This is a genomic window from Frondihabitans sp. 762G35 (assembly GCF_002074055.1).
GTDB lineage: Bacteria > Actinomycetota > Actinomycetes > Actinomycetales > Microbacteriaceae > Frondihabitans.
Genome location: NZ_CP014619.1, coordinates 1,362,860 through 1,419,230 on the forward strand (window position 1 = coordinate 1,362,860; position 56,371 = coordinate 1,419,230).

At 69.4% G+C, this 56,371-nt stretch carries 56 protein-coding genes (2 of these 56 cut by a window edge); 30 read left to right on the top strand and 26 right to left on the bottom strand.

Annotated elements, in window-relative coordinates; translation table 11 throughout:
* From AS850_RS06585 to AS850_RS06615, 7 genes are all read left to right on the top strand, one after another.
* A protein-coding gene (locus AS850_RS06585) for a DivIVA domain-containing protein (protein ID WP_119868388.1) crosses the window boundary here: on the top strand, window positions 1-296 show its 3' portion. It extends 565 nt beyond the left edge of the window; 296 of the gene's 861 nt are visible here — the last part of the coding sequence; the start codon falls outside the window, past its left edge; the stop codon is at window positions 294-296.
* A gap of 4 nt (window positions 297-300) precedes the next feature.
* Window positions 301-897, top strand: coding sequence for a signal peptidase II (gene lspA, locus AS850_RS06590; protein ID WP_236940856.1), 597 nt, complete (start codon window positions 301-303; stop codon window positions 895-897).
* Complete coding sequence (locus tag AS850_RS06595; protein WP_119868389.1) at window positions 894-1,817, top strand: RluA family pseudouridine synthase; 924 nt, start codon at window positions 894-896, stop codon at window positions 1,815-1,817. Before lspA ends, AS850_RS06595 begins: the two co-directional genes overlap by 4 nt.
* A gap of 149 nt (window positions 1,818-1,966) precedes the next feature.
* Window positions 1,967-5,428, top strand: a complete 3,462-nt coding sequence (gene dnaE / locus AS850_RS06600) for a DNA polymerase III subunit alpha (protein ID WP_119870184.1) — start codon at window positions 1,967-1,969, stop codon at window positions 5,426-5,428.
* Between the two features lie 85 nt (window positions 5,429-5,513).
* Window positions 5,514-6,824: a histidinol dehydrogenase gene (hisD, locus tag AS850_RS06605; protein WP_119868390.1), complete on the top strand. Its 1,311-nt coding sequence runs from the start codon at window positions 5,514-5,516 to the stop codon at window positions 6,822-6,824.
* A gap of 33 nt (window positions 6,825-6,857) precedes the next feature.
* Window positions 6,858-7,343, top strand: a complete 486-nt coding sequence (gene nrdR, locus AS850_RS06610; RefSeq protein ID WP_119868391.1) for a transcriptional regulator NrdR — start codon at window positions 6,858-6,860, stop codon at window positions 7,341-7,343.
* Window positions 7,340-8,407 carry a quinone-dependent dihydroorotate dehydrogenase gene (locus tag AS850_RS06615; protein ID WP_119868392.1) on the top strand — a complete coding sequence of 356 codons (1,068 nt, stop codon included), beginning with the start codon at window positions 7,340-7,342 and terminating at the stop codon, window positions 8,405-8,407. The genes nrdR and AS850_RS06615 overlap by 4 nt, the downstream gene beginning before the upstream one ends.
* On the opposite strand, the gene AS850_RS06620 is transcribed toward AS850_RS06615, so the two are convergent.
* Entirely contained in the window at window positions 8,404-8,970 is a 567-nt protein-coding gene (locus tag AS850_RS06620; protein WP_236940857.1) for a DUF3043 domain-containing protein, read from the bottom strand. The two genes, AS850_RS06615 and AS850_RS06620, sit on opposite strands and share 4 nt — an antisense overlap.
* Before the next feature lie 43 nt (window positions 8,971-9,013).
* Between AS850_RS06620 and AS850_RS06625 the strand changes: the two genes are divergently transcribed.
* The 6 genes from AS850_RS06625 (at window position 9,014) to AS850_RS06650 (ending at window position 14,993) form a co-directional block, all read left to right on the top strand.
* Window positions 9,014-10,426 (top strand): dipeptidase, encoded by a 1,413-nt coding sequence (locus AS850_RS06625; protein WP_119868394.1) that lies wholly within the window; start codon window positions 9,014-9,016, stop codon window positions 10,424-10,426.
* Between the two features lie 56 nt (window positions 10,427-10,482).
* Window positions 10,483-10,884: an iron-sulfur cluster insertion protein ErpA gene (erpA, locus tag AS850_RS06630; protein WP_119868395.1), complete on the top strand. Its 402-nt coding sequence runs from the start codon at window positions 10,483-10,485 to the stop codon at window positions 10,882-10,884.
* A 169-nt stretch (window positions 10,885-11,053) separates the two neighbouring features.
* Window positions 11,054-11,950: an aa3-type cytochrome oxidase subunit II gene (gene ctaC / locus AS850_RS06635; protein ID WP_119868396.1), complete on the top strand. Its 897-nt coding sequence runs from the start codon at window positions 11,054-11,056 to the stop codon at window positions 11,948-11,950.
* 11 nt (window positions 11,951-11,961) lie between these two features.
* Entirely contained in the window at window positions 11,962-13,707 is a 1,746-nt protein-coding gene (gene ctaD / locus AS850_RS06640) for an aa3-type cytochrome oxidase subunit I (protein WP_119868397.1), read from the top strand.
* 7 nt (window positions 13,708-13,714) lie between these two features.
* The gene (locus AS850_RS06645) at window positions 13,715-14,137 is read left to right on the top strand and encodes a cytochrome c oxidase subunit 4 (protein WP_119868398.1); all 423 of its coding nucleotides are present in this window, start codon (window positions 13,715-13,717) and stop codon (window positions 14,135-14,137) included.
* Between the two features lie 436 nt (window positions 14,138-14,573).
* Complete coding sequence (locus AS850_RS06650) at window positions 14,574-14,993, top strand: DUF2269 family protein (RefSeq protein ID WP_119868399.1); 420 nt, start codon at window positions 14,574-14,576, stop codon at window positions 14,991-14,993.
* 87 nt (window positions 14,994-15,080) lie between these two features.
* Here the strand turns inward: AS850_RS06650 and qcrB are convergent, their stop codons facing one another.
* The 4 genes from qcrB to ctaE all read right to left on the bottom strand — a co-directional run bounded on the left by qcrB (window position 15,081) and on the right by ctaE (window position 19,341).
* Window positions 15,081-16,691, bottom strand: a complete 1,611-nt coding sequence (qcrB, locus tag AS850_RS06655; protein WP_119868400.1) for a cytochrome bc1 complex cytochrome b subunit — start codon at window positions 16,689-16,691, stop codon at window positions 15,081-15,083.
* A 53-nt stretch (window positions 16,692-16,744) separates the two neighbouring features.
* A complete protein-coding gene (gene qcrA / locus AS850_RS06660; RefSeq protein ID WP_119868401.1) occupies window positions 16,745-17,812 on the bottom strand; it encodes a cytochrome bc1 complex Rieske iron-sulfur subunit in 1,068 nt (355 codons plus the stop codon).
* Window positions 17,813-17,877: 65 nt separating this feature from the next.
* Window positions 17,878-18,687, bottom strand: a complete 810-nt coding sequence (qcrC, locus tag AS850_RS06665) for a cytochrome bc1 complex diheme cytochrome c subunit (protein WP_119868402.1) — start codon at window positions 18,685-18,687, stop codon at window positions 17,878-17,880.
* An 18-nt stretch (window positions 18,688-18,705) separates the two neighbouring features.
* Entirely contained in the window at window positions 18,706-19,341 is a 636-nt protein-coding gene (gene ctaE, locus AS850_RS06670; RefSeq protein ID WP_119868403.1) for an aa3-type cytochrome oxidase subunit III, read from the bottom strand.
* A 101-nt stretch (window positions 19,342-19,442) separates the two neighbouring features.
* On the opposite strand from ctaE, the gene trpD reads away from it, so the two are divergent.
* Window positions 19,443-20,495, top strand: a complete 1,053-nt coding sequence (gene trpD, locus AS850_RS06675) for an anthranilate phosphoribosyltransferase (protein ID WP_119868404.1) — start codon at window positions 19,443-19,445, stop codon at window positions 20,493-20,495.
* A gap of 73 nt (window positions 20,496-20,568) precedes the next feature.
* On the opposite strand, the gene glpK is transcribed toward trpD, so the two are convergent.
* Together glpK and AS850_RS06685 are read right to left on the bottom strand one after the other, a co-directional pair.
* A complete protein-coding gene (glpK, locus tag AS850_RS06680) occupies window positions 20,569-22,089 on the bottom strand; it encodes a glycerol kinase GlpK (protein WP_119868405.1) in 1,521 nt (506 codons plus the stop codon).
* A gap of 96 nt (window positions 22,090-22,185) precedes the next feature.
* A complete protein-coding gene (locus AS850_RS06685; RefSeq protein WP_236940858.1) occupies window positions 22,186-22,860 on the bottom strand; it encodes an MIP/aquaporin family protein in 675 nt (224 codons plus the stop codon).
* Between the two features lie 261 nt (window positions 22,861-23,121).
* Between AS850_RS06685 and dhaK the strand changes: the two genes are divergently transcribed.
* The 3 genes from dhaK to dhaM all read left to right on the top strand — a co-directional run bounded on the left by dhaK (window position 23,122) and on the right by dhaM (window position 25,524).
* Window positions 23,122-24,123: a dihydroxyacetone kinase subunit DhaK gene (gene dhaK, locus AS850_RS06690; protein WP_119868407.1), complete on the top strand. Its 1,002-nt coding sequence runs from the start codon at window positions 23,122-23,124 to the stop codon at window positions 24,121-24,123.
* Between the two features lie 61 nt (window positions 24,124-24,184).
* Window positions 24,185-24,835: a dihydroxyacetone kinase subunit DhaL gene (dhaL, locus tag AS850_RS06695; RefSeq protein WP_119868408.1), complete on the top strand. Its 651-nt coding sequence runs from the start codon at window positions 24,185-24,187 to the stop codon at window positions 24,833-24,835.
* Complete coding sequence (gene dhaM, locus AS850_RS06700; RefSeq protein WP_119868409.1) at window positions 24,832-25,524, top strand: dihydroxyacetone kinase phosphoryl donor subunit DhaM; 693 nt, start codon at window positions 24,832-24,834, stop codon at window positions 25,522-25,524. The genes dhaL and dhaM overlap by 4 nt, the downstream gene beginning before the upstream one ends.
* 33 nt (window positions 25,525-25,557) lie before the next feature.
* On the opposite strand, the gene AS850_RS06705 is transcribed toward dhaM, so the two are convergent.
* Both AS850_RS06705 and AS850_RS06710 read right to left on the bottom strand, forming a co-directional pair.
* A complete protein-coding gene (locus AS850_RS06705) occupies window positions 25,558-25,980 on the bottom strand; it encodes a YchJ family protein (protein WP_119868410.1) in 423 nt (140 codons plus the stop codon).
* 3 nt (window positions 25,981-25,983) lie between these two features.
* Window positions 25,984-26,982: an adenosine deaminase gene (locus AS850_RS06710; RefSeq protein WP_236940859.1), complete on the bottom strand. Its 999-nt coding sequence runs from the start codon at window positions 26,980-26,982 to the stop codon at window positions 25,984-25,986.
* 60 nt (window positions 26,983-27,042) lie between these two features.
* Here AS850_RS06710 and AS850_RS06715 point away from each other — a divergent pair, with 60 nt between their 5' ends.
* A complete protein-coding gene (locus tag AS850_RS06715; protein WP_119868412.1) occupies window positions 27,043-27,243 on the top strand; it encodes a hypothetical protein in 201 nt (66 codons plus the stop codon).
* 19 nt (window positions 27,244-27,262) lie between these two features.
* On the opposite strand, the gene AS850_RS06720 is transcribed toward AS850_RS06715, so the two are convergent.
* Window positions 27,263-28,066, bottom strand: a complete 804-nt coding sequence (locus AS850_RS06720; protein ID WP_119868413.1) for a dienelactone hydrolase family protein — start codon at window positions 28,064-28,066, stop codon at window positions 27,263-27,265.
* A gap of 33 nt (window positions 28,067-28,099) precedes the next feature.
* On the opposite strand from AS850_RS06720, the gene argG reads away from it, so the two are divergent.
* The 5 genes from argG (at window position 28,100) to AS850_RS06745 (ending at window position 31,838) form a co-directional block, all read left to right on the top strand.
* Entirely contained in the window at window positions 28,100-29,542 is a 1,443-nt protein-coding gene (gene argG, locus AS850_RS06725; RefSeq protein ID WP_119868414.1) for an argininosuccinate synthase, read from the top strand.
* A 2-nt stretch (window positions 29,543-29,544) separates the two neighbouring features.
* Complete coding sequence (locus AS850_RS06730; RefSeq protein WP_119868415.1) at window positions 29,545-29,970, top strand: arsenate reductase ArsC; 426 nt, start codon at window positions 29,545-29,547, stop codon at window positions 29,968-29,970.
* A gap of 77 nt (window positions 29,971-30,047) precedes the next feature.
* Complete coding sequence (locus AS850_RS06735; RefSeq protein ID WP_119868416.1) at window positions 30,048-30,587, top strand: RNA polymerase sigma factor; 540 nt, start codon at window positions 30,048-30,050, stop codon at window positions 30,585-30,587.
* Window positions 30,577-31,347, top strand: coding sequence for a hypothetical protein (locus tag AS850_RS06740; RefSeq protein ID WP_123955465.1), 771 nt, complete (start codon window positions 30,577-30,579; stop codon window positions 31,345-31,347). The genes AS850_RS06735 and AS850_RS06740 overlap by 11 nt, the downstream gene beginning before the upstream one ends.
* Window positions 31,348-31,394: 47 nt before the next feature.
* Window positions 31,395-31,838 (top strand): hypothetical protein, encoded by a 444-nt coding sequence (locus AS850_RS06745; RefSeq protein ID WP_119868418.1) that lies wholly within the window; start codon window positions 31,395-31,397, stop codon window positions 31,836-31,838.
* Between the two features lie 122 nt (window positions 31,839-31,960).
* Here the strand turns inward: AS850_RS06745 and AS850_RS06750 are convergent, their stop codons facing one another.
* Complete coding sequence (locus AS850_RS06750) at window positions 31,961-33,307, bottom strand: hypothetical protein (protein ID WP_123955466.1); 1,347 nt, start codon at window positions 33,305-33,307, stop codon at window positions 31,961-31,963.
* 150 nt (window positions 33,308-33,457) lie between these two features.
* Complete coding sequence (locus AS850_RS06755) at window positions 33,458-34,771, bottom strand: M23 family metallopeptidase (protein WP_164088408.1); 1,314 nt, start codon at window positions 34,769-34,771, stop codon at window positions 33,458-33,460.
* A 165-nt stretch (window positions 34,772-34,936) separates the two neighbouring features.
* Here AS850_RS06755 and AS850_RS06760 point away from each other — a divergent pair, with 165 nt between their 5' ends.
* Both AS850_RS06760 and AS850_RS06765 read left to right on the top strand, forming a co-directional pair.
* Window positions 34,937-36,175 (top strand): histidine kinase, encoded by a 1,239-nt coding sequence (locus AS850_RS06760; protein WP_119868421.1) that lies wholly within the window; start codon window positions 34,937-34,939, stop codon window positions 36,173-36,175.
* Entirely contained in the window at window positions 36,172-36,861 is a 690-nt protein-coding gene (locus AS850_RS06765; protein ID WP_119868422.1) for a response regulator, read from the top strand. The genes AS850_RS06760 and AS850_RS06765 overlap by 4 nt, the downstream gene beginning before the upstream one ends.
* Window positions 36,862-36,876: 15 nt before the next feature.
* Here the strand turns inward: AS850_RS06765 and AS850_RS06770 are convergent, their stop codons facing one another.
* The 4 genes from AS850_RS06770 to AS850_RS06785 all read right to left on the bottom strand — a co-directional run bounded on the left by AS850_RS06770 (window position 36,877) and on the right by AS850_RS06785 (window position 41,404).
* Window positions 36,877-38,007, bottom strand: a complete 1,131-nt coding sequence (locus AS850_RS06770) for a glycosyltransferase (RefSeq protein ID WP_119868423.1) — start codon at window positions 38,005-38,007, stop codon at window positions 36,877-36,879.
* Between the two features lie 118 nt (window positions 38,008-38,125).
* Window positions 38,126-40,135, bottom strand: coding sequence for a S9 family peptidase (locus tag AS850_RS06775; protein ID WP_119870185.1), 2,010 nt, complete (start codon window positions 40,133-40,135; stop codon window positions 38,126-38,128).
* Window positions 40,136-40,145: 10 nt separating this feature from the next.
* The gene (locus tag AS850_RS06780) at window positions 40,146-40,634 is read right to left on the bottom strand and encodes an NUDIX hydrolase (RefSeq protein WP_236940860.1); all 489 of its coding nucleotides are present in this window, start codon (window positions 40,632-40,634) and stop codon (window positions 40,146-40,148) included.
* A gap of 5 nt (window positions 40,635-40,639) precedes the next feature.
* Window positions 40,640-41,404 carry an SDR family oxidoreductase gene (locus tag AS850_RS06785; RefSeq protein ID WP_119868424.1) on the bottom strand — a complete coding sequence of 255 codons (765 nt, stop codon included), beginning with the start codon at window positions 41,402-41,404 and terminating at the stop codon, window positions 40,640-40,642.
* Window positions 41,405-41,581: 177 nt separating this feature from the next.
* Here AS850_RS06785 and AS850_RS06790 point away from each other — a divergent pair, with 177 nt between their 5' ends.
* The 4 genes from AS850_RS06790 (at window position 41,582) to AS850_RS06805 (ending at window position 44,369) form a co-directional block, all read left to right on the top strand.
* Window positions 41,582-42,106 carry an NfeD family protein gene (locus tag AS850_RS06790; protein WP_119870188.1) on the top strand — a complete coding sequence of 175 codons (525 nt, stop codon included), beginning with the start codon at window positions 41,582-41,584 and terminating at the stop codon, window positions 42,104-42,106.
* On the top strand, window positions 42,097-43,089 hold the full coding sequence (locus tag AS850_RS06795) for an SPFH domain-containing protein (RefSeq protein ID WP_119870187.1): 993 nt from the start codon (window positions 42,097-42,099) through the stop codon (window positions 43,087-43,089). Before AS850_RS06790 ends, AS850_RS06795 begins: the two co-directional genes overlap by 10 nt.
* Before the next feature lie 30 nt (window positions 43,090-43,119).
* Window positions 43,120-43,917, top strand: a complete 798-nt coding sequence (locus tag AS850_RS06800) for a glycerophosphodiester phosphodiesterase family protein (RefSeq protein WP_236940862.1) — start codon at window positions 43,120-43,122, stop codon at window positions 43,915-43,917.
* Window positions 43,918-44,003: 86 nt separating this feature from the next.
* A complete protein-coding gene (locus AS850_RS06805; RefSeq protein ID WP_119868425.1) occupies window positions 44,004-44,369 on the top strand; it encodes an RNA polymerase-binding protein RbpA in 366 nt (121 codons plus the stop codon).
* Window positions 44,370-44,462: 93 nt separating this feature from the next.
* Here the strand turns inward: AS850_RS06805 and lnt are convergent, their stop codons facing one another.
* The 10 genes from lnt to AS850_RS06855 all read right to left on the bottom strand — a co-directional run bounded on the left by lnt (window position 44,463) and on the right by AS850_RS06855 (window position 55,599).
* On the bottom strand, window positions 44,463-46,058 hold the full coding sequence (gene lnt, locus AS850_RS06810) for an apolipoprotein N-acyltransferase (RefSeq protein WP_119868426.1): 1,596 nt from the start codon (window positions 46,056-46,058) through the stop codon (window positions 44,463-44,465).
* A 55-nt stretch (window positions 46,059-46,113) separates the two neighbouring features.
* Window positions 46,114-48,624: a DEAD/DEAH box helicase gene (locus AS850_RS06815; RefSeq protein WP_119868427.1), complete on the bottom strand. Its 2,511-nt coding sequence runs from the start codon at window positions 48,622-48,624 to the stop codon at window positions 46,114-46,116.
* A 20-nt stretch (window positions 48,625-48,644) separates the two neighbouring features.
* Complete coding sequence (gene tatC / locus AS850_RS06820) at window positions 48,645-49,412, bottom strand: twin-arginine translocase subunit TatC (RefSeq protein WP_119868428.1); 768 nt, start codon at window positions 49,410-49,412, stop codon at window positions 48,645-48,647.
* 60 nt (window positions 49,413-49,472) lie between these two features.
* Window positions 49,473-49,784 carry a twin-arginine translocase TatA/TatE family subunit gene (locus AS850_RS06825; protein WP_119868429.1) on the bottom strand — a complete coding sequence of 104 codons (312 nt, stop codon included), beginning with the start codon at window positions 49,782-49,784 and terminating at the stop codon, window positions 49,473-49,475.
* A gap of 61 nt (window positions 49,785-49,845) precedes the next feature.
* Entirely contained in the window at window positions 49,846-50,820 is a 975-nt protein-coding gene (locus AS850_RS06830) for a helix-turn-helix transcriptional regulator (protein ID WP_119868430.1), read from the bottom strand.
* Window positions 50,817-51,845, bottom strand: a complete 1,029-nt coding sequence (locus AS850_RS06835) for a helix-turn-helix transcriptional regulator (protein WP_335589188.1) — start codon at window positions 51,843-51,845, stop codon at window positions 50,817-50,819. Before AS850_RS06835 ends, AS850_RS06830 begins: the two co-directional genes overlap by 4 nt.
* Window positions 51,846-51,878: 33 nt before the next feature.
* A complete protein-coding gene (locus AS850_RS06840; protein ID WP_119868432.1) occupies window positions 51,879-52,826 on the bottom strand; it encodes an FKBP-type peptidyl-prolyl cis-trans isomerase in 948 nt (315 codons plus the stop codon).
* A gap of 100 nt (window positions 52,827-52,926) precedes the next feature.
* Window positions 52,927-53,898, bottom strand: coding sequence for an FKBP-type peptidyl-prolyl cis-trans isomerase (locus AS850_RS06845; RefSeq protein ID WP_119868433.1), 972 nt, complete (start codon window positions 53,896-53,898; stop codon window positions 52,927-52,929).
* A gap of 1 nt (window position 53,899) precedes the next feature.
* Window positions 53,900-54,946, bottom strand: coding sequence for a tRNA (adenine-N1)-methyltransferase (locus AS850_RS06850; RefSeq protein ID WP_119868434.1), 1,047 nt, complete (start codon window positions 54,944-54,946; stop codon window positions 53,900-53,902).
* Window positions 54,943-55,599 carry an HAD family hydrolase gene (locus AS850_RS06855; RefSeq protein WP_119868435.1) on the bottom strand — a complete coding sequence of 219 codons (657 nt, stop codon included), beginning with the start codon at window positions 55,597-55,599 and terminating at the stop codon, window positions 54,943-54,945. Before AS850_RS06855 ends, AS850_RS06850 begins: the two co-directional genes overlap by 4 nt.
* Before the next feature lie 181 nt (window positions 55,600-55,780).
* Here AS850_RS06855 and AS850_RS06860 point away from each other — a divergent pair, with 181 nt between their 5' ends.
* On the top strand, window positions 55,781-56,371 hold the 5' portion of the coding sequence (locus tag AS850_RS06860) for a proteasome assembly chaperone family protein (RefSeq protein ID WP_119868436.1). It continues 318 nt past the right edge of the window; the window shows 591 of its 909 coding nt (coding positions 1-591); it begins with the start codon at window positions 55,781-55,783; its stop codon lies off the right edge, out of view.

The window sequence follows — 56,371 nt, forward strand, 5'->3', positions numbered from 1 at the left end:
AGCAGAAGGCCCGCACCGAGCAGTTCGAGGCCGACTACCGCGCCCGCGCGGAGAAGATCGAGAACGAGCAGCGCGCGCAGGTCGAGCGTCTCGACAACGAGCGCATCGGCCTCGAGCACCGCATCGACGAGCTCCGCACGTTCGAGCGCGAGTACCGCGCCAAGCTCAAGAGCTACATCGAGGGCCAGCTCCGCGAGCTCGACGGCGCCGCTCCGGGGTCGACCCCCGGCACGCCCGAGCCCGTCTCCGCCCAGGGTGGCGCTCCCGGCAGCTACCAGGGCTTTGGCTCCAACTAGTTAGTTGTCGACCACTCCTCAGACAGCGAAGGCCAGTGTCCGCGTCCTGCTGACACTGGCCTTCGTCGCTGTCATCGTCTGCGTCCTCGACCAGGGAACCAAGTACCTGGTCGTCACCCATCTCACGCTCGGCCAGGACGTCGACGTGCTGGGCCCCGTCCTGCGGTTCCACTTCGTGAAGAACCCGGGCGCGGCGTTCTCCCTGGCCACGGGCCAGACCTGGATCTTCTCGATCGCCGCCGCCGCCGTCGTCGTCGCGATCATCGTCTTCATCCGCCGGATCCAGTCGCTCCGCTGGGCGCTCATGCTCGGCATGCTGCTCGGCGGCACCCTCGGCAACCTCACCGACCGGCTCTTCCGGGAGCCCGGGTTCGGTGTGGGCCACGTCGTCGACTTCATCTACCTGCCGTGGATCCTGCCGGCCATCTTCAACATCGCCGACACGTTCATCGTGTCGAGCATGGGGCTCCTGCTCCTGCTGTCCCTGCTCGGGGTCGGCCTCGACGGACGCCGCGCCTCCAAGCAGCGGCCCGAGACCGACGAGCACGAGCACCGGCACGCGGCGGCCGAGGTCGCCCCGCCGCGAGAGCCTTCCTCGTGACGGAGACCCGCTCCCTCCCCGTCCCCGACGGGCTCGCCGGCGAACGCGTCGACGCCGCCATCGCCAAGCTCCTCGGTTTCAGCCGCACCTTCGCCGCCGAGGTGGCGGCGGAGGGCGGCGTGACCGTCGACCAGAAGACGGTCGGCAAGTCGGACCGCCTCGACGCGGGCTCCTGGCTCGAGGTCACCTGGACCCCGAGGCAGGAGCCGTCGGTCATCGCGGTCGACGTGCCCGGTCTCGGCATCGTGCACGACGACGACGACCTGGTCGTCGTCGACAAGCCGGTCGGAGTCGCGGCGCACCCCTCCGTGGGCTGGACGGGCCCGACCGTCCTCGGCGGTCTCGCGGCTGCCGGTTTCACGATCGCGACGAGCGGTGCCGCCGAGCGCGCCGGGATCGTGCACCGGCTCGACGTGGGCACGTCGGGCCTCATGGTCGTCGCGAAGAGCGAGCGCGCCTACTCGCTGCTGAAGCAGGCGTTCCGCGAGCGGACCGTCGAGAAGATCTACAACGCGGTCGTGCAGGGGCACCCCGATCCCCTGACGGGGACGATCGACGCGCCCCTCGGGAGGCACCCCTCCTCGTCATGGAAGTTCGCCGTCGTGGTCGACGGGAAGCCGTCGGTGACTCACTACGAGACGGTCGAGGCGTTCCCCGCCGCGTCCCTCCTGGAGGTGCACCTCGAGACGGGCCGCACGCACCAGATCCGCGTGCACATGGCGGCTCAGCGACACCCCTGCGTCGGCGACGCCCTCTACGGCGCCGACCCGACCCTCTCGGCGCGTCTGGGGCTGACCAGGCAGTGGCTCCACGCCGTCCAGCTCGGTTTCGACCACCCGGCGACGGGGGAGTGGGTGTCGTTCCGGTCGGCCTATCCGGCAGACCTTCAACACGCGCTTGAAGTGCTTCGCGCCTCCTGACGACGACACGCCGAAGAGCGTCGGTGGTCGCCGTTAGGCTGGAAAGCGTTCCACCAGCCGGTCGGATTCCGCCGTCTCGTTCCTAGGGAGCAGCCTTGTCGCCGAGCACCGATTCCTTCGTGCACCTGCACGTCCACAGCGAATACTCGATGCTCGACGGCGCCGCCCGCGTCAAACCCCTCATCGACGAGGCTGTGAAGCAGGGCATGCCCGCTGTGGCCGTGACCGACCACGGCAACGTGTTCGGGGCCTTCGACTTCTACAAGTCGGCCACCGAGGCGGGCATCAAACCCATCATCGGCACCGAGGCGTACATCACCCCCGGCACTCACCGCTCCGACAAGACGCGGGTCAAGTGGGGCGACGGCGGTCGCGACGACATCTCCGGTGCCGGCTCCTACACGCACATGACGCTGCTCTCGGAGACGACCGAGGGCATGCACAACCTCTTCCGGCTGTCGTCCCGAGCGTCGCTCGAGGGCTACTACTTCAAGCCGCGGATGGATCGCGAGCTCCTCTCCACCTACTCCAAGGGCCTCATCGCCACGACCGGTTGCCCGAGCGGCGAGGTGCAGACGCGGCTCCGGCTCGGCCAGTACGACGAGGCCGTCAAGGCCGCGAGCGACTTCCGCGACATCTTCGGCAAGGAGAACTACTTCGCCGAGATCATGGATCACGGTCTCGGCATCGAGCGCCGCATCATGGACGACCTCGTCCGCCTCGCCAAGCAGCTCGACCTGCCGCTCCTCGCCACGAACGACCTCCACTACACGCACGAGCACGACGCGACGAGCCACGCCGCGCTCCTCTGCGTGCAGTCCGGTTCGACGCTGAGCGACCCCAACCGGTTCAAGTTCGACGCCGACGAGTTCTACCTCAAGACCGCCGCCCAGATGCGGCACCTCTTCCGCGACCACCCGGAGGCGTGCGACAACACGCTCCTGATCGCCGAGCGCTGCGAGGTGACGTTCGACACGTCCGCCAACTACATGCCGCGCTTCCCGGTGCCCGAGGGCGAGACCGAGGACACCTGGTTCGTCAAGGAGGTCGAGAAGGGCCTCGTCTACCGCTACCCCGACGGCATCCCCGCCGACGTGCGCGCGCGGGCCGACTACGAGGTCGGCGTCATCGTGCAGATGGGCTTCCCCGGCTACTTCCTCGTCGTCGCCGACTTCATCAACTGGTCGAAAGACAACGGGATCCGGGTCGGGCCGGGTCGTGGCTCCGGCGCCGGTTCCATGGCCGCCTACGCCATGCGGATCACCGACCTCGACCCGATCCGCCACGGCCTCATCTTCGAGCGCTTCCTCAACCCCGACCGCGTCTCCATGCCCGACTTCGACGTCGACTTCGACGACCGTCGGCGCACCGAGGTCATCAACTACGTGACCGACAAGTACGGCGACGAGCGCGTCGCCCAGATCGTCACCTACGGCACCATCAAGGCCAAGCAGGCTCTCAAAGACTCCTCGCGCGTCCTCGGCTTCCCCTTCGGCATGGGAGAGAAGCTCACGAAGGCGATGCCTCCCGCCATCATGGGCAAGGACATCCCGCTCACGGGCATCTTCGACCGCGAGCACCCCCGCTACAAGGAGGCGGGCGACATCCGCGCCGTCGTCGAGGGCGACCCGGAGGCGAAGACCGTCTTCGACACCGCGCTCGGGCTCGAGGGCCTGAAGCGCCAGTGGGGCGTGCACGCGGCCGGGGTCATCATGTCCAGCGACCCGCTGCTCGACATCATCCCGATCATGAAGCGCGAGCAGGACGGCCAGATCGTCACGCAGTTCGACTACCCCGCGTGCGAGTCGCTCGGCCTCATCAAGATGGACTTCCTGGGGCTCAGAAACCTCACGATCATCAACGACGCGCTCGACAACATCAAGTCCAACCGCGGCTTCGACCTCGTCCTCGAAGACCTCGAGCTCGACGACAAGGGCGCCTACGACCTCCTCGCCTCGGGCGACACCCTCGGTGTCTTCCAGCTCGACGGCGGGCCGATGCGCGGGCTTCTGCGCCTCATGCGCCCCGACAACTTCGAGGACATCTCCGCGGTCATCGCGCTCTACCGCCCGGGCCCCATGGGCGCCAACTCGCACACCAACTACGCGCTGCGCAAGAACGGCGCGCAAGAGATCACGGCCATCCACGCCGAGCTCGAGGAGCCGCTGCGCGAGGTGCTCGGTGGCACCTACGGCCTGATCATCTACCAGGAGCAGGTGATGAGCGTCGCGCAGAAGCTCGCCGGCTTCTCGCTGGGTCAGGCCGACATCCTCCGCCGCGCGATGGGCAAGAAGAAGAAGTCCGAGCTCGACAAACAGTTCGCGGGCTTCCAGCAGGGCATGTTCGACAACGGCTACTCGGCCGACGCCGTGCAGAAGATCTGGGACATCCTGCTCCCGTTCTCCGACTACGCCTTCAACAAGGCGCACTCGGCCGCCTACGGCGTCGTCTCCTACTGGACCGCCTACCTCAAGGCGCACTATCCGGCCGAGTACATGGCCGCGCTGCTGACCAGCGTCGGCGACTCCCGCGACAAGCTCGGGCTCTACCTGAACGAGTGCCGGCGGATGGGCATCCAGGTGCTCCCGCCCGACGTCAACGAGTCGATCGGATTCTTCGCCGCCGTCGGCGAGGACATCCGCTTCGGCATGGGTGCGGTGCGCAACGTCGGCTTCAACGTGGTCGACCACATCATCGCCGCGCGCCAGGAGAAGGGCGCCTTCACGTCGTTCCACGACTTCCTGCGCAAGGTCCCGATCCCGGTCGCGAACAAGCGCACCGTCGAGTCGCTCGTCAAGGCGGGCGCCTTCGACTCGCTCGGGAACACGCGCCGCGCTCTCGTCGAGATCCACGAGTCGGCCGTCGAGGCCGCCGTCAGCGAGAAGCGCGCGGAGGCGAACGGCCAGGTCGGCTTCGACTTCGACTCCCTGTGGGACGAACCCGCGCAGGTCCAGCACGTCCCCGAGCGGCCCGAGTGGTCCAAGCGCGACAAGTTGGCCTTCGAGCGCGACATGCTCGGGCTCTACGTCTCCGACCACCCTCTGGCGGGGCTCGAACTGCCGCTGGCCAAGCACGCGTCGACCACGATCACGCACATCGCGTCGTCCGACGACTCGATCGACGGCGAGACGGTCACCGTGGCGGGTCTCATCACGAGCGTGCAGCACCGCGTGGCGCGGAACTCCGGGAACCCCTACGGCATCATCACCGTGGAGGACTTCTCCGGGGAGATCAGCGCGATGTTCCTGGGCAAGACCTACCAGGAGTTCGGGCCGTCGCTCGTCGGCGACTCGATCATCGTGCTGAAGGGCCGGGTCAGCGTGCGCGACGACGGCAAGAACCTCCACGCGGTCAGCATGTTCCTGCCCGACCTCGGCGTCGCCGCGAGCAGCGGGCCGCTCGTGCTGAGCATGCCGGAGTTCCGGGCGACGCACGACGTCGTGACCGAGCTCGGCGCGGTGCTCGGTCGACACGCCGGTGCCACGGAGGTCCGACTGCGCCTGCTGAAGGGCGACAACGCGCGCACCTTCGAGATCCCCTACCCGGTCGACATCACGGCCGACCTCTACGGAGAGCTCAAGAGCCTGCTCGGGCCCAGCTGCCTGCTGTGAGGTCGTGCGGCGCGCCCGCCGGGTCGCTCCGGCGGGCCCCGCGCACGGCGTCGCGCGGGGTGCCAGCGACTACGCTGGAGGGGCCATGTTGAAGACCACCGACCTCCGAGGTCAGACCCCCAGCCGCGCCGAACTCCTTGCTCTCATCCCGCGTTCCGCGGCCGACATCTCCACGGCGGCGGCGGCAGCCCAGACGCTGATCGACGACGTGCGACACCGCGGATCGGAGGCCCTCCTCGAGCAGGCCGAGCGTTTCGACCGGGTGCGTCCGACGGCGCTCCGCGTCTCGGCGGCCGACATCGAGCGCGCCGTCGAGGCTCTCGACCCGCTAGTCCGCGCCGCCCTCACCGAGTCGATCGCGCGGGTGACCGAGGCCAGTCGCGCGCAGGTCCCCGAGCCGCGGACGACGTATCCGGCACCCGGGGCGAGTATCCTGCAGCGCTGGCAGCCCGTAGCCCGCGCCGGCGTCTACGTGCCGGGTGGCAAGGCCGTCTACCCCTCGAGCGTCGTGATGAACGTCGTCCCGGCTCAGATCGCCGGGGTCCCGTCGATCGCCCTCGTCTCGCCCGCGCAGGCGGAGTTCGGCGGGTCCGTCCACCCGGTCATCCTCGGCGCCGCCGGTCTCCTCGGCGTCGACGAGGTCTACGCGATCGGCGGCGCGGGCGCCATCGGGGCCCTGGCATACGGCGTGCCCGACCTCGACCTCGAGCCCGTCCAGGTCATCACGGGTCCGGGCAACAACTTCGTCGCCGCGGCGAAGCGGCTCGTGCGCGGGGTGGTCGGCATCGACGCCGAAGCCGGTGCCACGGAGATCCTCGTCATCGCCGACGCCACCGCCGACCCGGTGCTCGTGGCGGTCGACCTCATCAGCCAGGCCGAGCACGACGAGAACGCCTCCGCCGTCCTCGTGACCGACTCGGTCGACCTGGGGCGTCGGGTCGCCGACGAGGTGGCCCGCCTCGCCCCGCTGACCCTCAGTGCCGAGCGCGTCGCGACGGCCCTCGCGGGGGAGCAGTCGGCGATCGTCCTCGTCGACGACCTCGCCGCGGCGGCCGCGTTCAGCAACGCCTACGGCCCCGAGCACCTCGAGATCCAGACGGCCGACGACGACGCCGCGCTCGCCCTCATCGAGAACGCCGGAGCCGTCTTCGTCGGCCCCCACACGCCCGTGAGCCTCGGCGACTACCTCGCCGGGTCGAACCACGTCCTTCCGACCGGCGGCCAGGCGCGCTACTCGTCCGGGCTGGGGGCCTACACGTTCCTCCGACCGCAGCAGATCGTGCGCTACGCGGCCGAACCCCTCGAGGCCGTCTCCGAGCGCCTCGTGGCCCTCTCGCGGGCCGAACTCCTGCCGGCGCACGGCGAGGCCGTCGCCGCCCGCTTCACGCGCCCCTGACCGTCCGTCGACGCCCACTATCCTGAGGCCACCATGTTCTGCCCCTTCTGCCGTCATCCCGACTCCCGAGTCGTCGACTCCCGCACGAGCGACGACGGCACCTCCATCCGCCGCCGCCGCCAGTGCCCCAACTGCGGCCGACGCTTCTCGACCACCGAGACCGCGAGCCTCGCCGTCATCAAGCGCAACGGCGTCCTCGAGCCCTTCAGCCGGGAGAAGATCATCTCCGGCGTGAGGAAGGCCTGCCAGGGGCGCCCCGTCACCGACGGCGACCTGGCGGTCCTGGCGCAGAAGGTCGAGGAGTCGGTCCGGTCGAGCGGTGCATCGCAGATCGATGCGAACGAGGTCGGCCTCGCGATCCTGCCGCCCCTGCGCGAGCTCGACGAGGTCGCCTACCTGCGCTTCGCCAGCGTCTACCAGGCGTTCGACTCGCTCGACGACTTCGAGGAGTCGATCCGGGCACTCCGCACCGACCATGTCGCCGAGACCATCACGGCGTCGCGCGCGAGCGACGAATGACGTCCTCCGGCGACGTGCCCGAGTCGGGCTGGTACCACTTCGTCTTCTCGAAGTTCTTCGTGCGGATGGATCCCGAGCGGGCGCACCACCTCGCGTTCCGCGTCATCCGGGCGGTCCCGATCTTCCCGGGCATCCGCGCCCTGTCGCGCCGCTACACGCACCCGCACCGCTCGCTCCGCGTCACCACCCTCGGCCTGACGTTCCCGTCGCCGTTCGGCGTCGCCGCCGGCTTCGACAAGGACGCCCGCGGGATCGCCGGCCTGGGAGCGCTCGGTTTCGGCCACGTCGAGGTCGGCACGATCACCGCGCGCCCGCAGCCGGGCAACGACCGGCCGCGCCTGTTCCGCCTCGTCCGCGACCACGCGGTCGTGAACCGCATGGGCTTCAACAACGGGGGAGCGGTCAAAGCCGCCGGGGCCATCGGACGCGCCCGCCACCTTCGGAGTCGGCCGGTCATCGGCGTCAACATCGGCAAGAGCCGCGTCGTCGACGTCGACGACGCTATCGACGACTACCTCGTGTCGACGCGCCTGCTGGCGCCCCTCGCCGACTACCTCGCCGTCAACGTGTCTTCGCCGAACACGCCGGGCCTGCGCGGCCTGCAGGAGCTCGACCGCCTCACACCGCTGCTCACCGCCATCCGCGACGCCGCCGGGACGACTCCGGTGCTCGTGAAGATCGCGCCCGACCTCGACGACGACGCGGTCCGGGACGTCGGCCTGCTGGTCGGCGAGCTCGGGCTCTCCGGCGTCATCGCCACGAACACGACGCTCTCGCGCGAGGGGCTCCTCTCCGCCGCGGCGGACGTCGAGCGGGCAGGAGCCGGGGGCCTCTCGGGCGCGCCGCTCGCCGCGCGATCGCTCGAGGTGCTGAAGGTGCTCCGCGAGGTCGTTCCGGCGGAGACCTGCGTCATCTCCGTCGGCGGGGTCTTCACCGCCGCCCAGGTGCAGGAGCGTCTCGACGCCGGTGCCACCCTCGTGCAGGGCTACACCGGCTTCCTCTACCTCGGGCCGCTGTGGGCGAGGCAGATCAACCGGGGCCTGCGCGACCTGCAGCGCCGCTAGGCGGGGAACTCGCCGCGCTTCACCTGCGGCTTCGGCAGGCGCATGATCTTGAGCTGCAGCGAGCGCATGGCGGCGTACCACTTGAGGCCGCGCTCGACGTTGTCGGCGCCGTACTTGTCGGAGAGCTTCTTCGTGATGCGGCGGCCCACGAAGAAGCAGTCGACCACGGCGAAGAGCACGTAGGCCCAGATGATCAGGAGCGACGCGGCCGCGACGGCGGGCACGGCCGTCAGGATGAGGATGATCACCATGATCGGGATCATCGCCTCGCCGACGCTCCACCGGGCGTCGATGTAGTCGCGGACGTACTTGCGCTGAGCGCCCTTGTCGCGGGCGGGGAGGAACTTCTCCTCGCCGTTGGCGAGACCGACGCGGGCGCGGTTGCGCTGCTCCTGCACCCGGTCGCGCTGCGCACGGCGGGCCTCTTTGCCAGTGGGGACGAGGGGGCGGAGGTTGGCCTTCTCGCGCTCCCGACGCGTCGGCGTGGGTCGACCCTTCCCCGTCGCGGGGGCGTCGGTGCGCTCGGTCGAGTTGTCGGGGGAGATGAGGGGTGCCTTGGCCACGGGTGATCCTTGCATTCGGTCTGAGGAAATAAGATTACCTGCCATGACCTGGAATGAGCACCCCGTGGAGCCCACCGACCCCGAACTCGCAGCCAAGCTCCGGGAGTCGGTGCAGGGCGCGCTCCCCGCCTCCATCGCCGACCTCGCCGCCCTCGTGAAGATCCCGTCCGTCTCGTGGGAGGCCTTCGACGCGTCGCACGTGCAGGCGAGCGCCGACGCGGTGGCCGCGCTCGTCGAGGAGACGGGTCTGTTCGACACGGTGCGGACGAGCCGCGCGCCCATCGAGGGCGACACGCTCGGCCAGCCGGCGGTCCTCGCGACGCGCGAGGCCAGGAACGGCCGACCCACGGTCCTCCTCTACGCCCACCACGACGTGCAGCCCCCCGGGTCCGACGACCTGTGGGAGACCCCTCCGTTCGAGCCGACCGTCCGGGGCGACCGCCTCTACGGTCGCGGCGCCTCCGACGACAAGGCGGGCGTGATGACCCACGTGGCCGCCCTCCGCGCGGTCCGCGAGGTCCTCGGCGACGACCTTCAGGTCGGCATCGTCCTCTTCATCGAGGGGGAGGAGGAGTTCGGGTCCCGATCGTTCTCCCACTTCCTCGAGCAGCACCGGAGCGAGCTGGCGGCCGACCTCATCGTCGTGGCCGACGCCGACAACTGGAGCACCTCGATCCCCGCCCTCACCGTCGCCCTCCGAGGCAACGTGACCTTCAAGCTCACCGTCCGGACCCTCGACCACGCCTCGCACTCCGGCATGTTCGGCGGTGCGGTGCCCGATGCCATGCTGGCCCTCGTCAAGCTGCTCGCGACCCTCCACGACGAGGACGGCTCCGTCGCGGTCTCGGGGCTCACGGAGCGCGAGACCGACTACCCCGACTACCCGGAGTCGCAGCTTCGGGAGGAGACCGGCCTGCTCGAGGGCGTCAGCCCGATCGGGGCCGATCACATCCTGAGCCGCCTCTGGTCAAAGCCGTCCGTGACGGTCACGGGGATCGACGCGCCGAGCGTCGCCAACGCGTCGAACACGCTCCTGCCCGAGGTCTCGGTGCGCATCAGCGCGCGCATCGCCCCGGGTCAGCCGGCGGGCGAGGCGTACGAGGCCCTGGCGGCCCACCTCGCCGCGCACGCTCCCTTCGGAGCGCACGTCGAGATCAGCGACGTCGACCGCGGCGACGCCTTCCTCGTCGACACCTCCGGGTGGGGCTTCGCCGAGGGCATGCAGGCTCTGGCCGAAGGATGGGGCGAGACACCGGTCGAGACCGGCATCGGCGGCTCCATCCCCTTCATCTCCGACCTCGCGGCCGTCTTCCCGGAGGCGCAGATCCTCGTGACCGGGGTGGAGGACCCCGACACGCGGGCGCACAGCCCGAACGAGTCGCAGCACCTCGGGGTGTTCCATCGCTCGATCCTGAGCGAGGCGCTTCTGCTCGCGCGGCTCGACGGGCGAGGCTGACCTGCTTACACTTGAACACGCGCGTTCTCACGCACCCCAGCTCGAAGGAGGCACCAATGACAGACACCGCCACCGCATCCACCCAGACCGCATCCACCAGCACCGATGCGACGAAGTCTCTCGATGTGAAGGAACACGGCGTGGGCCTCTCGGCCGCCGCCGCCGACAAGGTCAAGAGCCTCCTCACGCAGGAGGGACGCGACGATCTGCGCCTCCGCGTGGCCGTCCAGCCCGGCGGCTGCTCGGGCCTGATCTACCAGCTCTACTTCGACGAGAGGCTCCTCGAGAATGACGCGACCGTTGATTTCAATGGGGTCGAGGTCGTCGTCGACAAGATGAGCGTCCCCTACCTCGACGGCGCGTCCATCGATTTCGAGGACACGATCGAGAAGCAGGGCTTCACCATCGACAACCCCAACGCGCAGGGCTCGTGCGCGTGCGGTGACAGCTTCCACTAAGTCATCGCTCAGAGATCGAAGGGGAACCATCCAGACGGGTGGTTCCCCTTCGGCATTTCGGGTGGCGCGTGCGAATCGGAGCCCCCGGCTGCGAGTAGGCTAAGCATGTTCCTTTTCTTACTGTGAGAGAGGGGACAAGCCCCACACTCGCATCATCCGAGAGGTAACAGTGCGCTCTAATCGCCGACTTCGATGGGTGGCCCTTCCCGGGGCCGCCGTCCTGATCCTGGCCCTGGCAGGTTGTTCGCAGCAGGAGCTCCAGGGGTGGCTGCCGACGACGCCCGGCACCACGAACCACGTCAACGACACCATCGGCCTCTGGGTCACGTCGTGGATCGTCCTCCTCGCGGTCGGCATCATCACGTGGGCGCTCATCATCTGGGCCGTCGTCGTGTACCGACGCCGCAAGAACCAGACGGGCCTCCCGGTCCAGCTCCGCTACAACATGCCGATCGAGATCTTCTACACGATCGTGCCGCTGTTCCTCGTGCTGGGCTTCTTCTTCTTCACCGCGCGCGACCAGGCCAACATCGAGAAGCCGACGGCGAACCCCGACGTCACCATCTCCGTCTACGGCAAGCGCTGGGCGTGGGACTTCAACTACATGAACACCGCCGACAAGTCGCAGAGCGTCTACACCCAGGGCATCCAGGCGCAGCAGCTCGGCGACGGCACCGTCGACGAGTCGAAGCTGCCCGTGCTGTACCTGCCCCAGGGCAAGACGGTCAAGATCAACCTGAACTCGCGCGACGTGATCCACTCGTTCTGGGTCGTGGACTTCCTCTACAAGAAGGACATGATCCCGGGCAAGCAGAACGTCATGTACTTCACGCCCGAGAAGTTGGGCACGTTCACCGGCAAGTGTGCGGAGCTGTGCGGCGAGTACCACTCGCTCATGCTCTTCAACGTGAAGGTCGTCTCCCCGGCCGACTACCAGTCGTACCTCGACACCCTGCGCGCCGAGGGCAACGTCGGCGACATCGGCGGCTCGTACGACACCAACACCAACCAGCCCAACAACAAGGCTCCGGTGGCCGAAGGCGCCGCCAGCACCTCGAGTAAGTAAGGCAGCGTTCAATGAGCTCAGCCACTGCGACCAGGCCCGAGACCGGCGGCCAGGCGTCCAGCCAGAACTTCAACACGACACGCGTCGGCCGTAAGGGCAACGTGGTCGTCCGGTGGATCACCTCCACCGACCACAAGGTCCTCGGGTACCTCTACCTGATCACCTCGTTCATGTACTTCCTCATCGGTGGAGTCATGGCGCTGATCATCCGTGCGCAGCTCTTCGCGCCGGGGCTCAACGTCGTCGACACCAAAGAGCAGTACAACCAGCTCTTCACGATGCACGGCACGATCATGCTGCTGCTGTTCGCGACGCCGCTGTTCTCGGGGTTCGCCAACGCGATCATGCCCCTGCAGATCGGTGCCCCGGACGTCGCGTTCCCGCGACTCAACGGCTTCGCCTTCTGGCTGTACTTCTTCGGCGCCATCATCGTCATCGCCGGCTTCCTGACCCCGCAGGGTGCGGCCTCCTTCGGGTGGTTCGCCTACGCCCCGCTGTCCGACACGACTTTCACACCGGGTCTCGGTGGCAACCTCTGGGTGTTCGGCCTGGCTCTGACCGGATTCTCGACGATCCTCGGTGCCGTGAACTTCATCACGACGATCATCACGATGCGCGCCCCGGGCATGACGATGTTCCGCATGCCGATCTTCACCTGGAACACGCTCGTCACCTCGATCCTCGTGATCATGGCCTTCCCGGTCCTGGCGGCCGCCCTCTTCGGCCTCGGATTCGACCGCGTGTTCGACGCGAACGTGTTCAACCCGGCCAACGGCGGTGCGATCCTCTGGCAGCACCTGTTCTGGTTCTTCGGCCACCCCGAGGTCTACATCATCGCGCTGCCGTTCTTCGGTATCGTCTCCGAGGTCTTCCCGGTCTTCAGCCGCAAGCCGATCTTCGGGTACAAGACCCTCATCTACGCGACCATCTCCATCGCCGCCCTGTCCGTGACCGTGTGGGCGCACCACATGTACGTCACCGGTTCGGTCCTGCTTCCGTTCTTCTCGCTGATGACGATGCTCATCGCCGTCCCCACGGGCGTGAAGATCTTCAACTGGGTCGGCACCATGTGGCGCGGCTCGATCACCTTCGAGACTCCGATGCTCTGGGCGATCGGCTTCCTGATCACCTTCACCTTCGGTGGTCTGACCGGCGTCATCCTCGCCTCGCCGCCGCTCGACTTCCACGTGTCCGACTCGTACTTCGTCGTGGCGCACTTCCACTACGTCGTCTTCGGCACGGTCGTCTTCGCGATGTTCTCCGGCTTCTACTTCTGGTGGCCGAAGTGGACGGGCAAGATGCTCAACGAGACGCTGGGCAAGGTCCACTTCTGGCTCCTGTTCATCGGCTTCCACACGACGTTCCTCGTGCAGCACTGGCTCGGTGTGATGGGTATGCCCCGTCGCTACGCGACCTACCAGCCCGAAGACAACTTCACCTGGATGAACCAGCTCTCCACCACCGGAGCCATGCTCCTCGGTGTCTCGATGCTGCCGTTCCTGTACAACGTCTACATCACCGCTCGGGTCGCCCCGAAGGTGGCCGTGAACGACCCGTGGGGCTACGGCCGCTCGCTCGAGTGGGCGACCTCCTGCCCCCCGCCGCGGCACAACTTCACGTCGATCCCGCGGATCCGTTCGGAGTCCCCGGCCTTCGACCTGAACCACCCCGAGGCAGGTCTCCCCGTCGGCATCGGTCCGCTGAAGGACGCCCCGGATGCCCCCACGTACGACGCAGCGTCCGAGAAAGTGAAGTAGCAGATCCATGAGAGCGCAATCGAACATCTTCTGGGTCCTGGCCGTCTTCTTCTTCGTGGCCGACGCGGCCTACACGGTCTGGAGCCTCCTCTCCTACGAGTTCGCCAAGGTCGAATGGACGGGCACGCTCGGGATCGGCCTCGCGGGGATCATGTCGATCTTCCTCGGCTACTACATGAACCGCTCGCACGCGGCTCAGTCGGGTGACCTGCCGGAAGACCGCCTCGACGCGAACATCGACGACGGCGACCCCGAGATCGGGTTCTTCAACCCGTGGTCGTGGTGGCCCATCATCCTGGCCGCCGGATGCACCCTGGTCTTCCTGGGTCTGGCCGTCGGCATGTGGATCATCTTCTTCGGCGCGGCGCTCACCACGATCGCTCTCGTCGGATGGGTCTTCGAGAACTACCGCGGTATCCACCAGCACTGACGCGGATCCGACCATGGCTGGGCATCACCTTCGGGTGGTGCCCCGCTTTCGTGTCCCCACGGATCCGGATCCGTCGCCGGTCCTGCCGCGGACGCATCGGATCAGCGCTCCGGGCGTGTCAGGCGGCCTCAGGAGCTCTGCGAGGGCACGGAGACACGGAAGGTCGGGCGCGGGGGTCGGGCGGGTCGACGTCGGGTCTCCGTGGACTTTCCTGCTGTGGCGACGAGCGTGTCAATCGCCCTGACAGCGATGTGACCCGCTCGCACGCGAAGAAAACCACAGCCGGGATGACACGCAGGACGCGGAGACGCATCGAGAGCTCTCGGGACCTTCGGAGGTGCTGGGGGAGGAGACGGCGCTGTACGGTCGGTCGCAGGAGGCGACTGCGCCGCGTGCGCTTCGGCTCCGTCGCCAGTCCCCACTCCGAAGGAGCCTCATGGAAACCCTCTTCACCGTCCTCCACGTCGTCGCTGCCGTCTTCATCGTCGGGCCGATGGCGATCCTCCCCATGACGGCCCTGCGAGCACTGAGAGCCGGTCACACCGATCAGGTCGCGGTGCTGGCGAAGAGCACACGGGTCTTCACCCTGCTCTCCCTCGTGGTCGCGGTCCTCGGCTTCGGAGTTCTGGGCATGAGCTCCCGGAGCGACGACCTCTCGTTCTCGACCCCGTGGATCCTGGCGTCCGTCGTCCTCTACGCCGGCGCCCTCGCCGTCAGCCTCGTCGTGGTCGTTCCCGCGCTTCAGGCCGCAGCCGGGGGAGCCGCCGGCTCCACCTACGGCCGTGTCGCCGGCGGGTCGGGGATCGTCGCGCTCCTCCTCGTCGCGGTCACGGTGCTCATGGTCTGGCAGCCGTAGGGTTCGCGTCGGCAGCGCGCACCGCACAAGCATGACGAAGGGCCCGTCCACACGAGGTGGACGGGCCCTTCGGCGTGTGGGTCTGGATCAGTGGCGTGAAGCCTCGACCTCGGCCTGGTCGGCGTGGTCACCGTGGCTGCTGTGCGCGGCCGCCAGCTCGCTCGGCGTGACCGGCGAGATGCGGTCCTCGAAGAAGAACCCGGAGACCGATGCCCGGACGCGCTCGAGCGGCGTGACCTGTCCGCGCTCGTTCGGACGCACCGTGAGCGGCTCGTACTCGTTGAAGCTGACCAGCTTCCAGAGCTCGTACTTGTCGAGGGGCTCGTGCACCTCGATGTACTCGCCACCCGGGAGACGGACGATGCGGCCGGACTCGTTGCCGTGCAGCGCGATCTCGCGATCCTTGCGCTGGAGGCCGAGGCAGACGCGCTTCGTCACCCAGAAGGCGATGAACGGGCCCGCTACCGCGAAGAACTGCATCACGTGGATGACCTGGTCGATCGACAGCTTGAAGTGCGTCGCCATGAGGTCGGACGAGGCCGCTGCCCAGAGGGCGGCGTACAGCGTCATGAAGGCGGCGCCGAAAGCGGTCCGGGTCGGCGCGTTTCGCGGGCGGTCGAGGATGTGGTGCTCGCGCTTGTCGCCGGTCACCCAGCCCTCGAAGAACGGCCAGAACGCGACGGCCCCCAGGAGACCCATCAGGACGACGATCGGAACGAGGATGTTGAACGAGACCGTGTAACCGGCCCAGACGACCTCCCAGTGCGGCGGGACGAGGCGCAGGGCGCCGTCGGCGAAGCCGATGTACCAGTCGGGCTGCGTTCCGGCCGAGACCGGTGAGGGGTCGTACGGACCGTAGTTCCAGATCGGGTTGATCGTGAACAGCGACGCGATCAGGACGATGACGCCGAAGACGATGAAGAAGAATCCACCGGCCTTGGCGGCGAACACCGGCATGACCGGGACGCCCACGACGTTGTCGTTGGTCTTACCGGGGCCCGCGAACTGCGTGTGCTTGTTGATGATCAGCAGCAGCAGGTGAGCGCCGAGCATGGCGATCAGGAGGGCCGGCAGGAGCATGATGTGCAGCGAGTACAGGCGGCTCACCACGGCCGTGCCCGGGAACTCCCCGCCGAACAGCAGGTAGGAGATCCACACGCCGATGACCGGGATGCCCTTCACCATGCCGTCGATGATGCGGAGACCGTTACCCGACAGGAGGTCGTCGGGGAGCGAGTAGCCGGTGAAGCCCTCGGCCAGCGCCAGGATGAACAGGACGAAGCCGATGAACCAGTTGATTTCGCGCGGCTTGCGGAAGGCACCCGTGAAGAAGATGCGCAGCATGTGCAGGCCGATGGCGGCGATGAAGAGCAGCGCCGCCCAGTGGTGGATCTGGCGGAAGAGCAGACCACCGCGGATGTCGAACGAGATGTTCAGGGTCGAGTTCATCGCGGCGGACATCGTGATGCCCTTGAGCGGTGCGTACGAGCCCTGGTAGATCGTCTCGGTCATCGACGGCTGGAAGAAGAAGGTCAGGAAGGTGCCGGACAGCAGGATGACCACGAAGCTGTAGAGGGCGACCTCACCGAGCATGAACGACCAGTGGTCGGGGAAGATCTTGCGACCCACCTCCTTGACCAGGCCGGAGATGCTGGTTCGTTCGTCGATGTAGTTGGCGGCTCCGCCAACGAATTTCATGCCGCGGCCCTGCTGGACGGCAGGGACGTTCGACTTGGATGCAGTTGCGGTACTCAACGGTCTCGCTCCCAGAAACTCGGGCCCACGGGTTCGTGGAAATCGCTCTGCGCGACGAGATACCCTTCGGAGTCGACGGTGATCGGCAGCTGCGGGAGGGGCCGACTTGCGGGCCCGAAGATCACATGGCAGTTGTTGGTCACGTCGAAAGTCGACTGGTGGCAGGGGCAGAGCAGGTGGTGTGTCTGCTGCTCGTAGAGGGCCACGGGGCACCCCACGTGAGTGCAGATCTTGGAGTAGGCGACGATTCCGTCATACTGCCAGTTCTCGCGACCTGCGGGTTCGTTCAGGTCAGCGGGATTCAGCCTCATGAGGAGGACGGCCGCCTTGGCTTTCTCTTCGAGCAGGTCTTGCGACTGGAGCAGGTCTTCCGGGATGACGTGGAAGACGGAGCCGAGAGTCACGTCGGCCGCTTTGATGCGGGTACCGGTCGGGTCGAGCGACAGGTACGAGCCCTTCTTCCACATGGTGTGGCGGAGGACGGTGTTGGGGTCGATCTTCGGTCCGAGGTCGCGGAAGATCACGACGCCGGGCAGGATGAAGGCCACGACGGCCCCGAACAGGCTGTTGCGGATGAGAGCGCGCCGACCGAAGCCGGACTCCTTGTTGCCGAGGGTGAAGACCTCGGCTGCCTTGGCACGCGTCGCGTCGGAGCCGCGCGTGAGGTGCCGCATCTCCGTGATCTCGCGGGCGGGCATGAGCGTCTTCGACCAGTGGACCGCGCCGATGCCGATCGACAGGAGACCGAGGGCGATACCGAGACCGAGGAAGAGGTTGTTGAGCCGGATCGAGCCGGTGTCACCCGGGGTGATCGGGAAGGCGATGTAGGCCGCGACGGCGAGCACGCTGAACACGACGCTCGCGAAGAAGAGGAAGGAGACCTGGCGCTCGGCCTTCTTCTCCTCCTTGGGGTCGAGGTCGGTGACGCGAAGACGGTGCGGCGGCTCGCCCGGGTTCTCGAAGGCGTCCGTCGTGACGACCGCGGTCCCTGCCGAGGTCTTCAGCGGCTCGCTCTTCTCGACAGCGGAGCCCGTTCCCGGGGTCTCGTCGTCGTGATCTGCCATGGTGTTGCCTTTCGGTGAGTCGAGGACTCGTGAGTGCGGGACTCGCGAGAAGTGGGGTTCTCGGTCTAGTTGGACTTCGCGGTCAGCCAGACCGTGATGGCGACGATGGCTCCGAGGCCGAAGATCCAGATGAAGAGACCTTCGGACACCGGGCCGAGGTTGCCGAGTTCGAATCCACCGGGCGAGGGGTTCTTCTCGAGGTACTTCAGGTAGGTGATGATGTCCGCTTTGTCCTGCGGGGTGATGTTCAGGTCGTTGAAGACCGGCATGTTCTGCGGGCCGGTGAGCATGGCCTCGTAGATGTGCTTGGAGGTGACGCCCTTGAGCGCGGGGGCGAACTTGCCGTCGGTCAGGGCTCCGCCGGCTCCGGCGACGTTGTGGCACATGGCGCAGTTGATGCGGAAGAGCTCGGCGCCCTTGGAGGCGTTGGCGTTGCCCTGGAGGTACTGGGCCTCGGGCTCCGACGGACCGGTTCCGAGCGAAGCGACGTACGCCGCCATGTCCTGGATCTGCTGGTCGGTGAACTGGACCGGCTTCTTGAGCGCCTGGGGGCCGTTGGCCGCGCCGGGCATGCGGCCCGTGCCGACCTGGAAGTCGACCGAAGCGGCGCCCACGCCGATGAGGCTCGGGCCGGCGGTGGTGCCGGAGCCGTTGACGTTGTGGCAGGTCGCGCAGTTCGCGGCGAAGAGCTTCTTACCCTCGTTGACGTTTGCCTGCGAGCTGCCCGAGCTCGTCTCGGCCGTCGCGGAGGAGGTGAACAGGGCGTACGCACCACCGGTGGTCAGGAGACCGACCAGGATGAGCGAGACGGTCGCGACGGGGGAGCGGCGGCCGACGGCTCGCTTCTTTTGTGTGCTGCTTCTCTTAGAGAACATGGGGAAGGGATCCAATGCCTATTTGAGGATGTAGATGACCAGGAACAGGCCGATCCAGACGACGTCGACGAAGTGCCAGTAGTAGGAGATGACGATGGCGCCGGTCGCCTCGCGGTGACCGAAGTTCTTGACCGCGTACGCGCGACCGATGATGAAGAGGAAGCAGATGAGACCACCCGTCACGTGAGCCGCGTGGAAGCCGGTCGTGAGGTAGAAGGCGGAACCGTAGGCGCTCGACTGGAGGGTGACGTGCTCGGCGATGAGGTTCGTGTACTCGTACATCTGCAGCGACACGAACGTCGCACCCATGGCGTAGGTGAGGAAGAACCATTCGACGAGGCCCCACTTGCTGACCTGGAAGAGGGAGCCGGTGCGCTTGCCCTGCATCCGCTCCGCGGCGAAGACGCCGAACTGGCAGGTCACGCTGGACAGCACCAGGGTGATGGTGTTGAAGGCCGCGAACGGGACGTCGAGCTTGCCGGTCTCGCTGGCCCAGAGCTCGGGAGACGTGCTGCGGAGGGTGAAGTAGATCGCGAACAGACCCGCGAAGAACATCACCTCGCTGCCGAGCCAGACGATCGTTCCGACGGCAGCGGTGCTGGGCCGATTGACGACCGGCCCGCCTGAGGGTCTCGAGAGAGAGGTACTTGTCACGGGTCCATTATGGACGATAAACCGCGCCACGTTTCGCCCCGACAGACTGCCAGTGTCGACATCGAGATATCTGAGAAGACCTGCTTAGTAGGCTGGGAGTCATGTCGAACGAGCTGACCTGGCCGAGCATCCTGGATTCCCTGCTGGGGGGTACGGACCTCTCGATCTCCGAGGCCACCTGGGCCATGGAGCAGGTGATGATCGGCCGTGCGACGGACGCCCAGCTGGCCGCGTTCCTCATCGCGCTGCGGGCCAAGGGCGAGACGGTCGACGAGATCGTCGGCTTCCGCGACGCCATCCTCGCGCAGGCGCTCCCGCTGCCCGTCGACTCGATGGGAGTCGACATCGTGGGTACCGGGGGAGACCGTTTCGGCACCGTGAACGTCTCCACCATGGCGTCGGTCGTCGTGGCCGCGGCGGGCGTGCCCGTGATCAAGCACGGCAACCGCGCGGCGAGCTCGGCCTCCGGGTCGAGCGACGTCCTGGCGGCGCTGGGGGTCGACCTGACCCGCGATCCCGCGCGCGTCGCGGAAGTGCTCGGCGAGGTCGGCATCACGTTCGCCTTCGCCGCGGCCTTCCACCCCGGATTCGCCCATGCGGCCGCGACCCGCCGTGAGATCGGCGTCCCCACCGTCTTCAACTTCCTGGGTCCGCTCACGAACCCGGCCCGCCCCGAGGCCAGCGCCGTGGGGGTCGCGAACCTCGAGAAGGTCGGCCTCGTCGTCGGCGTGTTCCAGACCCGCGGCGCCACCGCGCTCGTCTTCCGCGGCGACGATGGTCTCGACGAGTTGACGACCACCGGCCATAGTCACATCTGGGAGGTCACCGGCGGCTCGGTCACCGAGCACGACCTCGATCCGCTGGAGCTCGGCCTCGCCAGGGCGTCCATCTCCGATCTCCTCGGGGGAGACGCGGCCCACAACGCCGAGGTCGCCCGGCGGACCCTCGCCGGCGAGACGGGTGCGGTCCGCGACATCGTGCTGCTGAACGCGGCGGCCGGACTCGTCTCGTTCCGCCTCGCCGCGGATCCTGCGCAGCGCGAGCGCCCCATCGTCGCCCGGTTCCGGGAGCAGCTCGAGGTGGCCGCCCGGACGATCGACTCGGGGGCCGCCACGGCGAAGCTCGACCAGTGGGTGGCCGCGACCCGCGCCTGACAGGCGGGCGCCACGAGACGGCGAAAGGCCCGGCAGGATCATCCTGCCGGGCCTTCGCCTGTCGCCTACCGCGTCAGTTGACGTCGTCGTCGACCCAGTCGAAGGTCTTCGTGACGGCCTTCTTCCAGAGCCTGAGCTGACGGTCGACCTCGGCCTGGTCGAGCGAGGGCGTCCAGCGGGCGCTCTCCTGCCAGTTCTGACGGAGGTCGTCGAGGTTCGCCCAGAAGCCGACGGCCAGGCCGGCGGCGTAGGCGGCGCCGAGCGCCGTCGTCTCCGCGACGACGGGCCGCACCACGGGCACGCCGAGGATGTCGGCTTGGAACTGCATGAGGACGCTGTTCGCGGTCATGCCGCCGTCGACCTTCAGCTCGGTCAGGTCGACGCCGGAGTCGGCATTCACCGCGTCGAGGACCTCGCGGGTCTGGTAGGCCGTCGCCTCGAGGGCCGCGCGGGCGATGTGACCCTTGTTGACGTACCGCGTGAGTCCCACGAGGGCGCCGCGCGCGTCGGAGCGCCAGTAGGGGGCGAACAGTCCGGAGAACGCCGGGACGAAGTAGGCGCCGCCGTTGTCCTCCACCGTCGCCGCGAGCGTCTCGATCTCGGGGGCCGAGGAGATGATGCCGAGGTTGTCCCGGAGCCACTGCACGAGCGAGCCCGTGACGGCGATGGAGCCCTCGAGCGCGTAGTGCGTCGGACCGTCGCCCAGCTTGTAGCCGATGGTCGTCAGCAGGCCGTTCTCGCTCCGGACCTTCTCGGTGCCCGTGTTGAAGATGAGGAAGTTACCCGTGCCGTACGTGTTCTTCGACTCGCCCTTGTCGAACGCGGCCTGGCCGAACGTGGCGGCCTGCTGGTCGCCGAGGATACCGGCGATCGGGACCTCGCGGAGGAGGCTCGAGTCGGAGACGTAGCCGTAGACCTCGGACGACGACTTGACCTCGGGGAGCATCGACTTCGGCACGCCGAAGACGTCGAGGATGTCCTGGCGCCACTCGAGGGTCTCGAGGTCGAGGAAGAGGGTGCGCGAGGCGTTGGTGACGTCGGTCACGTGGACGCCGCCGTTCAAGCCGCCGGTGAGGTTCCAGAGGACCCAGGTGTCGGTCGTGCCGAAGAGCAGGTCGCCGGCGTCCGCCTTGGCGCGCGCGCCCTCGACGTTCTCCAGGATCCAGACGATCTTCGTGCCGGCGAAGTAGGTGCTGAGGGGGAGGCCGACGATGTCCTTGAAGCGCTCGACGCCGCCGTCCGCGGCGAAGCGGTCGACGATCTCCTGCGTGCGGGTGTCCTGCCAGACGATCGCGTTGTAGACGGGCTCGCCGGTGTTCTTGTCCCACACGACAGCGGTCTCGCGCTGGTTGGTGATGCCGACGGCCTTGATGTTGTGGCGCGTGATGTTGGCGCGCGAGAGAGCCTGGCCGATGACCTCGCGGGTGTTCTCCCAGATCTCCTTGGGGTTGTGCTCGACCCAGCCCGCCTTCGGGAAGATCTGCTCGTGCTCCATCTGACCGGTCGACACGATCGACCCGGAGTGATCGAAGACGATCGCTCGGGTGCTCGTGGTTCCCTGGTCGATCGCGAGGATGTACTCGTCGTCGCTCACGGTGGTGCTCCTTCTTCGTTGAATGGTTCGTTACCGGTGCTTGCGGGCGTGCCGACCCGGGCGGCTCACGCGAGGCGGAGCCGCTCGGGCCCGCGCTTACGCGAGGGGGAGAAGCGGGTAGGACAGCAGAGCGGCCAGGACGCCGCCGACGAGGGGTCCTGCGACCGGGACCCAGGCGTAGCCCCAGTCGCTGCCGCCCTTGCCCTTGATCGGGAGGATGGCGTGCGCGATGCGCGGGCCGAGGTCACGGGCGGGGTTGATGGCGTAGCCGGTGGGGCCACCGAGCGAGGCGCCGATCGCGATCACGAGGAAGGCGACGGGGATCGCGCCGAGCGCGGCGGGGGTCTTGCCGTTGGTGAAGGCGATGATCACGAACACCAGGACGAAGGTGCCGATGACCTCGGTGACGAAGTTCCAGGCGTAGTTGCGGATCGCAGGGCCCGTGGAGAAGACGCCGAGCTTGGCGGCGGGCTCCGGCTCCTCGTCGAAGTGGTTCTTGTAGGCCAGCCACACGAGCACGGCGCCGATGAAGGCGCCGATCAGCTGGGCGATCACGTAGACGAAGAACTCGCCGATCGTGATCTTGTTGAGGACCAGCATCGCGATGCTGACGGCCGGGTTGAGGTGGGCTCCCGAGGAGTACGAGACGGTGACACCGGCGAAGACCGCGAGGCCCCAGCCGAAGTTGACCATCAGGGTTCCGCCGTTGAAGCCCTTGCTCTTGGTGAGAGCAACGTTGGCGACCACACCTCCACCGAGGAGGAGCAGCATCGCCGTTCCCACCGTTTCCGAGAGGAAAATTGTTCCGAGAGACACGTCGACCTTCCTTAGTCGCTAGAGGCGGAGGTCGCAGAACGCGGCTCCGCAGTGAGCGTGTGTCAACACCATAGTGGTGCGGCAACAATTTGCGACAGATGTCCGAACGGTTTGTTTCGTGTCTATCTCTGCCCGTTGTCGGGGCGCTATTTTGAGAGCACACGTCACGGTCGACGCGTGTCAGCGGCGACCGGGCACCGAGCGAGGAGGCCTTCGATGAAGAAGCTCATCAACGATCCCAAGAACGTCGTCGACGAATCGGTGGAGGGCTTCGGACTGGCCCACCCCGACCTCGTCCGCGTCACGCCCGACCCGCTCTTCGTCGCCCGCGCCGGCGGCGCCGAGCAGGGCAGGGTCGGTATCGTCAGCGGCGGCGGATCCGGGCACGAGCCGCTCCACGCGGGTTTCGTCGGGTTCGGGATGCTCTCGGCCGCGGTTCCCGGTCCGGTCTTCACCTCGCCGACCCCCGACCCGATCGTCGCGGCCACCGTCGCCAGCGACGGCGGCGCCGGCGTGCTCCACATCGTCAAGAACTACACGGGCGACGTGCTGAACTTCGAGACGGCGGCCGACCTCGCCGACGCCGAGGGCGTCCGGGTGGTCTCCGTGATCGTCGACGACGACGTCGCGGTCAAGGACAGCCTCTACACGGCGGGCCGCCGCGGCGTGGCCGGCACGGTCGTCGTCGAGAAGGTGGCAGGAGCCGCGGCCCAGCGCGGTGACGACCTCGACGAGGTCGCGCGCATCGCCACGAAGGCCAACTCCGTGACGCGGTCGATGGGCGTCGCGCTGGCCGCCGGCATCGTGCCGCACGCCGGCGAGCCGAGCTTCACGCTGGCCGAGGACGAGATCGAGATCGGGATCGGCATCCACGGGGAGCCGGGCCGGGAGCGGATCGCGCTCGAGCCGGTCGACCGGATCGTGGACCGGATCCTGGCGCCCATCCTGGAGGACCTCCCCTTCTCGTCGGGCGACAAGGTGCTCCTCTTCGTGAACGGCATGGGCGGCACGCCGCTCGTGGAGCTGTACATCGTCTTCCGCCGCGCCTCCCAGATCTTCGCCGAGAAGGGCATCGAGGTCACGCGTACGCTGGTGGGCGACTACGTCACCTCGCTCGAGATGCAGGGGGCCTCGATCACCGTGACGAAGCTCGACGACGAGCTCACCGAGCTGTGGGACGCACCCGTCGAGACCGCGGCGCTCCGCTGGGGGCGCTGACCGTGACGCCGATCCGCCGCGAGCACCAGAACAGCAGCGCCGACGAGAGGAACACCGCAGCATGAATTTGGGCATCTCCTGGGTCACCGCCTGGGTCGAGGACACCGTCGAGGTCGTCTCGAAGAACCGCGTCCGGCTGATCGAGCTCGATCGCGAGATCGGCGACGGCGACCACGGCGAGAACCTCGACCGCGGCTTCACCGCCGTGAAGGCGAAGTTCGCCGCCCTCGACCCGGCCTCGACGCCCGGGGCGGCTCTGAAGCTCGTCGCGACGACCCTCATCTCGACGGTCGGAGGCGCCTCCGGCCCCCTGCTCGGCACCGCCTACCTCAAGGGTGCGCAGGCCGTCGGCGACGCGACCGAGCTCGACTCCGACGCAGTCGTGGCGCTGCTGACGGCCGCGCGCGACGGCGTGGTCCTCCGCGGGAAGGCGGCGGTCGGCGACAAGACGATGATCGACGCCTGGACCCCCGCGGTCGACGCGGCGGCGTCGGCCGCGGCGGGCGGCGCCTCACCGGCGGCCGTCCTCCGGGCCGCGGCGGACGCGGCAGCCGAGGGTGCCGTCTCGACGGAGCCGCTGGTCGCTCACAAGGGTCGCGCCAGCTACCTGGGCGACCGGGCCATCGGGCACCGCGACCCGGGCGCCGAGTCGTCCTCTCTCATCCTCGCGGCCGCGGCCGACGCGGCCGAAGCAACGGAAGGTCAGTCATGACTGCACAGGTCGGAATCGTCGTCGTCTCGCACAGCGCGAAGATCGCGGAGGGCGTCGTCGAGCTCGCGGGTCAGATGGCCCCCACGGTCACCTTTCGGGCGGCCGGCGGCACGGACGACGGCGGGATCGGGACGAGCTTCGACGCGATCGCCGCGGCGATCTCCGGGGCCCAGAGCGGCAAGGGCGTCGTCGTCCTCTGCGACCTCGGCTCGGCGATCCTGACCGCGGAGACGGCCGTCGACTTCCTCGACGACGCCGAGAAGGCCCTCGTCGTGATCGCCGACGCGCCCGTCGTCGAGGGCACCGTCGCGGCCGCCGTGGCCGCGGAGACGGGCGGAACGCTGGCCGAGGTGGCCGCCGCCGCTCGCACCGCGTCCGGCGTCGCCGATCCGCACGCCGACGAGCGCGACCTGAGCCGGAGCGAGATCAAGGAGGCCGTGGAGCGCTCCGCGGTCCTCGTCAACCCGTCGGGTCTCCACGCCCGACCGGCCGCGGAGCTCGTCAAGCACGCCTCGCAGTTCTCGTCGAGCGTCCAGGTCAACGGCGTGGACGCCAAGAGCCTCCTGCGCATCATGGGCCTCGGCCTGGCCCAGGGCTCGACCGTGAGCCTCGTCGCCAGCGGGCCCGACGCCCACGAGGCGGTCGACGCCCTGATCACCCTCATCGAGAGCGGATTCGGCGAGGTCTGAGTCGTCGCGCGGGGTCAGAGTCGTCGCGCGGGGTCAGGTGCCGTCGACGTACAACCAGCGCCCGGCCTCGCGCACGAACCGGCTCGTCTCCTGTTGGAGATTCGCGCCTCCCGCGTCCCGGTAGTGCGCGGTGAAGCGGACGACGCCGCGCACGTCGAAGGGGCCGCCCTCGGCCGTCGACTCGACGTCGAGACGGAACCAGCGGACGTCCCGATCGAGGTCGAGCGCCTCGGGCCTCGTGGAGGGGTGCCACGACGCGAGCAGGTACGCCTCGTCGGAGGTGGCGAAGGCCGTGAACCGGGAGCGCATGAGCCGCTCCGCCGTCGGAGCGACGGCCTCGCCACGGAGCAGCGGACCGCAGCACTCGCCGTAGACCAGGCCGCTCAGGCAGGGGCAGCGCGCGTCGTCGGCCGGGGGAGCGGAGCTCGTGCGAGCGGGCGGCGGGGGAGGCGTCACGACTCAGCCCGCCTCGAGAGGCCCGGGGACTCCGGGGATCTCGGCGAGGAATCGCGCTCGATCGGTCTCGCCGAGGAACGACGCCTCGAACGAGTTCCGGGCCAGGAGGTCGAGCTCCGAGTCGGTCAGGGCCAGCGCCTCGGTCACGGCGCGGACGTTGTCGTCGTGGTAGCCGCCGAAGTAGGCGGGGTCGTCGCTGTTGAGCGTGACGAGGAGCCCTTCGTCGAGCATCCTGCGGAGAGGGTGGTCGGCGAGGTCGGGCGGTGCCGTCTTGAGCGCGAGATTCGACAGCGGGCAGACCGTCAGCGGGATCCGCTCGTCGCGGAGGCGCGCCACCAGGTCGGGATCCTCGAGCGCGCGGTTGCCGTGGTCGATGCGCTCCACGTGAAGCAGGTCGAGGGCGTCGCGGACGTTCTCGGGGCCGCCCTCCTCGCCGGCGTGCGCGACGCGACGGAGCCCCTCCGACCGGGCGATGCCGAACGCCTCCGCATAGAGCGCGGGCGGGTAGCCGACCTCGGTCGAGTCGAGCCCGACTCCGACGAATCGGTCGCGGAACGGCATCGCCGCGCGGAGCGTCTCGACGGCGGCGTCGCCCCCGAGATCGCGGAGGAAGCAGAGGATGAGGTCGGCCGAGAGGCCGAGATCGCGGCGTGCCTCGTCGACGGCCGCCCCGAAGCCCGCGAAGACGACCTCCAGCGGGATACCGTTGCCCAGGTGCGTCTGCGGGTCGAAGAACATCTCCGTGTGGCGCACGCCCGCCAGGGCGGCCCGCTTCAGGTAGGCCGCCGCGAGGTCGTGGAAGTCCTCCTCCGTCCGCAGGGCGCCGAGGTTCTCGTAGTAGAGGTCGAGGAACGACTGGAGATCGTCGAAGGCGTAGCGGGAGCGGAGCTCGTCGACGTCCCAGCTCGGCGGGGTCACACCGTTCCGCCGCGCGATGTCGACGAACTGCTCCACCTCGAAGGTGCCCTCGAGGTGGACGTGGAGTTCGGCGAAAGGTCTCACGGGCACCTCGGTTATCTGCGGTAGGGCGTAGTTTCGTCAGAACGATACCAAGGAGGACCCATGCGGATTTTCGCACTCGTCGTAGCGGCCGCCGTCACGGTGGCGAGCGTCGTCGGCGGTCGGCGCACCGCGAAGGCGGCCAAGCAGGAGGCGCACGCCGTCGAGGCCAAGCGCATCGCGCTCGCCTCGGGGCGGAAGCACGCCGGCCGGGTCGAGGTGCCCAAGCTGCCGAAGATCACGCGGGCGCGCATCCGGCTGTAGCCGAGGCTCCTGCGATCGCTCAGGCGAGCTGGGTGCGCAGGAAGCCGACGACCCGCTCGCGGGCCTCGAGCGCAGGATGCCCGGGGGTCTCCCGCACCTCGTGCGTGAGCACGGAGTGCGCACCGCGCGAGAAGCCGGCCGCGTTGCCGGGGGAGGAGTCGAGCCGGATCACCTCGAAGGCGTCTCCGAGCCGGGCCTTGAGGGTGTCGAAGCGCACTTCCGGGACGGAGCGGTCCTCGGAGAAGCGCAAGCCCAAGGCGCAGAACCCCTGCGTCGCCGCGCGCTCCTCGACGCGGGCGAGTTCGGCGTTCGACAGCCCCGGGTCGGCCCGGCGGGCGGCGCCGAGCGGGAACGGGACGGCGGGCTGGCTGAGGACCGACGCGAGAACCGAGTCGTCGACGGCCGTGGCGAGAGCGAAGCCGCCGGTGAAGCACATGCCGATGACGCCGACGCCGCGGCCGGGTGTCCGGGCCGCGACATCCGCGGCCACCGCCCGGAGGAACGCGGTGATGGGCCGTTTGGCGTCGACCGCGAAGGCGCGGAACTCCGACGCGACGCAGAGACGCGCGACGGTGCTCAGGAGGTACCCGGTGCTCGGCTCGCGCCCCGGCACGCCGAACGGCGAGGGGACGACGACCGTGAAGCCCTCGTCGACGAGGTGGTCGGCGAGACCGAGGACCTCCGGCGTGATGCCCGGCACCTCCGGGATCAGGACGACCCCTGGCCCCGACCCCTTCTCGAAGCAGTCGTACGTCAGCGATCCGCCGGTGAAGGGGGTGCGCGTCCAGCCGGTCAGGGTGGAGGAGGGAGCCGAATCGGTCATGGGGACAGTGTGCTCGCCTCTAGGCTTAGAGGCATGTCCAAGGTCTTGAGCAGTCTCCCTGTCGGCGAGCGGGTCGGCATCGCGTTCTCGGGGGGTCTCGACACCTCCTGCGCGGTCGCCTGGATGCGCGAGAAGGGTGCCGTCCCGTGCACCTACACCGCCGACATCGGTCAGTACGACGAACCCGACATCGACGCCGTCGCAGGGCGCGCGGGCGAGTACGGCGCGGAGATCGCCCGTCTCGTCGACGCGAAGGCCGCTCTCGTCGAGGAGGGCCTCGTCGCGCTCCAGTGCGGCGCGTTCCACATCCGCTCCGGCGGCAAGACGTACTTCAACACGACGCCCCTCGGTCGCGCCGTGACGGGCACCCTGCTCGTCCGCGCCATGAAGGAGGACGGCGTCGACATCTGGGGCGACGGCTCCACCTACAAGGGCAACGACATCGAGCGGTTCTACCGCTACGGCCTCATGGCGAACCCCCGACTCCGCATCTACAAGCCGTGGCTCGACGCCGACTTCGTGAACGAGCTCGGCGGCCGCACCGAGATGAGCGAGTGGCTCGTCGCGCGGGGCTTCCCCTACCGCGACTCCACCGAGAAGGCGTACTCGACCGACGCCAACATCTGGGGCGCCACGCACGAGGCCAAGCGTCTCGAAGAGCTCAGCGCCGGGCTCGACCTCATCCAGCCGATCATGGGCGTCGCCGCCTGGCGCGACGACGTCGAGATCGCCACCGAGGAGGTCAGCGTCCGATTCGAGGCCGGCCGTCCCGTCGCGATCAACGGCGCCGAGTTCACCGACCCGGTCGCCCTCGTCCTCGAGGCCAACACGATCGGCGGCCGTCACGGCCTCGGCGTGTCCGACCAGATCGAGAACCGCATCATCGAGGCCAAGAGCCGCGGCATCTACGAGGCGCCGGGTATGGCGCTGCTCCACATCGCCTACGAACGCCTGCTCAACGCGATCCACAACGAAGACACGGTCGCCAACTACCACAACGAGGGCCGTCGCCTCGGCCGCCTGATGTACGAGGGCCGCTGGCTCGACCCGCAGTCGCTCATGCTGCGCGAGTCGCTGCAGCGCTGGGTCGGCTCGGCCGTCACCGGCGAGGTCACGCTGCGCCTGCGTCGCGGCGACGACTACACGATCCTCGACACGACCGGTCCCGCCCTCAGCTATCAGCCGCACAAGCTGTCGATGGAGGTCGTCGGCGACTCCGCATTCGGCCCGGGCGACCGCATCGGTCAACTCACCATGCGGAACCTCGACATCGCCGACTCGCGCTCGCGCCTCGAGCAGTACGCCGCGTCGGGCCTCATCGGGGGAGCGACGGCGGAGCTCGTCGGGAGCCTCACGCAGGGCGAGGCCGACGAGATCCTCGGCGGCACCGCCTCGCGCGACGCCGCGGCCGACCAGCTCGAGCGCGCGACCGACGCCGCCTCCGAGGGTGCGGCGTTCGACTCCGGGACCGACTGACCATGGCCGAGACGCCCACCGTCCTGTTCGTCTGCGTGCACAACGCCGGGCGGTCCCAGATGGCCGCCGGCTACATGACGGCCCTCTCCGGCGGGCGCGTCGCGGTCCTCTCGGGTGGGTCGGAGCCGGGGAGCCAGATCAACCCCACGGCGGTCGCGGCCATGGCGGAGGAGGGCATCGACATCACGGGGAACGTCCCTCAGCTCCTGACGACCGATCAGGTGCGGGAGTCCGACGTCGTGATCACGATGGGCTGCGGTGACGCGTGCCCGATCTTCCCGGGCAAACGCTACGAGGACTGGGAGCTGGTCGACCCCGCGGGCAAAGCCATCGACGAGGTGCGACCGATCCGGGACGACATCAAACGCAGGATCGAGGCGCTCCTGTCCGAGATCCTGCCGGCGGACGGCGGGGGAGCGGTCTCGTAGCGTCGGGGCGTTCCGCGCTTCTTCTTTTGTAAGGTTCCGGAATCTCTCGACACTTCTGTAGTGAAGGGGGGTTCGAGATGACACCAGGATCCGAGACCGACGCGGATCTCGCGCTGCGGACCGCGATGGGCGACCACGACGCGCTCTCGACGCTGTTCGACCGCTACGTGGCCGTTCTGACCAGGTACGCCTGGGCGATCGCCGCGCGGCGCGAGGACGTCGAGGAGATCGTCCAGGACACCTTCGTCACGCTGTGGTCGAAGGCCGGGACGTTCGAGCTCGCCAACGAGTCGCTTCTGCCGTGGCTCCTGGTCGTGTGCCGGAACCACTCGCTCAACAGCCTCCGCCGGGTCGAGCGGTCGCGCAGCGACGAGCTGCCCGACGACCTGCCCGCCCGCGCCGACGACAGCGCGGCGAAGGACCAGCTCCGCTGGGTCCGCGACGAGATCGAGGCGCTCTCGCCTCTCGATCGGCGGGTCTCGGAACTCTGCCTCCTTGAGGGGCGCTCCTACGCGGAAGCGGGGGAGATCCTCGGCCTCAGCGTCGGTGCCGTCACCCAGCGCGTGTCGCGATCACGGAACAGACTGAAGAAGGCGGTGACCCGCGATGGACAGTAGGCCCCCCACCGGTGACGACCTCACCAGGATGATCGTGTCGATGAAGCAGAACGTGATCAGGAGGACGGAGACCCCACCCCGGCGCTCCCGGGCCCACGTCGGCCTCATCATCGGGGCGGTCGTGCTCCTCGGCATCGGTACCGCCAGCGGAGCCGTGGCCCTCGGCCTGGTCGGTCACCCGTTCGCCGCGCCGGTCCCGCCGTCGCCCTCGTCCACGGTGAGCACCGCGGTGCCCGCACCGAGCACCTCCGCCTCCGCTGCACCCGCGCCCGCTCCGTCGGCCGCTCCGGTGGCGGGGCTGCGCATCCCGACCGAGTGCACCGACGTCGTGGCCGCCGTCGATGCGGGAAGGCTCTTCGGCGCCTCGCCGCTCCAGCAGGCCCTGCCCGCGGTCGCCGGATCGACGCCGATCCCGGTTCCGTCGCCTCCCGGACCGGATCCGTCGATCTACAAGACCCCGTCGCTCTACTGCATCTGGGCCGATCCTCGGGCCGACGTCACTCACCTCACGGTGGAGATGGGAACGGCCTCGACCGCGGAGACGTCGGCCAGCATCGACGCTCTCGTGGAACGGGGATTCACCTGCTCGACGGGCGACGGCGGTCGGTTCTGCCAGCAGGTGAAACCCGACGACGAGTATCCCGTCGATCAGACGAGGACCTTCTTCGTCCGGGGCGACACCTGGATCGAGATCAGCCAGGCGAACTTCCCGACCAGCGACCTGCTCGGCGCCATCACCGACCACCTCTCGCAGCCGTGAGCGTCACGGCGTCACCTCACCACCGCGAACGTCGAAGGAGCAGCACGATGACCGGAAGAATCACGATCAGCAGGGTCAGTACCGCGGCGGGATTCGTCGTCCTGGCGGGTCTGGTGCTCACGGGGTGCGCCGGCCCGGGGGAGTCGAGCCCCGCCACGACGACGGCGACTGCACCGCCCGTGGCGACCGCGCCGGCGACGACCGGTTCCGCCGAGCCGTCGACGCCCTCGTCATCCCCGCCACCCGTCGCGGAGCTGTCCGCCAAGCAGAAGGCCTACGAGGCGTGCGCCGCGTACGCGGCCTCGCACAACGGCGGGACGCTGAAGAAGTACAACCCGGCTTTCGAGATCATCACGACGAATCAGGGTTCTCCGGCACTCGACCTCCCGATCACGACTCCCGAGGGAACACCCGCGCTGTACCTCTGCGTGCTTCCCGGCTATCCCGACTCGTTCACCGTGAGCGAGGCCGGCCCGCACGACGCCGGGTGACGGGGTCCAGAGAGGGGTTTGTCCCTATCTCTTGACATAATGTGCATTATCAGCGCTTCCTGATCGGGGAAAGGGCCGAGCGAAAATCTTCGCTCGGCCCTGCCTCACCGTGTCGGTGGAATTCAGCCGATGGGCACGATGACCGCCTGGAACGCACCGAAGTGCAGCGTCTCGACCTCGCCCGTGACGGCCTTCGCGGAGATCGTCAGGTCGTAGACGCGCGTCTTGTCCCAGTTGCCGCGCGACGACCACTGGCCGAATCGATCCACCTCGACCGTCTGGAACACCTCGCCGGTCGTCGTCGACGCGATCGTCACCGTCGAGTAGGCGGTCGCCGTTCCCGTGAAGGTGGCCGTGGCTCCGCCCGCGTCGGGTCGTCCCACAACCGTGTCGGTCACTTTCACGGGCTCGTGCGTGGGCGGAAGCAGGAGCCGCTGCACGGTGCTGATGCGGCCGTCGCTGCGGGTCTGCGTGGCTTCGATGTCGTACGTCCTCGTCGATCCGTAGTCACGCGCCGGGAGCGACCAGGAGCCGTCGTCGGCGACGATGGTGGACCCCATGACGTCGTTCGCCCCATCCTGCCTGTCGACGGCGACGATCTGTGCCCCCGGCGTTCCCCTGCCGGAGAGGACGTTGAGGCCAGGTCGATAGAAGTAGCCGTAGCGGATGCTCGTGATCGTGATGTCACCCTCCTGCCAGCGAGTGTCTGCGTCGCTTCGGCCATCGGTGGTCGACGCGACGGTCCGCACCGCGGACGCCGAGCCGATCTCGACACTCGCCCGGGTCGTGTTCGCGCCCCTGGAGAGCTGGGTCACCGTCAGGTCGTGCCGGGACGAATCGAGTGCGGACGTCGTGAGCGACCACGTGCCGTCGCTGCGGACGGTGGTGGACCCCACGGCGGTCGTGGCACGGTCGGCGAAGACGGTGACGTCCCCCTCGGGCGTGCCGGTCCCGGTCACCGTGACGCCGCCGCCGGCGTGGGCGGAGCCCGAGGCCGGCGTGGCGATCTTCACTTCGTCGCCGTAATCGAGTCGGACCTCCGTGCTGTCCCCTTCGTAGCCGCCGACCAGCTCGTGGACGAGGACCGACGTGGGCTCGCCACCGTCGTTCGGCGCGGTGATCTCGAGGGTGTAGTCACCGTCGGCGTCGGCCTCGGTCCACGCCTTCGAAGACTGTCCCCACGTGGTCGCGATGGCCTCGACGAACGCATAGGGGCTCGCCGTGCCCGTTACGACGGCCGGGTTCCGGTTGCCAGGACGGAAGGATCCCGTGGCCGTCGGTGCCGGTGCGCGGTAGACGAGAGTCGCCGAGTCGACGGGTGCCGTCGCGACGAAGGCGGCGCCGGACGGCATCGCGGTCGAGGCATCAATGCGCGGTGAGGCGTGAGCCGTCGAGGTCGCCAGGGCGGCGATGGTGCAGCCCAGAAGAATCGTGGATCCGATGGTGGTCGAGCGAGGAAGAAATCGCATGGGTGACAATCCGTTTCGTGAGGGGGTTGGATTGTCACACTAGTATTCGACATATTACGAGAGCGTGAGTGCCCTGAGGGCCGCTGAGCCGGTCGCTGCAGCCGTCACCCGCGGCTCCACGGAGCTCGAGCTCTCGGAGACGCCCACGCCTCAGCCGACGCCGCGACCCGCGAGGAACACCATCGGGTCGGTCGCGACCCCGCCCAGCCGGATCTCGAAGTGCAGGTGGCAGCCCGTCGAGACGCCGGCGTTGCCGACGCCCGCGATCGTCTGCCCGGCGCGGACCGACTGACCGGGTCGGACGTAGATGCCGCTCGAGTAGACGTGCCCGTAGGCGCTCGTGACGCCGTTGCCGTGGTCGATGATGATGAGGTTGCCGTAGCCCCCGTAGGGGCCCGCGTAGGTGACCGTCCCGGCCGAGGTGGCGAAGATAGCGGTCCCGCAGGAGGCGCTGAAATCGGCACCCGCGTGGAGGCGGTAGTCGTGATAGACGGGGTGGAGGCGGTAGCCGTAGGCCTGGTAGAAGCTGTACGAGGTGATGGGGCGGGTCCACCCGGTCGGTGCCGGAGCGACCGGCCCGGTCGGGGGCCTGGTGGTCGCTCCCCCGGCGCCTCCCCCGGCGCCTCCCGAGTTGGCCGCCGCGGCTGCGGCTGCGGCAGCCGCCGCCGCCCGAGACGCCGCCTCGGCGCGAGCCGCCTCCTGCTGGCGGGCCCTCTCGGCCGCCGCCGCGCGGGCCGCCGCCTCGGCGCGCGCTTTGACACCGGCCTGGTAGCCCTGCTCGACCGACTGCCGGTCGTCACGGAGGGTCGCGAGCTGGGCGGTCATCACCCCCAGGTTCTCCTGCTCCGCCTGCTCGGCCGCGGACGCCGCGACGCTGGCGGCGTTCGCCTCCTGCAGGGCCTTCATGGAGGCGGAGGCGAGCTTCGTGCGCTCGAGCTTGGCCACCTCGGCCTGATCGGCGAGCGACCTCGCGGCGTTCGTCGCCGTGCGGGCGCTCGTGTACAGGGAGTCGATCTGCTCGCCGAGCTTCGACGAGAGGCTGAGGCCGCGGAGGAACTCCCCCGGCTCCTGCTTGCCGAAGACGAGCTGCGTCGTCAGGTTCCCGGCGCCCGGGCGCGCGAGGGACGCGGCGATCTGGCCGACGGAGTCGCCGAGGCGGTCGGCCTCCTTCTGGGCGGCTTCCTGCTTCAGCACGAGGCGGTCGTAGTCGCCGCTGGCCTTGTCGAGGGCATCCTGCGATCGCTGGTAGGCGGCACCGGCGTCCTCGGCGCGTTTCGCCGCGGACGCGGTGGCCGAGCGGAGCTTGGACACGAGACCGTCGAGGACGGAGATCTGACGCTGCTTCGTCTGCTCGTTCCCGCGGGCCGACTGGACCTCGGCCCAGGTCGGATACGCGGCGGCGTCGGCCGGCGAGGCGACCAGGAGCGGCGCCAGAAGGGCCAGGACGAAGCCCACGGCGGTCACGCCCGCGAGGCGGTTCCGGGGGGCGCGGTTCTGTCTCGTCGTCGCCGCACCCGTCTTCACACTCTCGAGCGTGTCACACCCGGGCTGCGTTCCTCCCGAGACCGACCGGCGAGTCCGAGTCTCGCACAGCGGTCGACGTCGGGGGCGGGCGCTAGCGTGGGGGGCGTGTGGACCTCGCTCGAACGCCGACCGCTGGTCGTCGACGCCCTCGCCGCGGCGGTCGCCTTCCTCTTCTTCGGCGCGCTCGACCTGGCGCGCACGGGCCCCGAGACGCTGCCGGTCGACGCCCTCTTCGCCCTGGCCACGGCCTTCCGGCGCCGCTCCCCGGGCCTCGGCCTCGGGATCGCGTGGTCGGGCGCTCTCGTCCAGCTGATCATCCTGCCGTCGTTCATCAACGGCAACGTCCTCATCGCGGTCGTCATCTTCGCCACGAGCCTCGCCGAGAGACCGGTCGTCCGGCGCCTCGGCCTCGTCTCGAGCGTCGTCGGGGGCATCATCGCCAGCGTCAAGCTCGTCCTGATCACCGGCGACTTCGTCCCGAGCAACCAGGAGGGGGCGCAGCTGGCGCTCTCGCAGGTCATCTACTTCGTGGGCGTCTCCGGCGTCGTCGCGGCGGCACTCTCCCTCTTCTGGCTGCTCGGGGCGGTCACCCGGGTGCGTCGGGCGTACGTGACGGAGCGTCTCGAGCGCCTCGAGAGCGAGCAGGACCTCCTGCGCGCCCAACTCCGCGTCGCCCAGCAGACGGAGCGCACCCGGATCACGCGCGAGATGCACGACGCCATCGGACACTCCCTCGCGGTGATCATCGCGCAGTCCGACGGCGCCCGCTACGCCGTCGCCAAGAACCCCGCCGCGGCGACCGACGCGCTCGGCGTCATCAACCGGTCGGCGCGGTCGGCCCTCGACGACGTGAGCCAGCTCCTCTCCGTCCTCCAGGAGGCGGGCGATCACCAGAGCTCGCTGGGCGTCGCCGATCTCGAGGGGCTCGTGTCCACCATGACCTCGTCCGGCCTCGACGTCACCCTGCGGGAGACGGGCGAGCGCCTGCCGCTGTCCACCTCGAACGACCTCGCCCTCTACCGGGTCGTCCAGGAGAGCCTCACGAACGCCCTCAAGCACGGCGGCTCCGGCACGGAGGTGACGATCGACCTCGACTGGACGACGTCCGCGGTCTCCCTGGCGTCCCGCACCGTCGAGACGGACGGCCCGGGGCTCGTGGCGCCGTCCGGGCAGCGCCCCGACGACGGGCAGGAGTCCCCCACCCGCGTCGGCTACGGTGTCGCGGGGATGACGGAGCGCGTTCGTCTCGTCGGCGGGACCGTTCGAGCGGGACGGCGAACCGACGGGGTGCACGGCTACGAAGTCCTCGTGACCATCCCCCATCCTGCAGGAGGCACCGAGTGACGATCCGAGTGGGCCTCGCCGACGATCAACCCCTGTTCCGTGCCGGCATCCGCATGATCCTCGACTCGCAGGACGACTTCGAGGTCGTCTGGGAGGCCTCCGACGGTGCCGAGGCCGTTCATCGAGCCGGGAGCGACCCGGTCGACCTGATCCTGATGGATCTCGAGATGCCCGGTGTCGACGGCGTCGAGGCGACGACCCGGATCCTCGGCGCGGGCACCGAGAGCGACGGGCACCTCACCCGCGTGGTCGTCCTCACGACCTTCGAGCTCAACGACAAGACGTTCACGGCGATCCAGTCCGGCGCGAGCGGCTTCCTGCTCAAGAACGCCGATCCCGAGTTCCTGCTCGCCAGCCTGCGGACCGTCCACGCGGGCTCCGCCGTCGTCGCCCCCTCGGTCATGACCGGGCTCGTCGAACGATTCGCCCGGCGGACGGCCTCGATCGACACCGATGCCCTCGGGGAGCTGACCGCTCGCGAACGCGACATCTTCTCGCTGCTCGCGCTCGGGCTCAGCAACAACGAGATCGCCGAGAGTCGCCACCTGAGCGACGCCACGGTGAAGACGCACGTGAGCAGGATCCTCGGCAAGCTCGACCTCCGCGACCGCGTGCAGCTCGTCATCTACGCGTACGAGAACGGTCTCGTCACGTCGCCGGGCGACCCGAACTCGAAGGCTTCTTAGGCCCGTCGGCTCGGGTCAGGCGGCTTTGTCGACCGCGACGAGCTCGCGGTCGGCGATGGCCTCGACGGTCGCCTCGGCGGGCTTCTGCTTGTAGACCACGCGCGACTGGTAGAGGAAGCGCAGGGTGAAACCGAAGACGATCAGGACCGCCTGCACGAACACGCTGTGCAGGCTCGTGCTCTCGACGATGATCCAGAGGACGGACGTGCGGATCGCGGTCTCGGTGCCGTTGAACGCGAACGTGTGCCACCAGCGGCGCCACATGCTGCGGGCTCCGGCGCGCAGATCGTTGAAGATGAAGCGCTCCTGCAGGAGGAAGTTGCCGACGATCGTCACGACGGCGGCCACGATCGCGGCGGCGAGGTAGCCGACGCCGAGGCCCTGAAGGCCCGCCATGATGAGGAGGTTGGCGACGGCGCCGAGCGCGCCGATCGCGGCGAAGCCGGAGATGCGACCGAACTTGAGGTCGAAGAGCTGGCGGCCGAGTGCGACGCCCTGCTTCATGTCGGCCTTCGAGGTGCCGGCGTGGCGCGCGTCGAAGACGAGAGCGACCTCTTCGACGGCGAGGTCCTGGCGGGCGAGGATCTCGAGCAGGATCTTGAACCCGCGCGGCCGCAGTCCGTCGAGGTCGACGGCCCCGCGACGCACGGCGAAGAAGCCGGACATCGGGTCGGTGCACGCCTTGAGTCGCTGCGGGAAGAGCGCCTTGGTGACCCGGATCGACGCCTGCGAGACGGCGCGTCGCACGCCGTTGCTGAGGCCGTCGCTCGAGCCGCCGTCGACGTGACGCGAAGCGACGACGACGTCGGCGCCGGTGGCGCGGCCCTTCGCGAGAACGGACGGGAGGGTCTCGGGGCGGTGCTGGAGATCGCCGTCCATCGTGACGGCCCACTCCCCCTGAGCCTGACGAAGGCCCTCGATCACGGCGCCGGAGAGACCCCCGGTCGGGACGTCGCGGTGCAGGAGGCGCACCGTGATTTCGTGCTCGGAGGAGACGCGCTCGATGACGGCCGGGGTGTCGTCGGTCGAATCGTCGACGAAGAGGATCTCGACGGCGAGGCCCACGGTCGCCTTCTCGATGCGAGTGACGAGCTCGTCGATGTTCGGCGCTTCGTTGAAGGTGGGGACGACCACGGAAAGATCCATGGATCCAGCCTAGGGACGGCACCTAGCGAAGGGATCGGCCACTCGGGCGAACTTCCGTGTCAGCACATGTGATGACATCCGTGGCGTGTCGCGTCGTTCCGCTGGGCGCCCGCTCCGACTACGCCGCCGTCACGGGGAGGTACCGGCTCCACCAGTCGAGGATCGCCTCGAAGCGCTGCACACGGTGCCGCGGACGGCCCGACCGGCTGAGCTCGTGGTTCTCGCCCGGGAACACCAGCATCTCGGACTCGACTCCGGCGCGCACGAGGCCGAGGTAGTACCGCTCCGCCTGCGACAGGGGGCAGCGCAGATCGTCTTCGCTGTGGATCACGAGCGTGGGCGTCGTCACCTGCGCGACGACGGCCTGAGGGCTCTGCGCCGCCACCTTCACGGGATCCGTGCCCGTGTACTGCTCGCTGAAGAAGGTGCCGATGTCGGACGTCCCCGTGAAGAACTCGGGGTCGAGGAAACCGCGCTCCACGATGGCTCCGGCGAAGCGGTGATCGTGGGCGATGGTCCAGGCGGTGAGGTAGCCGCCGTAGGAACCCCCGAGGATCCCGGTGCGGGAGGCATCGAGCGCCGGGTCGGCGGCGATCGCGCCGTCGAGGAAGTCGAGGACGTCGGTGAGGTCGACGGTACCCATGGCCTCCTTGATCGCCCGACCGAACGCCTGGCCGTATCCGGCCGCGCCGCGGGGGTTGCACATGACGACCCCGTATCCGGCCGCGGCGTAGACCTGCGCCTCGTCGAACAGCGAGCCCGTGAACTGCGCGTACGGGCCGCCGTGGATGAGCAGCAGCACGGGGTGCGGCCCCTCGCCCTCGGGGGTGAGGACCCACCCGTGGATCGGAGTCCCGTCTCGCGCCTCGATGACCGTGTCGACGGCCGGGACCGTGCCGGTGAGGCGGACGCCGGCACCGAGGTCGGTGAGCGTGACGAGGGAGCCGTCGCGGACGACGGCCAGCTCTCCGCCGCTCTCCGGTGTCGCGACCGTGACGGCGACGGTGCCGCCCGCGGCGGACGATCCCGTCACCTCGACGGCGCCGTCGGTGAGGCGCTCGACGGCGCCCGTCACGTCGATCCGGAGGAGCTGGACGGTGCCGCGCGTCGTCAGGGAGGCGTAGACCGCGTCGTCACCGGCGACCTGGAGGACCGACGATCCCAGATCGAGGTCCTCCGGGTCGGTGAGACGGCGGGGCTCGGAGCCCGGTTCGTCGACGACGTAGAGGGCGCTGTTCGTCCCGACGAAGTCGAGGCCGTCGGGGCCGAGGTCGGAGGCCAGCACGAACGTCGTGCCTCCGGGCGTCGCGATGACGTCGTCGACGCCGAGGCGCGTGTCGGGGCCGACGATCTCCGTCACGCGGGTGAAGGCACCGTCTGCGGAGAGCCCGGCCGCGTAGGCACCCCGGAGGAGGTCGCGCTCGCGACCCTCGTGGACCGCTGCCACGTACGTCACGGCGCGGTTGTCCGGGGTGAAGCGGGCGTGCGCGTGGTCGGTGTCGTCGGAGGTGACCTGGACGGCCACGGGGACACCTCGGGTGTCGGAGGCGTCGTGATCGACCTGGCCGACGACGGGAGCGGGAGCGACGTAGGGCTCCCCGCCCACGTCGGGCACGTCGACGACGAAGACCTGGGCGCGCTGGTCGACGACGTAGCCGACTCCGTTCGAGAGGTAGCGCGTCGTCGTGATGCGCCTCGCCGGCTCGGCGGCGGGCGAGATGCCGTCGACCGTGCCGTAGCGCCCCTCCTCGGGCACGCGCGCCACGAAGACGATGCGGTGGCCGTCGGGCGACCAGGAGAAGTCGGAGACGCCGAGCTTCCGGTCGGTCAGGGCGACGGGTTCGCCGCCCGCGGCTCGCAGGACGTGCAGCTGGGGGGCGAAGCCGGGGGCGGCGCGCAGAAACGCGATCAGCGACCCGTCGGGCGAGAATCTCGGAGACGTGTCGCGGTGGCCGCGCGTGAGGCGCTCGGCCGGCGCCGAGCCGTCGGCGGGCACGTGCCAGAGCTGGCCCACGTAGGTGTCGGCCGCGATGTCGGGGCGCGTCACGGCGAAGACGATTCGGCGTCCGTCGGGCGAGACGGCCGGGGCGGAGGCGGACGAGAGCAGGTTCAGATCGGTGGGCTTCATCCCCTCCACCCTATTCCGCGAGACGGTCCGATCGGCCTTCCGCGTCGCCGCTGTGGAGAACCTCGCGGACGAGAGCGGCGAGATCGAGGGGTTCGACCAGGTCGTCGGTCGCCTCGAGCTCCGCCAGCGACCACCACCGCGCCTCCAGGATGTCGACCCGCTCGTCGTCGGTCCACTCGTCGGCGACGACCTCGAAGTGCGGCATCCGCACGACGAAGAACTCGGCGTGACCGTGGGTGTGATCCGCTTCGTCCCACTCCACCTCGAAGTCGTCTCGGCGGACGACGGGCCCGGGATCGTCGATCTCCTGCCCGGTCTCCTCGCGGAGCTCGCGGATCGCCGCCTGACGGTGGTCCTCCCCCGGGTCGACTCCCCCGCCGGGCGTGATCCAGCGCGAGACGCCCGACGTGTCGGGTGCCTTCGTCAGCATGAGGAGGACGCGGTCGTCCGGGTCGGCGACGACGAGCCGCGACGTCGCGCGCAGGATCCGCCCGGTCACGATCGTCAGACCGTCCGGAAGTCCGACACGTCGCCGACGAGGCGAGTGTTGTCGGCCGGGATGGGGTCGACGGCCGCCGAGGCGACCTCCGCGGCGAACTCGGCGACGTTGTAGAGGCGCCCGGCGGCCTCCTTGCGAGCGGAGATGGCACCGGGGTTGCTGCGCTCGAGCAGCGTGGCCGTGATGGTGCCCTCGATCATGTCGCCGGAGACGACGACGAAGTCGATGCCGCGCTCGGCGAGCTCCGGGATGAGGTCGCGCAGGGCGTCCTCGCCGGCGCGCTTGCTGAGGGCGACGGGCAGGTACTCGGGCATCGTCTCGGTGGTCCGGATGAAGTGGGCCTGGTGGCTGGTCACGAACACCACCCGCGAGCCGGGGGCGAGCAGCGGCAGGGTCTGCGTCAGGACGTCGACCTGCGCGTCGCGGTTGAGCTGGAGCGCGTAGTCCTCGGCCATGCCCGACTCCATGCCGCCGGAGGCGTTGAGGACGAGGATGTCGAGACCGCCGAATTCGCGCTGGACGTGACCGAGCATCTCCGCGACGGACGCCTTGTCGGTGAGGTCGGCCCCGATCGCCATGGCGGTGCCGCCGGCCTCCTCGATCTTCGACACGAGCTGCAGGGCACGCTTCTCCTTGTTGCGGTAGTTGACGACGACCTTGGCTCCGGCCTCGGCGAGGTACTGGACGGTGTCGGCGCCGACTCCTCGGGACGAGCCCGTGACGAGGGCGCGCTTGCCCGAGAGGGAACCGGTGGCGAGGGGGTTGGACACGGGGCGACTCCTGTCGTTCGAGGGCGCGACCGGGTCGAGGGTCGCGTCGGGGCCGTGATCGCGGAGGATCCTGACGGCCAGGTGTGAGGATACCAACTGCTCTGCCGACGGGCTTCGGCGACTGCTAGTTTGGGTGGAATAACACCGGGAGATATAACACCGAGGGGGAGGTTCCACATGGTCGAACTCTTCACGACCTACGCGTGGGTGATCTGGCTCGCACTGATCCTCCTCTTCGTCATCGTCGAGGTCGCCACCGTCGAGTTCACCTTCCTCATGCTCGCCATCGGCAGCGTCGGGGGTCTCGTCACCGGTCTCGTGGGCGGTCCCTTCTGGCTGCAGGTTATCGTGGCGGCGCTCGTCTCGGTCCTCCTCCTCTTCACCGTCCGCCCGCCGCTCCTGCAGGCCCTCAAGCGCGGTGGCGATCCGACGCCGAGCAACGTCGAGGCTCTGCTCGGTCTCCGCGGCGAGGTGGTCGTGGCCATCGAGGGCGCTGCCGGAGAGGGCACGACGGCGCCGGGGCGACCCGCGCTGGGCCGCCCGGGCCCCGGTCAGGTCAAACTCGCCAACGGCGAGACGTGGACCGCGCGCCTCTTGGCGCCGGAGGGCACGAGAACTCTCGACCCGGGCACGGCAGTCGTCGTGACCGCTATCGAAGGGTCGACAGCAGTCGTCGTCCCCACCGAAAGGACATCATCGTGACCGGAACCTCGATCGGCGGGATCGTTCTCGCCGTGTTCCTCATCATCGTCATCATCTTCGTGCTGGTGATCCTGTTCCGGGCGATCCGCATCATCCCGCAGGCGACGGCCGGAGTCGTCGAGCGTCTCGGCAAGTACCACAAGACCCTCGCCCCCGGGCTCAACATCCTCGTGCCGTTCATCGATCGTGTCCGGCCGCTGCTCGACATGCGCGAGCAGGTCGTCTCGTTCCCGCCCCAGCCGGTCATCACCGAGGACAACCTCGTCGTCTCGATCGACACCGTCGTCTACTTCCAGGTGACCGACGCGCGTGCGGCGACCTACGAGATCGCCAACTACCTCGGGGCCGTCGAGCAGCTGACGACCACCACGCTGCGGAACGTCGTCGGCGGGCTGAATCTCGAAGAGGCTCTCACGAGCCGCGACAACATCAACGGCCAGCTCCGCGTCGTCCTCGACGAGGCGACCGGCAAGTGGGGTATCCGCGTCGGCCGCGTCGAGCTCAAGGCCATCGAGCCGCCCCTGTCCATCCAGGACTCCATGGAGCAGCAGATGCGCGCCGAGCGCGACCGCCGCGCCCAGATCCTCCGGGCCGAGGGAACCAAGCAGGCGGCGATCCTCCAGGCGGAGGGTTCCCGCCAGGCCAGCATCCTCGAGGCGGAGGGTGCCGCGAAGTCGCAGGTCCTCCGGGCTCAGGGTGAGGCCGAGGCCATCCAGACCGTCTTCAAGGCCATCCACGACGGCGACCCCGACCCGAAGCTGCTCGCGTACCAGTACCTCCAGACCCTGCCCAAGATCGCCGACGGCAACGCGAGCAAGGTCTGGATGATCCCGTCGGAGTTCACCGAGGCCCTCAAGGGCGTCGGAGCCGGGTTCCTCGGGGCACGCGACGCCGTGAAGCCCGAAGCCGGGACCCCCGACGCCGCCGCGCCCGCTCCGTCCGGAGCGCCGACCCCTCCCGCCGCGGCTCCGAACCGGCCCTGACGGGCCGGGCCGAGGGTCGACGAGGTCGTCGTGATCACGCGCTGGTTCACACCCGGTCCGCCCCGTGTCCTCGCTCACCGCGGTCTGACTCGGGGCGACGACGGCCAGACGGCTCCCGAGAACACGCTGCTCGCGTTCCTCTTCGCGCTCGACCGCGGCGCGACTCACATCGAGACCGACGTCCACGTCACCCGGGACGGCGTCGCGGTGCTCTCCCACGACCCGGACTTCCGGCGGACCACCGGCGATTCGACGGCCCTCCACGACGTGTACCACCGGGAGCTCCACCGCTATCCGCTGGGCGCAGGGCAGGAGGTCCCGTCGCTGGCGGAGGCGTTGCACACGTTCCCCGAGGCGCGGTTCAACATCGATCTCAAGGTCGACGGGGCCGTGGCTCCTGCGGTCGCCGCGATCCGGCGCGAGGGTGCCGTCGACCGGGTGCTGCTGACGTCGTTCGACGATCGACGGAGGCGCCGGGCCGCAGCGGAGCTCCCCGGCGTGGCGACCTCTCCAGGGTCGTCGGGTGTCGTCCGGGCCGCTCTGGCCTCTCGGCTGCCGTCGGGCCGTCTCGGTCGCGCCCTCTTCTCGACGGGTCCCCTGCGCGGGATCTCCGCGTTGCAGGTGCCGGAGCGTCACCGAGGGGTGGTCATCGTCACCCCGGGGCTGATCGACCTCGCCCACGAGAACGGCGTCGAGGTGCACGTCTGGACGGTCGACGAGCCGGCCTACATGGTGCGACTCCTCGACCTCGGAGTCGACGGACTCATCACGGATCGCGCGGATCTGGCGCTCGATGTGGTGAAGCGCCGTGCTGCCGATGCCCTGTGAGCGCACTGTGAAAGATCGGCACACGAAACAATGCCGGGTGCTATGACGTTATAACGGGAGATTGCAACGCGAGAGGAGACCACACAATGGCAGATCGCAGTTTGCGCGGAATGAGGCTCGGTAGTCAGAGCCTGCAGAGCGAAGAGGGCGTCGAGTTCTCGCCCCGGAAGAAGGCCGTCTACCAGACGACCGACGGGTCGACCTTCGAAGTCGTGTTCGCCGCGGAGGCGGAGATCCCCGACTCCTGGCAGTCCCCCAAGAGCGGACAGGAGGGCCTCCTGCTCTCCGCCGACGGCAAGCGGGTCGACATCGACCGCGGTGACGTCAAGGTGCCGCGGACCCATTGGGACATGCTTCTGGAGCGACGCACGCGACCCGAGCTCGAGGAACTCCTGCAGGAGCGACTCGACTTCCTCCGGGCGCGGAAGGGCCAGCAGAAGATCGGCGCCTGACGCCCCTTCAGTCTGCCCGACACCCTTTTCCCCACGTAGAGCGCCGGTTCTGGGCCGGCGCTTTTTCGCGTGCCCGGACGATCGCGGTGAGCCTCAGGCGGCGCGACCCAGCCGACGAGCCCGCCGCGCCGATCGCCGCTCGCGCTTCCGCGCCTGGGCCGTGTCGCCGTATCCGGTGCCGATCAAGAGCACCCGGGCCAGCACGAGGGCTGCGACGCCAAAGAGCGAGACCAGCCCCTCGAGCGCTCCCCCGGCGGCGATGGCCGGCGTGATGCCCGTCCCGAGCTTCACCGTGCTGAGCAGGGTCCCCGGCTGGTACGCCGGGATGGAGTCGATCGTGCTGCCGTCGGCGGCGATGACCGCGCTGGAGCCGACGGTGGAGATGTTCACGAGCGGCCTGGACGACTCGATCGCCCGGAGGCGCGCGATGGCCAGCTGCTGCGAATTCTCGTCGGTCCGGCCGAAGTCGGCGTTGTTGGTCTGGGCCAGGATCACCTGGGCGCCGCCGCGGACAGCCTCGGTCGTCAGGGAGTCGTCGACGATGTCGAAGCAGATGGAGATGCCCGCACGGATCTTCCCGATGTCGAGGACGGTCGGGCGGGTGCCCGGCGTGTAGTCGCGCGCGATGAGGTCGACGAGGCTCGGGGCGAAGGGGCGCCAGAACGACCTGTCGGGCACGTACTCGCCGAAGGGCACGAGGTGCTTCTTGTCGTACTGCGCCTGGACCTCGCCGTCCTGCCAGACGAGCGACGAGTTATACACCTTCGATCCCCGCTGCGTGATGACGCCGGAGACGAGGGGCGCCCTGTAGGCGTTCGAGAGGGTGTCGAACACGTACCTGCCGTAGGGGTCGCGGGTGGGGTCGCGGTCGCTGCCGCCCTCGGGCCACACGATCATGTCGACGTCGTCGGAGGGCGACACGCCGGCCGTCGTCGCGAGGACCTGAGCGTCGGTCAGATCGCCGTAGACGCGCTTGTCGAAGTAGCCGGCCTTGCCGTCTCCCTGGACCGCGGCGATCTTCGCGGTGCCGTCGGTGCGGGTCGGCCAGGCGGGCACGGCGAGGATCGCGACGATGGTGGTCGCCCCGATCAGGAACCGGGTGGAGCGCAGCACCGGCTTCTCGACGACCAGCTGGATCACGAGGGCGACGAACCCGACGATGAGGAAGGTCAGGCCGGAGATCCCGACCCAGGCCACGAGCGGCGCGAAGGGGCTCTCCGCCTGGCTCTCCGCCACGCGGCCCCAGGAGAAACCGCCGTAGGGCCAGTGGCCGGAGGCGTACTCCCTCGCCGTCCAGAGGCCCGACACGACGACCGGCAGGAGCACCAGCCGACCCGGCACGGTCGGCCAGACCCGCGGCACCCAGCGGTACGCCAGTGCGATGGCGACCGCTCCCGCGGCGAAGAACAGCGCCTCCAGGGTCGCGAGCGCCACCCAGGGCAGGGCCCCGAGGTAGAGACTCGTCCACTCCACGTGGACGAGGAAGAAGGACAGGCCGCCCAGGATCCCGACCAGGATCGCGCCGCCGACGGAGCGTCCGAGGAAGGACACCAGGTAGAGCGCGACGCCGACGAACGCGAGAGGCCAGACTCCGCGGTCGGGGAAGGCCGCGTCGAGGACCGGCCCGGCGCCGACGGCCACGATCGCCGCCACCCACAGGGGCAGGCGGAAGTCGGGTTCGGAACGCACCCGAGGATTGTACGGTCCCGGACCTCGGAGGACGCTCCGCCAGGCAGCGCCCGCGTCAGACGGTGCTGTAGGAGACGATGCCGCGTCGGACCGCATCCAGCGCCTTCCTGGCCACGGGCCCGACGGGCGGGTCGGCCACGACCGAGAGCTGGTCGAGGAGGTCGATGGTCTGCTTGGTCCAGCGCACGAAGTCGCCGGCCGCGAGATCCGCGTCGTCGAGCACGGAGTCGAGGGAGGCGCCGCGGGCCCAGCGGTGCATGGCGAGCGCGAGGCCGGGAGCGGGCTGCTGCGTGCCCGGGAGGCGGTGGGCCTGCTCCAGGTCGTCCAGCTCGCTCCAGATCGTCTGCGTGCGGTCCAGGGCCGTCCGGAACTCCCCGCGGGGCAGGTAGCGCTCCGAGAGCATGCCCTCGTCGCGGCGCGGCTCGTAGACGAGGGTCGCGGCCATGGCGGCCAGCGAGGGCACGTCGAGCTGGTTCCAGACCCCGCGACGGAGGCACTCGGCCACGAGCAGGTCGCGGTCGCCGTAGATCCGGCGGAGGGTCCGGCCGGGGGCGGCCACGTCGACCTCCGCGACGCGGGAGAGCGTCGAGGAGTCGCGGGTGGCGTCCGAGCCGTCGCGCGGCACGAGGTAGCCGAGGTCGAGGAGGACGTCGGTCACGCGGTCGAAGATCTTCGCGACGGCGCCCGTGCGGCTTCGGATCTGCGCCGAGAGCTGGTCGGTCTGCTTCTTCAGCTTGTACCAGCGCTCGGCCCATCGGGCGTGCTGCTCGCGCTCGGGGCAGGCGTGGCACGGGTGCTGTCGGAGCTGGCGACGAAGCGCCGTGATCTTCTCCTGGCGCCGGTCCCGCTCCCCCCGGCCCTGGACGTCGGCCCGCGACGCGTTCTGATTCTCGAGCGCCGCGATGTCCTGGCGGAGCTGGATGTACTCGCCGAAATCGCCGAGGTGGCAGGCCATCGAGGCCGCGTAGCCGTCGAGCGACTGCTGCTGCGTGCGCACCTTCTGGGCGAGGTCGACGACCGCGCGGTCTGCCTGGAACTGGGCGAACGACGTCTCGAGCACCTCGCGGGTGCGGGAGCGCCCGAACTGCTCGATCAGGTTGACGGCCATGTTGTAGGTCGGCCGGAAGCTGGAGTTGAGCGGGTAGGTCCGGCGGGAGGCGAGGGCCGCGACCGCCTGGGGGTCGAGCCCCTGCGACCACTGGATGACCGAGTGGCCCTCCACGTCGATGCCTCGGCGTCCGGCGCGACCCGTGAGCTGCGTGTACTCCCCCGGCGTGATCGGGACGCGCGCCTCGCCGTTGAACTTCTCGAGCTTCTCGAGCACGACGGAGCGCGCCGGCATGTTGATGCCGAGCGCGAGCGTCTCGGTCGCGAAGACCGCCTTGACGAGCTTCTTCTGGAAGAGCTCCTCGACGACCTCCTTGAAGGCGGGCAGCATGCCGGCGTGGTGGGCCGCGACGCCGCGCTCGAGACCCTCGAGCCACTCGTAGTAGCCGAGGACGGCGAGATCCTCGTCGCGGAGGGTCCGGCAGTGGTCGTCGACGATCTCGCGGATCTCGTCGCGGTCGGCGGCGGAGGTGAGCCGGATGCCGGACCGGAGCACCTGCCGGACGGCCTGGTCGCAGCCGACCCGACTGAAGACGAAGAAGATGGCGGGCAGGAGATTCAGGCCGTCGAGCATGTCGACGATCTTCCAGCGGTCCATGCGCCCGGGATTCGCCTGCGGGTGCGGAGCGGGCCGGGAGCCGCCGCGCCGACCCGAATAGCCGTGACCGCCGCTCCCCGGGCGTCCGCCGCCCCCGCGGGAACCGCCTCGGCGGCCCAGGGCGGTCGCGCGCACGAGCTCGGGGTTGACCCGGTTCGTGGCCGCCTGCCCGGACGAGTCGAAGAGGTCGAGGTACTTCGAGCCGACGAGTACGTGCTGCTGGAGCGGGACGGGCCGCTCCTCCGAGACGATCACGTCGGTCTCGCCGCGGACCGTCTGGAGCCAGTCGCCGAACTCCTCGGCGTTCGACACGGTCGCCGAGAGGGACACCATCCGGACGTCGAGCGGCAGGTGGATGATGACCTCCTCCCACACCGCCCCGCGGAAACGGTCGCCGAGGAAGTGCACCTCGTCGAGGACGACGTAGCGGAGGTCCTGGAGGAGGTCGGACCCGGCGTAGAGCATGTTGCGGAGGACCTCGGTCGTCATGACCACGATCCGGGCCCGGGAGTTGACGTTCGTGTCTCCGGTGAGGAGCCCGACCTCGCTCGCGCCGTACTCGGCGACGAGCTCCTGGTACTTCTGGTTGCTCAGCGCCTTCATCGGCGCCGTGTAGAAGACCTTGTCGCGGGGATCCTGCATCGCCAGGTGGATGGCGAACTCGGCCACGAGCGTCTTGCCCGCCCCGGTGGGCGCCGCCACGAGGACGCTCCGCCCCTGCTCGACGACCTCGCAGGCCTTGATCTGGAACGGATCGAGGTCGAAGGCGAGCCCCGACCGGAACACCTGCAGCTGGGGAGTCCTGCTGCGGTTGCGGGAGGCGGCGAACCTCTCGGCGGGAGACAGTTCGCTACTGGTCACCCCGCCATTGTGTCACGCCGTCATTCTCCGGCCAGTTCCGCGTCGAGTTGCGCGTCGAGTGCGTCGACCCTCTTGGAAACGCGTCGGTCGTGGATCCAGGTGACCCCGCAGGCGAGCAGGTAGAGCAGGATCATCGGGACGGCCAGCAGGAGCATCGAGATGACGTCCGCCGCGGGCGTCACGAGCGCCGTGAAGAGGACGATCAGGATGATCGCCACGCGCCAGCCCTTGATGATCGCCTGAGCGGAGATCACGCCGACGAAGTTGAACAGCACCAGGAACACGGGGAGGACGAAGGCCACGCCGACGGCCAGGACCAGCTTCAGGACGAAGTCGTAGTACGTCTTGGCGTCGATGATGCTGGAGTCCTGCTGCGCGATGAAGGACGTCATCACCTGCACGATGTGCGGGAGGACGAACACGCCGGCCGAGCACCCCGCCAGGAACAGCGGGATGGCCGTGAGCAGGAAGCCGAGGGCGTAGAGCTTCTCCTTGCGCACCAGCGCCGGGACGATGAACGCCCAGATCTGGTACAGCCACACCGGGCTGGCGATGATGACGCCGACCGTGATGGTGATGGTCAGCTTCAGGTCGAAGGCACCTGTGACGTTCGAGAAGTTCAGGGACGCGTTGCGGTGCTCCGCGCCAGCGATGGTGACGACCGGCGCCCGGAGGACGTCGAGCACCATGTCGGAGAGGAACCAGCCCGCGACGGATCCGATGACGATGGCCAGCGCCGCGAAGAAGAGTCGCCGACGAAGCTCGATGAAGTGCTGCCCCAGCGACATGCGGCCTTCATGATCTTTGCCGGTCTTTCTCGCGCCGCTGACTCCGGTCGCGGCCACGCGTCAGGCCCGGGGCGGGAAGTCGTTCGACGACGTGGTCGTCGTCGTCGTGGTGGTGCTGCCGTCGGGGTTGACCACGGTCGTGGTGTGAGGGACCGGAGCGGCGGTGCTCGCGGTCGACTCGGTGCCGGAGGCGGTGCCGGCTGCGCTGCCGGTGCCCTTGGCGTCTTTGGCGGGGGTCGCCATTTCGTTGCGGAAGATCTTCATGGACTGGGCGATGCCCTTGGAGAGTGCGGGCAGCTTCGTCGCGCCGAAGAGCAGCACGACGATACCGAGGATGATGAGGAGGTGGATTCCACCGAGGTTTGCGAACACGGTCGTTGCTCCTTGCGAGTTCTGGGAGGTCCAAGTGTAACCCGCTGCTCTGCCGATTCCGCTAGGCCTCGTACCTTTTCGCAGCTCGGGACGCCCACTCCGCCACGGCCGCTCTCGCCGCGGGCGGCTCGATCACGACGGCGCGACCGGGGAGCCCCGCGACGAGACGGGCGAGCGAGCCGAACTGGTTGACGCGGAGCCGCATCCTGCACCGGCCGTTGCCGAGGTCGTCGACGTCGTCGGGTGCGTAGTCGGCCAGGACCGGGCTGGCGGCCGCGTCGATCTCGACCGTGACGACGACGTCGTCGGGCGATCCCTCGAAGAGCGTCTCGGGCAGCGTCACGTCGTCGGCCCGGAACGAGATCGGCCGGTCGCTGACGGCGGCCTGGCTGATGCGATCGAGCCGGAACGTGCGGACGGCCTCGCGCAGGTGGTCGAAGCCGCGGAGATACCAGTCGGTGTCGACCGACTCGACGCGGAGAGGATCGACGCGCCGTCGCTCCTTCTGTCCACGGACCCCCGAGTAGTCGAACTCGATCTGCACTCCCTCGTCGACGGCGCGGTGCACCAGCGACAGGAGCTCGTTGGTCTCGGTGTTCTCGACGGCCACCTGGCTCGGGGCGCTCGACGCCCCTCGGGCGAGCTTCGACATGAGGGTCGCGATGGCCTGGCGGTCGGCGTTCTCCGGCAGCGACGAGAGGTACTGCAGGCCGGCGATGAGCGCGGCGGCCTCGCGGGCGGAGAACCGCGGGGAGTCGTCGATCGCGACGAGGTTCGTGAGGACGATCACGTCGTTCTGCTCGAAGTCGTCCCAGGCGATGTCGAAGAGGTCGCCGTGCTGGTACTGCGTCGTCTCGCCGGGGATGCCGGACACGGCGATGAGCTCGACGGCACGCCGGATCTGCGTCACGGGAACCCCGAAGTGCGCGGCGGCCTCGGCGACGGAGACGCTCCCGCGGTCCATCAGGTACGGCACGAGGGAGAGCAGGAAGGCCAGTTTGTCCTGCGCCTGGAGCGGAGGGGTGCGGTCGCTCATCGGGCGCCATCGCTCTCGGGAAGACGGACCGCAGGAGCCTCGTGGTCGGCGACGAGCGTCGCGAGGCGCTCCTCGACCAGCGCCCGCACGGCGGCGGGCTCCACGACCTCGACCTCCGGGCCGAACGACGAGAGCTCGTCGGCGAGCAGGTGCCGGTCGGAGAAGTGGACCACGAGGGTCCCGTCGTCGATCCGTCGGGTGCCGCGACGCTTCACCAGGCGCGTCTCGGCGTCGGACGCCGGGTCGACACGGACCCGGGCGGTCTGGGAGTCCCAAAGCGCCTCGAGGTCGGCGAGGGAACCCTCGGCGGTCGCGTCGTCGGGCCGATCGATCACGCGCGTCGTCGCGACGACGGGGCTGACGATCCGCGACAGGAGGAAGGTGCGGCGGCCGCCCGTCTCGGGATCGATGGCCGAGCACATCCAGCGCCCCTGGAACTGCACGAGGGCGTAGGGCACGACGCGGCGCTCGCGCGGGGCGTCCTCCCCCGGCTTCAGGTAGTCGAAGCGGACGACGACGGAGCGGTCGAGCGCCAGGCGGAGCGGTTCGAACGCCGCGTCGCGGGAGCGGATGCGCGGCGCGTAGGCGAGCTCGGGCACGGGGGCGGTGCCTCCCAGGCTGCGGAGCTTGAGGAGGGCCCGCCTCGACTCCCCCGACAGGGTCCCCTCCCGCCAGACCATTGCGGCCAGAGTGAGGAGGGCCGTCTCCTCCGAGGAGAAGGCGATGTCGACGGGCAGCTCGTAGGCGCCGCGCGGGATCCGGTAGCGGAGGTTCTGGTTGTTGCCGGACGAGCCGAGCTCCTCGAGTGTCTCGAGGGGTACGCCGAGTTCGCGGATGTCGTCTTTATCGCGTTCGAACTGGCGCTCCAGGGCGGCGTTGTCCCCGCTCGACCAGCGCTGCCGGTAGCCCTGGACCGTCGAGAGGATCTCGGTCTTCGTCAGACCCGTCTCGGTCGCGAGCAGCGCGAGGACGAGGCTGAAGAGCCTCTCCTCGACCGGGATGCGCGGAGTTCGGGCTGCGGACACGACGATGATCCTAGATCAGTCGCGCGACGCGGTTCAGAGCGAGCCCAGGACGTCGAAGACGTAGATCGAGGTCGTGGCGGTGCTCGACGTGGCGCTCGGCGGGATGACCACCATCACCTGGGAGCCGACCGTCTGTCCGACGAGGGCCTTCTTGAACTGCTCGGGCAAAGTGGCGTCGCCGAGCGGGATGGTGGTGGCGGCGTCGCCGTTCGTCCACGACGACTCCTGCACGGTCGGCTTCGCGGCCCAGTCGACCGCGGTGAACTGCACGACCGCGGTGTCCTTCGCCATGAGTCGGTGACCGGAGCCCTTGCGGACGAGCTGCACGACCTCCTTGGTCGGGGCGGCGACGTCGGGGACGCTGATGCCGGGCGCGCCGTTCGGCGCAGTCACGACGGCGGGCATGTCGTTGACACCGAGCTGGAGGGCACCGTCGGCCTTCGGGAGGAAGGCCCGCTTGATGTCGATGACCGCCACGTACGCGGGGCCGGACGTGGTGTCGGTCTTGCCGGTCGTCGAGCTGAGGTCGCTGGCCTTGACGGCGACGGCGATGCGCGATCCGACGCGCGAGCACTCGAGGGCGTCGACGAGCGGGCCGCCCTTGGTCGCCCCGACGGTGATCGGCGCGGCGGGCGTTCCGTAGGAGCTCGCCTGCACCTCCTTGCCGGTGGCGCCCGAGTAGATCGTGTACTCGATCAGCGCGGGGGTGCCGTCGGTCAGGATCCGGCCCGAGCCCTCGATCAGCGTGGACACCTCGGTGTGCGACGTGTTGATGGGGGTCGGGACCGTGACGGTCGGCTTCTCGCCGAATTTGCCGGTGGCGGAGACCACGTTCGACGCGTTCCCCGAGGCGGGAGCCGTGCATCCTGCGGAGCCGGGCGCCGGGGCCGTGGCGCAGGCGGACAGCGAGGCCACCAGGGCAGCCGTGACGAGCAGTGCGGGGAGCTTGCGCACGGACGGCAGCGCGGGGAGCTTGCGCACGGATCCTCTTTCTGTTGCTCTGCAGGCGTGACGCCGTGCAGGTCGGTGGCACCGCGGGACGGGCTGTCGCGGGCGGAGCCCGATCAGCCTACCGGGTGGGTCAGGAGACCTTGCCCAGGATGTCGACGACGAAGACGAGCGTCGAGTTGGCCGGGATCGAGGCGTTCGCCTTGTCTCCGTAGCCGTCCGCCGGGGGCACGACGAGAAGCACCTGGCTACCGATGGTCTTGCCCGCGAGGCCCTTGACCCAGCCGTCGATGAGCTGCCCGGAGGTCAGGCTCCCGACGAGCGGCTGGCCGTTCTTCCACGACGAGTCGAACACCTTGCCGTCGCTGTAGAGGACGCCCGTGTACTGCATCATCAGCGTGTCGCCCTCGGCCACCTTGGCGCCGGAGCCCTTGATGAGCGTGGTCGACTGGAGGGTGGTCGGGGCCTTCGTCTTCGGGATGGTGATCGTCGGTGCACCGGTGGAGGAGAGCTTGACGGTCGGCTGGCCGGAGACCGGCTTCTGCGCCTCGCCCTCGGCGCGCCCGGGGAACGCCTTGAGGATGTCGGCGACGAACACGACGGAGTCGGTCGCGCCGATCTTGTAGTCGGCGATGCCCTTGCCGCCCGTGGCGTCCTTCGGGCTGGCGGCGATGGCGATGCGGTCGCCGACGTGGGAGCAGACGAGCCCAGAGCTCAGAGCGTTGAGGTTGGCGTTGGGGCCGGCCACGAGGTAGGTGCCGCTGCTCTTGTAGTCGGTGGTGGTGGCCTTCGCGCCGGTCTTCCCGTCGTAGAGGCTGACCTGGAAGATGACCGGGTCGCCCTTCTCGATCAGCTTGCCCTTGCCCGTGACGAGGGTGGTCTTCTCGGTCTTGTCGGTCGACAGGCCCTTGTCGAAGGTCACCGTCGGGGCGCTGCCCTGCTTGCCGGTGGCCTTGATGCCGTCGGAGAGGCTCCCGGAGGCGACTCCCCCGGAGCAGGAGGCCGACGTGTCGGTCTTCGCCGTGCATCCGGCGAGGGTGAGGCTCAGCAGGGCGCCGACCGTGGCGGCGACGGCGAGGGTCCGGGTGAAGGTGGAGTGGGGCACGTCAGTCCTTTTCCGTGACGGCATCGTCGGCCGTCGTCTCGGTGGTGCGGAGGGCAGAGTCGGCATCGGTGGCGGCGACGGCTTTGGCCGCGGCATCCTGCGCCTGGCGAGCGGTCTTGCGGAGCTTCTTCGACGAGGCGGTGCGCTCGCCGAGGGCACCCGGGGTCCAGAGCTCGACGTCCTCGTCGCTGAAGTCGGACTTCGACGCGCGGCGCTTGAGCGCCGGGAGCACGGTGCCCTCGGCGAGGCGGCGGGCGGTGAGGAGGAATCCGGTGTGCGCGATCATCCGGTGGTCGGGTCGCACGGCGAGCCCTTCGACGTGCCAGGAGCGGACCAGGGTCTCGCTCGACTCGGGGTCGGTGAACGAGCCGGTGTCGCGGAGGGCCTCGGCCGTGCGGGAGAGTTGCGTCACCGTGGCGACGTAGACGACCACGAGCCCGCCGGGTTTGAGGGCCCGGGCGGTCGCGTCGACGCACTCCCACGGGGCGAGCATGTCGAGGACGACGCGGTCGGCCGTGCCGTCGTCGACGACGCCCGGGAGCTCCTCGACGAGGTCGCCCACCGTCAGCGTCCAGTTGTCGGGCCGCTGCCCGAGGAAGCTCGTGACGTTGCCCTCGGCGACCGCGGCGAACTCGTCGCGGCGCTCGAACGAGGCCAGGCGGCCCTCGGGACCGACGGCGCGCAGGAGCGACAGTGCGAGCGCGCCGGAGCCGACGCCCGCCTCGACGACCGTCGCTCCCGGGAAGATGTCGGCGAACGTCACGATCATCGCGGCGTCCTTCGGATAGACGATGGCCGCGCCCCGCGGCATCGACATGACGAAGTCGGCCAGGAGCGGGCGCAGGGCCAGGTAGTCGTCGCCGGTCGTGCTGGTGATCACCGAGCCGTCGGGCAGACCGACCACGGTCTCGTGCGCGACCATGCCGCGGTGGGTGTGGAAGACGCCCCCCTCGGTGAGGGTGATGGTGTGCATCCTGCCCTTGGGGCCCGTGAGCTGGACCTTGTCGCCCCAGAGGAAGGGGCCGGACTGCCGCCGCTGGGCGCTCACGCGTCGGCCTCGGGCAGGGTGCCGAGCGCTCGGCCCCGCTGGAGGAGGTGACCGAGGTCGCGGGCGGTGACGCCGACGAGGGTGTGGTGGCGGAGGAAGTCGCCGTCGTCGGCGAGGGGCGCGTGGTGCTCGACGCCGAGGGTGGCGGCTCCCGCGGCGACCGCGGAGGCGATGCCGGTCGGGCTGTCCTCGATGGCGACGCAGGAGGCGATGTCGACGCCGAGGAGGTCGGCTGCGGTCAGGTAGGCCTCGGGGTGCGGCTTCGCGTGCTCGACCTCGTCGCCGGCCACGACGGCGTCGAACGCGTCGAAGCCGATCGCCTCGGCGATCGAGTCGGCCATGCGGCGGATCGACATCGTGACGAGGGCCGTCTTGACGCCCGCGTCGCGGAGGTCGCGGAGGAGCTCGCGCGCGCCGGGACGCCACGGGAGGTGCTCGCGGATGCGGACGAGGACGTCGTCGGTCATCCGGTCGATGATCGCCTGCTCGTCGAGAGCGACGCCGTGCTGCTGGAGGACGGTGGCGGAGTGCCAGAGGCCGGAGCCGATGAGCGAGTCGCCGTCTTCGCGGCTCCAGGTGCCGTCGTGCTCCGCGACGAGCCGGACCTGCGACTCCTGCCAGTAGGGCTCGGTGTCGACGAGGGTGCCGTCCATGTCCCACAGGACGGCGGCGGGCAGCGGCGGAAGGCCTGCTGCGGAGGAGCCTTCTGAGGCGCGGCGGAAATCGGTCACGACAACCGAGTCTAACCGGGCGAACCCGGGCCGGAGGCGGCACGGTCTATCGTGGAGGATCAGCGCGGAGCCGTTCTCGTGGCCCGCGCAGTGAGGATGTCAGGTGTCGCCAACGTCACGATTCGCCGAGGGGCGGCTGCTCGTCGTCGCGTTCGAGGGCTGGAACGATGCGGGTGAGGCGGCCTCCGGGGTCGCGCGCGCGCTGATCGAGACCCTCGACATGACCGCGATCGCCGAGCTCGACGGCGAGGCGTACATCGACTTCCAGTTCAACCGGCCCCAGGCCGCCCACGACGACGAGGGCAACGCGACGCTCGTCTGGCCGCGGATCCAGCTCCACGCGACGCCGTCGGTCTCCTCCGGCGTCACCGAGGTCGCCGACGGACTCGCCGCGCGCGACGGCGGGCTGCTCGTCCTGCTGGGCGCCGAGCCCTCGCGCTCCTGGCGGAGCTTCGCGGCCGAGATCGTCGATCTCGCCGACGTCCACGGCGTCACCGGCGTCGTGTTCCTCGGCGCCATGCTCGCCGACGTGCCGCACACGCGCCCCATCTCGATCTACGTCGGCAGCGAGAACGACGACGTCCGCGCCGAGCTCACGGTCGAGCGGAGCACGTACGAGGGCCCGGTCGGCATCCTGTCGGTGCTCGGGCAGGCCCTCGAGCAGGCGGGCATCCCGACCCTCTCGATCTGGGCG

Coding starts and splice junctions, on each gene's coding strand:
- dnaE (WP_119870184.1), top strand. CDS start 1,967: ATGCTCGACGGCGCCGCCCGCGTCAAACCCCTCATCGACGAGGCTGTG.
- hisD (WP_119868390.1), top strand. CDS start 5,514: ATGTTGAAGACCACCGACCTCCGAGGTCAGACCCCCAGCCGCGCCGAA.
- nrdR (WP_119868391.1), top strand. CDS start 6,858: ATGTTCTGCCCCTTCTGCCGTCATCCCGACTCCCGAGTCGTCGACTCC.
- AS850_RS06615 (WP_119868392.1), top strand. CDS start 7,340: ATGACGTCCTCCGGCGACGTGCCCGAGTCGGGCTGGTACCACTTCGTC.
- AS850_RS06625 (WP_119868394.1), top strand. CDS start 9,014: ATGACCTGGAATGAGCACCCCGTGGAGCCCACCGACCCCGAACTCGCA.
- erpA (WP_119868395.1), top strand. CDS start 10,483: ATGACAGACACCGCCACCGCATCCACCCAGACCGCATCCACCAGCACC.
- ctaD (WP_119868397.1), top strand. CDS start 11,962: ATGAGCTCAGCCACTGCGACCAGGCCCGAGACCGGCGGCCAGGCGTCC.
- AS850_RS06645 (WP_119868398.1), top strand. CDS start 13,715: ATGAGAGCGCAATCGAACATCTTCTGGGTCCTGGCCGTCTTCTTCTTC.
- AS850_RS06650 (WP_119868399.1), top strand. CDS start 14,574: ATGGAAACCCTCTTCACCGTCCTCCACGTCGTCGCTGCCGTCTTCATC.
- qcrB (WP_119868400.1), bottom strand. CDS start 16,691: ATGAAATTCGTTGGCGGAGCCGCCAACTACATCGACGAACGAACCAGC.
- qcrA (WP_119868401.1), bottom strand. CDS start 17,812: ATGGCAGATCACGACGACGAGACCCCGGGAACGGGCTCCGCTGTCGAG.
- qcrC (WP_119868402.1), bottom strand. CDS start 18,687: ATGTTCTCTAAGAGAAGCAGCACACAAAAGAAGCGAGCCGTCGGCCGC.
- trpD (WP_119868404.1), top strand. CDS start 19,443: ATGTCGAACGAGCTGACCTGGCCGAGCATCCTGGATTCCCTGCTGGGG.
- AS850_RS06685 (WP_236940858.1), bottom strand. CDS start 22,860: ATGCTGCTCCTCCTCGGTGGAGGTGTGGTCGCCAACGTTGCTCTCACC.
- dhaK (WP_119868407.1), top strand. CDS start 23,122: ATGAAGAAGCTCATCAACGATCCCAAGAACGTCGTCGACGAATCGGTG.
- dhaL (WP_119868408.1), top strand. CDS start 24,185: ATGAATTTGGGCATCTCCTGGGTCACCGCCTGGGTCGAGGACACCGTC.
- dhaM (WP_119868409.1), top strand. CDS start 24,832: ATGACTGCACAGGTCGGAATCGTCGTCGTCTCGCACAGCGCGAAGATC.
- AS850_RS06715 (WP_119868412.1), top strand. CDS start 27,043: ATGCGGATTTTCGCACTCGTCGTAGCGGCCGCCGTCACGGTGGCGAGC.
- AS850_RS06720 (WP_119868413.1), bottom strand. CDS start 28,066: ATGACCGATTCGGCTCCCTCCTCCACCCTGACCGGCTGGACGCGCACC.
- argG (WP_119868414.1), top strand. CDS start 28,100: ATGTCCAAGGTCTTGAGCAGTCTCCCTGTCGGCGAGCGGGTCGGCATC.
- AS850_RS06730 (WP_119868415.1), top strand. CDS start 29,545: ATGGCCGAGACGCCCACCGTCCTGTTCGTCTGCGTGCACAACGCCGGG.
- AS850_RS06735 (WP_119868416.1), top strand. CDS start 30,048: ATGACACCAGGATCCGAGACCGACGCGGATCTCGCGCTGCGGACCGCG.
- AS850_RS06740 (WP_123955465.1), top strand. CDS start 30,577: ATGGACAGTAGGCCCCCCACCGGTGACGACCTCACCAGGATGATCGTG.
- AS850_RS06745 (WP_119868418.1), top strand. CDS start 31,395: ATGACCGGAAGAATCACGATCAGCAGGGTCAGTACCGCGGCGGGATTC.
- AS850_RS06750 (WP_123955466.1), bottom strand. CDS start 33,307: ATGCGATTTCTTCCTCGCTCGACCACCATCGGATCCACGATTCTTCTG.
- AS850_RS06770 (WP_119868423.1), bottom strand. CDS start 38,007: ATGGATCTTTCCGTGGTCGTCCCCACCTTCAACGAAGCGCCGAACATC.
- AS850_RS06775 (WP_119870185.1), bottom strand. CDS start 40,135: ATGAAGCCCACCGATCTGAACCTGCTCTCGTCCGCCTCCGCCCCGGCC.
- AS850_RS06790 (WP_119870188.1), top strand. CDS start 41,582: ATGGTCGAACTCTTCACGACCTACGCGTGGGTGATCTGGCTCGCACTG.
- AS850_RS06805 (WP_119868425.1), top strand. CDS start 44,004: ATGGCAGATCGCAGTTTGCGCGGAATGAGGCTCGGTAGTCAGAGCCTG.
- tatC (WP_119868428.1), bottom strand. CDS start 49,412: ATGTCGCTGGGGCAGCACTTCATCGAGCTTCGTCGGCGACTCTTCTTC.
- AS850_RS06830 (WP_119868430.1), bottom strand. CDS start 50,820: ATGAGCGACCGCACCCCTCCGCTCCAGGCGCAGGACAAACTGGCCTTC.
- AS850_RS06855 (WP_119868435.1), bottom strand. CDS start 55,599: ATGGACGGCACCCTCGTCGACACCGAGCCCTACTGGCAGGAGTCGCAG.